Origin of the sequence: Amycolatopsis sp. NPDC005232 (genome assembly GCF_040607795.1) — a bacterium.
Taxonomy (GTDB): Bacteria; Actinomycetota; Actinomycetes; order Mycobacteriales; family Pseudonocardiaceae; genus Amycolatopsis.
The window spans coordinates 569,181-623,155 of the sequence record NZ_JBEXHL010000002.1; the positions used below are offsets into that span (position 1 = coordinate 569,181).

The 53,975-nt window shown below is 69.5% G+C and carries 66 protein-coding genes and 2 tRNA genes (2 of these 68 cut by a window edge); 36 read left to right on the forward strand and 32 right to left on the reverse strand.

The features are described from left to right. The 10 genes from ABZU76_RS06410 to ABZU76_RS06455 form a co-directional block, all read right to left on the reverse strand. A protein-coding gene (locus ABZU76_RS06410; protein WP_354865635.1) for a zonular occludens toxin domain-containing protein crosses the window boundary here: on the reverse strand, positions 1-1,602 show its 5' portion. Its footprint begins 585 nt before the window's first position; the window shows 1,602 of its 2,187 coding nt (coding positions 1-1,602); the start codon lies at positions 1,600-1,602; the stop codon falls past the left edge of the window. Positions 1,603-1,622: 20 nt separating this feature from the next. Next, entirely contained in the window at positions 1,623-2,720 is a 1,098-nt protein-coding gene (locus ABZU76_RS06415) for a hypothetical protein (RefSeq protein WP_354865638.1), read from the reverse strand. Then, positions 2,720-3,022 (reverse strand): conjugal transfer protein TraH, encoded by a 303-nt coding sequence (locus tag ABZU76_RS06420; protein ID WP_354865640.1) that lies wholly within the window; start codon positions 3,020-3,022, stop codon positions 2,720-2,722. The genes ABZU76_RS06415 and ABZU76_RS06420 overlap by 1 nt, the downstream gene beginning before the upstream one ends. Before the next feature lie 14 nt (positions 3,023-3,036). Then, on the reverse strand, positions 3,037-3,255 hold the full coding sequence (locus ABZU76_RS06425) for a hypothetical protein (RefSeq protein WP_354865642.1): 219 nt from the start codon (positions 3,253-3,255) through the stop codon (positions 3,037-3,039). Then, on the reverse strand, positions 3,252-3,506 hold the full coding sequence (locus tag ABZU76_RS06430) for a hypothetical protein (protein WP_354865644.1): 255 nt from the start codon (positions 3,504-3,506) through the stop codon (positions 3,252-3,254). The genes ABZU76_RS06425 and ABZU76_RS06430 overlap by 4 nt, the downstream gene beginning before the upstream one ends. Next, a complete protein-coding gene (locus tag ABZU76_RS06435; protein WP_354865646.1) occupies positions 3,503-3,883 on the reverse strand; it encodes a hypothetical protein in 381 nt (126 codons plus the stop codon). The genes ABZU76_RS06430 and ABZU76_RS06435 overlap by 4 nt, the downstream gene beginning before the upstream one ends. 91 nt (positions 3,884-3,974) lie before the next feature. Next, positions 3,975-4,403: an RRQRL motif-containing zinc-binding protein gene (locus ABZU76_RS06440; protein WP_354865648.1), complete on the reverse strand. Its 429-nt coding sequence runs from the start codon at positions 4,401-4,403 to the stop codon at positions 3,975-3,977. Beyond that, positions 4,400-4,807 carry a hypothetical protein gene (locus ABZU76_RS06445; RefSeq protein ID WP_354865650.1) on the reverse strand — a complete coding sequence of 136 codons (408 nt, stop codon included), beginning with the start codon at positions 4,805-4,807 and terminating at the stop codon, positions 4,400-4,402. Before ABZU76_RS06445 ends, ABZU76_RS06440 begins: the two co-directional genes overlap by 4 nt. Beyond that, positions 4,807-5,130 carry a hypothetical protein gene (locus ABZU76_RS06450; protein ID WP_354865652.1) on the reverse strand — a complete coding sequence of 108 codons (324 nt, stop codon included), beginning with the start codon at positions 5,128-5,130 and terminating at the stop codon, positions 4,807-4,809. The genes ABZU76_RS06445 and ABZU76_RS06450 overlap by 1 nt, the downstream gene beginning before the upstream one ends. A gap of 41 nt (positions 5,131-5,171) precedes the next feature. After that, a complete protein-coding gene (locus tag ABZU76_RS06455; protein ID WP_354865654.1) occupies positions 5,172-5,351 on the reverse strand; it encodes a hypothetical protein in 180 nt (59 codons plus the stop codon). A gap of 226 nt (positions 5,352-5,577) precedes the next feature. Between ABZU76_RS06455 and ABZU76_RS06460 the strand changes: the two genes are divergently transcribed. From ABZU76_RS06460 to ABZU76_RS06500, 9 genes are all read left to right on the forward strand, one after another. Then, on the forward strand, positions 5,578-6,417 hold the full coding sequence (locus ABZU76_RS06460; protein ID WP_354865656.1) for an AAA family ATPase: 840 nt from the start codon (positions 5,578-5,580) through the stop codon (positions 6,415-6,417). Continuing rightward, positions 6,414-7,352 carry an NAD(P)-dependent oxidoreductase gene (locus ABZU76_RS06465; RefSeq protein WP_354865658.1) on the forward strand — a complete coding sequence of 313 codons (939 nt, stop codon included), beginning with the start codon at positions 6,414-6,416 and terminating at the stop codon, positions 7,350-7,352. The genes ABZU76_RS06460 and ABZU76_RS06465 overlap by 4 nt, the downstream gene beginning before the upstream one ends. 121 nt (positions 7,353-7,473) lie before the next feature. After that, a complete protein-coding gene (locus ABZU76_RS06470; protein ID WP_354865660.1) occupies positions 7,474-7,617 on the forward strand; it encodes a hypothetical protein in 144 nt (47 codons plus the stop codon). Between the two features lie 65 nt (positions 7,618-7,682). Further along, positions 7,683-7,865: a hypothetical protein gene (locus ABZU76_RS06475; RefSeq protein ID WP_354865662.1), complete on the forward strand. Its 183-nt coding sequence runs from the start codon at positions 7,683-7,685 to the stop codon at positions 7,863-7,865. A gap of 114 nt (positions 7,866-7,979) precedes the next feature. Continuing rightward, positions 7,980-8,588: a GNAT family N-acetyltransferase gene (locus ABZU76_RS06480; RefSeq protein WP_354865664.1), complete on the forward strand. Its 609-nt coding sequence runs from the start codon at positions 7,980-7,982 to the stop codon at positions 8,586-8,588. A 757-nt stretch (positions 8,589-9,345) separates the two neighbouring features. After that, complete coding sequence (locus tag ABZU76_RS06485; RefSeq protein ID WP_354865666.1) at positions 9,346-10,812, forward strand: alpha/beta fold hydrolase; 1,467 nt, start codon at positions 9,346-9,348, stop codon at positions 10,810-10,812. Between the two features lie 11 nt (positions 10,813-10,823). Continuing rightward, positions 10,824-11,636 (forward strand): serine protease, encoded by an 813-nt coding sequence (locus ABZU76_RS06490; RefSeq protein ID WP_354865668.1) that lies wholly within the window; start codon positions 10,824-10,826, stop codon positions 11,634-11,636. 614 nt (positions 11,637-12,250) lie between these two features. Continuing rightward, positions 12,251-12,424 carry a DLW-39 family protein gene (locus ABZU76_RS06495; RefSeq protein WP_220245417.1) on the forward strand — a complete coding sequence of 58 codons (174 nt, stop codon included), beginning with the start codon at positions 12,251-12,253 and terminating at the stop codon, positions 12,422-12,424. 34 nt (positions 12,425-12,458) lie between these two features. Then, a tRNA-Ala gene (locus ABZU76_RS06500) sits at positions 12,459-12,531 on the forward strand. Between the two features lie 118 nt (positions 12,532-12,649). Here ABZU76_RS06500 and ABZU76_RS06505 read toward each other — a convergent pair. Beyond that, complete coding sequence (locus tag ABZU76_RS06505) at positions 12,650-13,642, reverse strand: methyltransferase (RefSeq protein WP_354865671.1); 993 nt, start codon at positions 13,640-13,642, stop codon at positions 12,650-12,652. 44 nt (positions 13,643-13,686) lie between these two features. Here ABZU76_RS06505 and ABZU76_RS06510 point away from each other — a divergent pair, with 44 nt between their 5' ends. Further along, the gene (locus tag ABZU76_RS06510) at positions 13,687-14,349 is read left to right on the forward strand and encodes a dihydrofolate reductase family protein (protein ID WP_354865673.1); all 663 of its coding nucleotides are present in this window, start codon (positions 13,687-13,689) and stop codon (positions 14,347-14,349) included. Here the strand turns inward: ABZU76_RS06510 and ABZU76_RS06515 are convergent. Then, positions 14,328-15,737 carry an FAD-dependent monooxygenase gene (locus tag ABZU76_RS06515; RefSeq protein ID WP_354865675.1) on the reverse strand — a complete coding sequence of 470 codons (1,410 nt, stop codon included), beginning with the start codon at positions 15,735-15,737 and terminating at the stop codon, positions 14,328-14,330. The two genes, ABZU76_RS06510 and ABZU76_RS06515, sit on opposite strands and share 22 nt — an antisense overlap. A 73-nt stretch (positions 15,738-15,810) precedes the next feature. Here ABZU76_RS06515 and ABZU76_RS06520 point away from each other — a divergent pair, with 73 nt between their 5' ends. Beyond that, on the forward strand, positions 15,811-16,443 hold the full coding sequence (locus ABZU76_RS06520) for a TetR family transcriptional regulator (RefSeq protein ID WP_354865677.1): 633 nt from the start codon (positions 15,811-15,813) through the stop codon (positions 16,441-16,443). Here ABZU76_RS06520 and ABZU76_RS06525 read toward each other — a convergent pair. The 6 genes from ABZU76_RS06525 to ABZU76_RS06550 all read right to left on the reverse strand — a co-directional run bounded on the left by ABZU76_RS06525 (position 16,440) and on the right by ABZU76_RS06550 (position 20,493). After that, positions 16,440-17,276 (reverse strand): PHP domain-containing protein, encoded by an 837-nt coding sequence (locus ABZU76_RS06525; protein WP_354865679.1) that lies wholly within the window; start codon positions 17,274-17,276, stop codon positions 16,440-16,442. The two genes, ABZU76_RS06520 and ABZU76_RS06525, sit on opposite strands and share 4 nt — an antisense overlap. 9 nt (positions 17,277-17,285) lie before the next feature. Further along, positions 17,286-18,170 (reverse strand): hypothetical protein, encoded by an 885-nt coding sequence (locus ABZU76_RS06530; protein ID WP_354865681.1) that lies wholly within the window; start codon positions 18,168-18,170, stop codon positions 17,286-17,288. Continuing rightward, on the reverse strand, positions 18,167-18,310 hold the full coding sequence (locus tag ABZU76_RS06535; RefSeq protein WP_354865683.1) for a hypothetical protein: 144 nt from the start codon (positions 18,308-18,310) through the stop codon (positions 18,167-18,169). The genes ABZU76_RS06530 and ABZU76_RS06535 overlap by 4 nt, the downstream gene beginning before the upstream one ends. 126 nt (positions 18,311-18,436) lie before the next feature. Further along, a complete protein-coding gene (locus ABZU76_RS06540) occupies positions 18,437-19,078 on the reverse strand; it encodes a pyridoxal 5'-phosphate synthase (protein ID WP_354865685.1) in 642 nt (213 codons plus the stop codon). 1 nt (position 19,079) lies between these two features. Further along, entirely contained in the window at positions 19,080-20,003 is a 924-nt protein-coding gene (locus ABZU76_RS06545; protein WP_354865687.1) for a hypothetical protein, read from the reverse strand. A gap of 67 nt (positions 20,004-20,070) precedes the next feature. Then, entirely contained in the window at positions 20,071-20,493 is a 423-nt protein-coding gene (locus ABZU76_RS06550; RefSeq protein ID WP_354865688.1) for a DoxX family protein, read from the reverse strand. A 159-nt stretch (positions 20,494-20,652) separates the two neighbouring features. Between ABZU76_RS06550 and ABZU76_RS06555 the strand changes: the two genes are divergently transcribed. Beyond that, complete coding sequence (locus ABZU76_RS06555) at positions 20,653-21,189, forward strand: DUF2020 domain-containing protein (RefSeq protein WP_354865690.1); 537 nt, start codon at positions 20,653-20,655, stop codon at positions 21,187-21,189. A gap of 139 nt (positions 21,190-21,328) precedes the next feature. Then, on the forward strand, positions 21,329-21,781 hold the full coding sequence (locus ABZU76_RS06560) for a hypothetical protein (protein ID WP_354865692.1): 453 nt from the start codon (positions 21,329-21,331) through the stop codon (positions 21,779-21,781). Positions 21,782-21,846: 65 nt separating this feature from the next. Here ABZU76_RS06560 and ABZU76_RS06565 read toward each other — a convergent pair whose 3' ends face one another. After that, complete coding sequence (locus ABZU76_RS06565; protein WP_354865694.1) at positions 21,847-22,470, reverse strand: hypothetical protein; 624 nt, start codon at positions 22,468-22,470, stop codon at positions 21,847-21,849. A 206-nt stretch (positions 22,471-22,676) separates the two neighbouring features. Between ABZU76_RS06565 and ABZU76_RS06570 the strand changes: the two genes are divergently transcribed. Both ABZU76_RS06570 and ABZU76_RS06575 read left to right on the forward strand, forming a co-directional pair. Continuing rightward, positions 22,677-23,201 (forward strand): peptidylprolyl isomerase, encoded by a 525-nt coding sequence (locus ABZU76_RS06570; RefSeq protein WP_354865696.1) that lies wholly within the window; start codon positions 22,677-22,679, stop codon positions 23,199-23,201. A 202-nt stretch (positions 23,202-23,403) separates the two neighbouring features. Continuing rightward, a complete protein-coding gene (locus tag ABZU76_RS06575; RefSeq protein WP_354865698.1) occupies positions 23,404-24,153 on the forward strand; it encodes a rhomboid family intramembrane serine protease in 750 nt (249 codons plus the stop codon). A 27-nt stretch (positions 24,154-24,180) separates the two neighbouring features. Here the strand turns inward: ABZU76_RS06575 and ABZU76_RS06580 are convergent, their stop codons facing one another. Together ABZU76_RS06580 and crgA are read right to left on the reverse strand one after the other, a co-directional pair. Next, entirely contained in the window at positions 24,181-24,552 is a 372-nt protein-coding gene (locus ABZU76_RS06580) for a PH domain-containing protein (RefSeq protein ID WP_354865700.1), read from the reverse strand. 118 nt (positions 24,553-24,670) lie between these two features. Continuing rightward, entirely contained in the window at positions 24,671-24,937 is a 267-nt protein-coding gene (gene crgA, locus ABZU76_RS06585) for a cell division protein CrgA (RefSeq protein WP_220245435.1), read from the reverse strand. A 664-nt stretch (positions 24,938-25,601) separates the two neighbouring features. Here crgA and ABZU76_RS06590 point away from each other — a divergent pair. The 3 genes from ABZU76_RS06590 to ABZU76_RS06600 are packed head-to-tail and all read left to right on the forward strand — an operon-like array spanning position 25,602 to position 27,747. Then, entirely contained in the window at positions 25,602-26,564 is a 963-nt protein-coding gene (locus ABZU76_RS06590; protein ID WP_354866005.1) for a class E sortase, read from the forward strand. Continuing rightward, entirely contained in the window at positions 26,564-26,722 is a 159-nt protein-coding gene (locus ABZU76_RS06595) for a hypothetical protein (protein WP_220245437.1), read from the forward strand. Before ABZU76_RS06590 ends, ABZU76_RS06595 begins: the two co-directional genes overlap by 1 nt. After that, on the forward strand, positions 26,719-27,747 hold the full coding sequence (locus ABZU76_RS06600) for an LLM class flavin-dependent oxidoreductase (protein WP_354866007.1): 1,029 nt from the start codon (positions 26,719-26,721) through the stop codon (positions 27,745-27,747). Before ABZU76_RS06595 ends, ABZU76_RS06600 begins: the two co-directional genes overlap by 4 nt. Here ABZU76_RS06600 and ABZU76_RS06605 read toward each other — a convergent pair. The 3 genes from ABZU76_RS06605 to ABZU76_RS06615 all read right to left on the reverse strand — a co-directional run bounded on the left by ABZU76_RS06605 (position 27,716) and on the right by ABZU76_RS06615 (position 29,653). Continuing rightward, positions 27,716-28,108 (reverse strand): SCO5389 family protein, encoded by a 393-nt coding sequence (locus ABZU76_RS06605; RefSeq protein WP_354865703.1) that lies wholly within the window; start codon positions 28,106-28,108, stop codon positions 27,716-27,718. The two genes, ABZU76_RS06600 and ABZU76_RS06605, sit on opposite strands and share 32 nt — an antisense overlap. A gap of 94 nt (positions 28,109-28,202) precedes the next feature. After that, positions 28,203-28,937 carry an ABC transporter permease gene (locus ABZU76_RS06610; protein WP_354866009.1) on the reverse strand — a complete coding sequence of 245 codons (735 nt, stop codon included), beginning with the start codon at positions 28,935-28,937 and terminating at the stop codon, positions 28,203-28,205. A 5-nt stretch (positions 28,938-28,942) separates the two neighbouring features. Further along, the gene (locus tag ABZU76_RS06615; protein WP_354865705.1) at positions 28,943-29,653 is read right to left on the reverse strand and encodes an ABC transporter ATP-binding protein; all 711 of its coding nucleotides are present in this window, start codon (positions 29,651-29,653) and stop codon (positions 28,943-28,945) included. Between the two features lie 169 nt (positions 29,654-29,822). Between ABZU76_RS06615 and ABZU76_RS06620 the strand changes: the two genes are divergently transcribed. After that, on the forward strand, positions 29,823-31,682 hold the full coding sequence (locus tag ABZU76_RS06620) for a histidine kinase (protein ID WP_354865707.1): 1,860 nt from the start codon (positions 29,823-29,825) through the stop codon (positions 31,680-31,682). Further along, entirely contained in the window at positions 31,679-32,278 is a 600-nt protein-coding gene (locus tag ABZU76_RS06625; RefSeq protein WP_354866011.1) for a response regulator transcription factor, read from the forward strand. The genes ABZU76_RS06620 and ABZU76_RS06625 overlap by 4 nt, the downstream gene beginning before the upstream one ends. A 12-nt stretch (positions 32,279-32,290) precedes the next feature. Here ABZU76_RS06625 and ABZU76_RS06630 read toward each other — a convergent pair whose 3' ends face one another. Beyond that, complete coding sequence (locus ABZU76_RS06630) at positions 32,291-33,610, reverse strand: FAD-dependent oxidoreductase (protein ID WP_354866013.1); 1,320 nt, start codon at positions 33,608-33,610, stop codon at positions 32,291-32,293. Positions 33,611-33,721: 111 nt separating this feature from the next. Here ABZU76_RS06630 and ABZU76_RS06635 point away from each other — a divergent pair, with 111 nt between their 5' ends. The 4 genes from ABZU76_RS06635 to ABZU76_RS06650 all read left to right on the forward strand — a co-directional run bounded on the left by ABZU76_RS06635 (position 33,722) and on the right by ABZU76_RS06650 (position 36,536). Further along, a complete protein-coding gene (locus tag ABZU76_RS06635; RefSeq protein WP_354865709.1) occupies positions 33,722-34,366 on the forward strand; it encodes an aminodeoxychorismate/anthranilate synthase component II in 645 nt (214 codons plus the stop codon). Positions 34,367-34,374: 8 nt separating this feature from the next. After that, a complete protein-coding gene (locus ABZU76_RS06640; protein WP_354866015.1) occupies positions 34,375-35,172 on the forward strand; it encodes an ABC transporter ATP-binding protein in 798 nt (265 codons plus the stop codon). After that, positions 35,160-35,804, forward strand: coding sequence for a hypothetical protein (locus ABZU76_RS06645; protein WP_354865711.1), 645 nt, complete (start codon positions 35,160-35,162; stop codon positions 35,802-35,804). The genes ABZU76_RS06640 and ABZU76_RS06645 overlap by 13 nt, the downstream gene beginning before the upstream one ends. A gap of 381 nt (positions 35,805-36,185) precedes the next feature. After that, positions 36,186-36,536, forward strand: coding sequence for a hypothetical protein (locus ABZU76_RS06650; RefSeq protein ID WP_354865713.1), 351 nt, complete (start codon positions 36,186-36,188; stop codon positions 36,534-36,536). Positions 36,537-36,616: 80 nt separating this feature from the next. On the opposite strand, the gene pknB is transcribed toward ABZU76_RS06650, so the two are convergent. From pknB to ABZU76_RS06685, 7 genes are all read right to left on the reverse strand, one after another. Then, entirely contained in the window at positions 36,617-38,623 is a 2,007-nt protein-coding gene (pknB, locus tag ABZU76_RS06655; protein WP_354865715.1) for a Stk1 family PASTA domain-containing Ser/Thr kinase, read from the reverse strand. Further along, complete coding sequence (locus ABZU76_RS06660; RefSeq protein WP_354865717.1) at positions 38,620-39,930, reverse strand: serine/threonine-protein kinase; 1,311 nt, start codon at positions 39,928-39,930, stop codon at positions 38,620-38,622. Before ABZU76_RS06660 ends, pknB begins: the two co-directional genes overlap by 4 nt. 3 nt (positions 39,931-39,933) lie before the next feature. After that, positions 39,934-41,397, reverse strand: a complete 1,464-nt coding sequence (locus ABZU76_RS06665; RefSeq protein WP_354865719.1) for a penicillin-binding transpeptidase domain-containing protein — start codon at positions 41,395-41,397, stop codon at positions 39,934-39,936. Beyond that, positions 41,394-42,887 (reverse strand): FtsW/RodA/SpoVE family cell cycle protein, encoded by a 1,494-nt coding sequence (locus ABZU76_RS06670; protein WP_354865721.1) that lies wholly within the window; start codon positions 42,885-42,887, stop codon positions 41,394-41,396. The genes ABZU76_RS06665 and ABZU76_RS06670 overlap by 4 nt, the downstream gene beginning before the upstream one ends. Further along, positions 42,887-44,290 (reverse strand): PP2C family serine/threonine-protein phosphatase, encoded by a 1,404-nt coding sequence (locus tag ABZU76_RS06675; protein ID WP_354865723.1) that lies wholly within the window; start codon positions 44,288-44,290, stop codon positions 42,887-42,889. Before ABZU76_RS06675 ends, ABZU76_RS06670 begins: the two co-directional genes overlap by 1 nt. Continuing rightward, on the reverse strand, positions 44,287-44,748 hold the full coding sequence (locus ABZU76_RS06680; RefSeq protein WP_037718919.1) for an FHA domain-containing protein: 462 nt from the start codon (positions 44,746-44,748) through the stop codon (positions 44,287-44,289). The genes ABZU76_RS06675 and ABZU76_RS06680 overlap by 4 nt, the downstream gene beginning before the upstream one ends. Before the next feature lie 101 nt (positions 44,749-44,849). Next, positions 44,850-46,136, reverse strand: coding sequence for a DUF3662 and FHA domain-containing protein (locus tag ABZU76_RS06685; protein WP_220245449.1), 1,287 nt, complete (start codon positions 46,134-46,136; stop codon positions 44,850-44,852). 130 nt (positions 46,137-46,266) lie between these two features. On the opposite strand from ABZU76_RS06685, the gene ABZU76_RS06690 reads away from it, so the two are divergent. The 12 genes from ABZU76_RS06690 to ABZU76_RS06745 all read left to right on the forward strand — a co-directional run. Then, positions 46,267-46,349: transfer RNA gene (locus ABZU76_RS06690), tRNA-Leu, on the forward strand. Between the two features lie 472 nt (positions 46,350-46,821). Next, positions 46,822-47,739 carry an ABC transporter ATP-binding protein gene (locus tag ABZU76_RS06695; RefSeq protein ID WP_354865725.1) on the forward strand — a complete coding sequence of 306 codons (918 nt, stop codon included), beginning with the start codon at positions 46,822-46,824 and terminating at the stop codon, positions 47,737-47,739. Then, the gene (locus tag ABZU76_RS06700; RefSeq protein ID WP_220245451.1) at positions 47,739-48,596 is read left to right on the forward strand and encodes an ABC transporter permease; all 858 of its coding nucleotides are present in this window, start codon (positions 47,739-47,741) and stop codon (positions 48,594-48,596) included. The genes ABZU76_RS06695 and ABZU76_RS06700 overlap by 1 nt, the downstream gene beginning before the upstream one ends. Positions 48,597-48,608: 12 nt before the next feature. Continuing rightward, positions 48,609-49,730, forward strand: coding sequence for a histidine kinase (locus ABZU76_RS06705; protein WP_354865727.1), 1,122 nt, complete (start codon positions 48,609-48,611; stop codon positions 49,728-49,730). Beyond that, complete coding sequence (locus ABZU76_RS06710; RefSeq protein WP_354865729.1) at positions 49,727-50,335, forward strand: response regulator transcription factor; 609 nt, start codon at positions 49,727-49,729, stop codon at positions 50,333-50,335. Before ABZU76_RS06705 ends, ABZU76_RS06710 begins: the two co-directional genes overlap by 4 nt. Further along, the gene (locus ABZU76_RS06715; protein WP_354865731.1) at positions 50,326-51,483 is read left to right on the forward strand and encodes an amidohydrolase; all 1,158 of its coding nucleotides are present in this window, start codon (positions 50,326-50,328) and stop codon (positions 51,481-51,483) included. Before ABZU76_RS06710 ends, ABZU76_RS06715 begins: the two co-directional genes overlap by 10 nt. Positions 51,484-52,059: 576 nt before the next feature. Further along, positions 52,060-52,203, forward strand: coding sequence for a thiocillin family RiPP (locus ABZU76_RS06720; protein WP_220245456.1), 144 nt, complete (start codon positions 52,060-52,062; stop codon positions 52,201-52,203). 41 nt (positions 52,204-52,244) lie between these two features. Beyond that, entirely contained in the window at positions 52,245-52,403 is a 159-nt protein-coding gene (locus ABZU76_RS06725; protein ID WP_285971290.1) for a RiPP peptide, read from the forward strand. Positions 52,404-52,416: 13 nt separating this feature from the next. Continuing rightward, the gene (locus ABZU76_RS06730; RefSeq protein ID WP_354865734.1) at positions 52,417-52,557 is read left to right on the forward strand and encodes a thiocillin family RiPP; all 141 of its coding nucleotides are present in this window, start codon (positions 52,417-52,419) and stop codon (positions 52,555-52,557) included. A gap of 29 nt (positions 52,558-52,586) precedes the next feature. After that, the gene (locus tag ABZU76_RS06735; RefSeq protein ID WP_220245459.1) at positions 52,587-52,736 is read left to right on the forward strand and encodes a thiocillin family RiPP; all 150 of its coding nucleotides are present in this window, start codon (positions 52,587-52,589) and stop codon (positions 52,734-52,736) included. A 50-nt stretch (positions 52,737-52,786) separates the two neighbouring features. Then, entirely contained in the window at positions 52,787-52,930 is a 144-nt protein-coding gene (locus ABZU76_RS06740; RefSeq protein WP_354865736.1) for a hypothetical protein, read from the forward strand. A 120-nt stretch (positions 52,931-53,050) separates the two neighbouring features. Continuing rightward, a protein-coding gene (locus ABZU76_RS06745) for a cytochrome P450 (protein WP_354865738.1) crosses the window boundary here: on the forward strand, positions 53,051-53,975 show its 5' portion. 317 nt of this gene lie beyond the right edge of the window; the window shows 925 of its 1,242 coding nt (coding positions 1-925); the start codon lies at positions 53,051-53,053; its stop codon lies beyond the right edge, outside the window.

Here is a 53,975-nt window from a genome sequence, read left to right on the forward strand (position 1 = left end):
CTTCGACGGCTCGGGCGTGAGGAAGATCAGGGTGATGGCGTACTTGCGGGCGGTGCTCATGAGCTTGGACGCGACCTCGATCGCTTTCTTGCCGTCCTTGCCCATGAACAGGTTCTGGCACTCGTCGATCACCACGACCCGGGGGCGCAGGCGAGCGTCCTTTTCGGCCAGTTCCCGGGTGATCGAGCGCTCGGTGCCGTCGGCCTTGATGAGCTTGCCCCGCACCGACAGGTCGTCGTACAGCTCGTAGAGCAGGTTCAGGCACGCGTCGACGGTTTCCTCGTTGGCGCCGGTGGTCAGGGAGCGCAGTCGCGGCTTCATCGGTTCGTAGTCGGCGTTTTCGGCCATCACCACGACGTCGATTTCGGCCAGCGGATCGAGCATCGCACCCGACACCAGGTTGATCGCCATGGTGGACTTGCCCGAGCCCATAATGCCGCCCAGGGCGTAGTTCGCCTCGTTCAGCCGGCCACGGACCACGTCGCCCTTGAGCGTCACGCCGACCGGGACGCCGGCGAAGTAGTCGGCCTGCGCGTTGTCGAGGTCGTCCAGCAGCGGCCACGGGTCGACCGGCCCGGACAGGGCACCGGGCTTGGCCACCCACAGGTCCAAAACAGACGGTTGCGGCTCGGTCGGCCACACCTCGCGCGGGTAGCGGACCAGGTTGTGCGCCAACGTGTTCTTGCGCTTCACGATCTCCTCGACCGTGCACGCCGGCGGCAGCGCCACCTGTGCGCGCCAGCCCTTGCCGTCCTTATGCGGCGGGGTGATGAACTTGATCCGCCACCCCTCCTTCACCGCGCGGTTGAACCCCGGGATGTTCAGGTTCTTCAGCGCGTTCAGGATCGTGTTCTCGTCGGGCAGCTCGTCCATCGTGTCGCCCTCGACCGGCGTGGAGAGCCACGTCGGCATCTCGCCGTGCTTGCGGCCCTGCTGGTACAGGTAGCCCACACCCACCACGGTGCCGGCGACCAGCAGGACCACCCCGTACGTGGTCAGGAACCACACCGCGAACGCGACCGCGTCGAACACCCCCGTGATCGGGGCCAGGATCTCGCCGGCGTCGCCCTCGTTGATCGCGAGGATGATGCCCAGGACCAGCAGGAACCCGGTCAGCCCGGCGGATCCGATTACCGCGGCCTTGATCCACTGGCCGGGGGCCTTGAGCCAGTCCATGGTGCGGTCGTGGCGGCGCTGCTTCTCCGCCACGTCGCGGGACTCCCATTCGAGCAGCTTGTCGTGCTCGCCGGCCGCTTCGGCGGCGCGCATCATCCGTTCGTAGCGGTTCGCGCCGTGGGTGTCGCGCCACCGGCGCGAGACGACCTTGACGCCGGCGGTCGGGTAGGCCACGCCGTGACGGAACGCGGCCTTGGTGCGCTTGTGCTTCGCGACCTTCTTCGCCGTGCGGGCGACCACGACGACGTCGTTGCGGTAGCCGGCCCACCGAGCCTGCGCCAGCTCCTTCTGCGACATGCGCGCCTGGTACTCGTCTTCGGTGAGCACCTCGCCCTCGATCGCCTCGCCCGGGTCGGTGCGGGTCGGCAGGTGGTGCACGGTGGCCAACTCGCCGCCGGCCGGGGTGGTGGTGTCGTTGGTGGTCATGGTGGTGTCCTCTCCGCCGGTCACTGGTTGGCCTGGTGTTCGTCGCGCAGCTGACGGGCAGCCTTGGGCGCGCAGTGGATCGCCTTGCGGATCGACTCCGCAGAGGCCGGGTTCATCGGCACAGTCGGGTCGGCCAGCGCCGCGGCGAAGTCGGCGCGCAGTTGCTCGATCGTGCGGGTCTTCGGCGCCGGGTGGGTGGTGCGCTTGCGGGTCGATTTCCGCTGCTCCGAGGGCTGATCGAGGGTCAGCACCGGGGCGTCGGCGATCGGGCCGGCAGGTCGATCCTGGGTGGCCAGCCACGCAGTGACCTCGTCGGCGAGCACATCCCCGACGTGGTCGCTCGCCTCGATCGCCGCGACCAGCCGGGTGCGGCCGTGGCGGCGGGTGAGGGTGTAGCGCCCGGGGGCGAACACCAGCCGCGCGGCCCCGTCCCGGTCGATCTCTGCTACCGCGTGGCGCACGGCGACGGTGCGGACCTTGGCGACCTTCCGCGCGGCCTGCCGGGCGATCCGGGCCGCGTCCCGCTCGGCACGAGACCGGGGCGGGGCGGCCACCGCGATCTGGTGCGCGACGACCCCGGAGATCGACACGATCCCCATGACCACCGCGACGTCCCAGCCGCGGTTGAACCCGTGCAGCGCGTTGAGCGCGGCGCCGGTGCCGGCGAACAGCCACACCCCAAGCTGCAACGCCCACACCGGCCGGTTGGGGTGGCGGTGGCGGGTGACCTCGACGGCGAACGCGAACGCCCACATCCCCAGGTCCGACAGCGCCGGCAGGGCCGCGCCGGTCAGCGCCTGATAGACGCCCACGCCGTAGCTGGACATCGCCGGCACCGCCATCACGGCCGACACCAGGGCGAGCAGGTAAATCGGGATCCGCACCCGGTGCTCCGACAGCCACGCCGCGGCCCGCGCGAACGACTCGGCACGAGCGGACTTGCGGTCGGCGCCGCGCTTGTCGGCGAGGTCGGCGGCGGCGGCCTGGTCGGCCCGCCGCTGCTCGGCCTGCGCGGCGGCGGCGGTCAGGGTCCGGTCGAGCTTGGCCGCGGCGTCCGCGCGGCGCTGCTGGGCGTCGGCGGCACGGTCCGCGCGCCGGTTCTCGGCCCAGGTGCTCATCACGCGCCCTCCCTGTTCTCGTCACGTCCCCCGGCCACCTGGGCCGGCGCGGTCTCGTCGGTATTGTCGGTGGTGGTGATCTGCCGCGGCGTCGCAGCGGCGGGCAGGGCGCCGCGGGTGCGGCGGGTGTGCAGCTCGTGCGCGCCCCACGCCGCGGCGGTGGCCAGGGAGCCGAGGGCCAGCCAGCCGGCGACCAGCCAGCCGAGCACCAGTGGTGCCACGACGGCGAGCAGTTCCGCGAAGTGCCAGGCGATCCACTGCGTGGCGGCTTCGGTGCGGGTGCAGGTGTGTCGAGTGGTCATGTCGGTCACCTCCGTCAGTCGGTCGGGAAGAACTGGTTGATCGGGCCGCGGGGCGGGCGGGAGGCCTGCGCGGTGGCGTAGCGGTCCAGCTCTCCCATGACCCCGGCCAGGATCCGCACGATCAGCACGAGCGGGATCCGGATCAGGTGCAGGACCAGGAACAACAGGACCGTGACCGTGTGGCGGATCAGCGCGAACGTGCCGTAGCGCTGCAAGACGTCGAACGTGCTCACGAGCGGCCACCCCGCTTCGGCGCGGTGGCGATCTCGGCCCAGCCGGCGCCGTCGGCGGCCGACGCGCCGTTGTTCATCCGCGCCCCGAGCGCGGTCGCCGCGGCCAGGGCGAGCGTCGCGTGGGCCTGCGCCCGGGCGGCGAGCTCCGTGCGCTTCTCGATCGACAACCGGCCGGTCTTGTCGTCGGAGATCCAGCCGAGCAGGTTCTGTGCGGCCCGGAAGTGGTCCGGCCCGGTCAGCTGTGTGCTCATCGCTGGCCACCGCCGTTGGTCCGCGCAACCCAGCGGTGGCACCAGGCCAGGACGTCCGCGGCCGGCGAGGTCCAGCGGATGGCCGGGTCGGCGTCGAACTCGCGCGCCACGGCGGCGGCCGTGGCCTGGCTCGGGATCATCAACGGCAGCACGCCAAGGGCGTCGGGGTCCAGGCTCATCGCGGTCCAGCGGTCGGTGCGGATGAGCAGGCCGTTGTCCGCGGGCTCGATCACCGGCCCGACGGCGAGGTCGCCGCCGATCGGCACGAACGGCCGCGGCACGGAGACCGTCAGGTCGCCGATGACCTGCTCGTTGTTCATTCCGACGAGTCCGGCGAACGTGTCGTGAGTGGTTTCGAGCTTGAGGTAGTTCGTCATCGGTTCCCCTCCTGGCGGGCGGCTTCGGCCCGGGTGCGGTCGAGTTCTTCCTGTTGGGTCTGGACCTGGTCGTGCCAGGCACCGGAGTCGCTCACGCGGCCACCCCCATCCGGTCGGCCTGCTCGATCTCGAAGCAGGTCCAGCACTGGCGGGTGCTGGTCGGGACGCAGTACTCCTTGATCTCGCCGCACTCGACGCAGGTGCGGCGCGCTTCCATCGCGTGGTCCATCTGCCCCGGCGCGGCGATGCCCTTGAGCGCGGCCAGTTCGACGGAGAACAGCGGCGCCACGGTCTCGCGGGCGTAGGGCTTGACGTGGCGGAACACGAGCAGCGCCACCGGGTCCTGACCGTTGGGCCGCAACCCGGCCTCGCGCAGCTGGCCCTTGGTGAGCAGCGTCGAGGGCGCTTCGTGCCACCCGAACACCGGCAGTCCGTCACGGAAGCCGCGACACAGGCACGTGTGGTGGGTGCGGCCGTCGAACACCGTCGTGACTTCCTGCTTGCGGTTGCGGGGGTTCATCGGGCGGCCTCCTCAGCAATGCCTGCGGTCTCCAGCTCCTGCTGTGCGAGCAGACGCAGCTGCGTGGAGACGTCGAGGTAGGTCTTCACCCGCGGGCCCTTGACCGCGACCGGTGCCCCGTCGTTGACGATCAGGTACCGAGCCATGAGGCACAGCTGCGCGGCGATCTCGCCGAGCCGGCCGGCGATCTCGCGGGAGACCAGGCGGTTGAGCTCGTCCGGCGTGTAGCTGTAGGTGGTGACCTCGGCCGGCTGCTCGCCGGCGGTGCGCGGGGCTTCGTGCGTGGCTACCATCTGGGATTCCTCCGTGCGGTCTTGCGGCTGGACGTGGGAACCCGGCGCGGCGAGCGCGTTCTTGGCGGGATGAGCCGCCGCGTCGGGGTGAAAGGTCAGGCGGGCGGTCATCAGGCGGCCTCGCCCTCGAACGCGGCGGCCTGGATCGGGGCGTTCTTGCCCTGGCCCGGCAGTCCGGCGATCAGGAAGTGCGAGCGGAGCAGCTCGCGGCCGGCGCGGCGGCGCGTGCGGCTCGCGCGGCGCTGGTCGGTGAAGTCGCAGCGGAACGCGGCCTCAGCGGCGAACTCGTCCGCGGCCAAGTCCAGGTCCACCTGCTCGATCAGAGCGTCGATCGCGGCTTCGGTCAGACCGTCCGGGTAGACACCCTCGTCGGCGATCTCGTCGACGAAGCGGCCGGCGGTGTCGAGCTGACGGCGGAAGCGGTTGGTGCTCATTGGGTGGTCCCTTCGAACGAATTTGCAGGTCAGCGAGTGGTTCAGAGCGAGCGGAAGAACGTCGCGAGGTTCGTGATCACGTGCTTGACGAAGGTCGCGGTCTCCAGCGGCGAGGTGATGACGCAGCCGAGGACCACCGCGAGCAGGACCAGGCCGAGCAGCTTCTTGCCGACGCCGGAACCGGTCTTGATGCCGGGGAACATGTGCTGCTGCTTGGCCATGGGGTCCTCCTGGTGCTGGGCTCGTCCGGAGTGATCCGGACCACCAAGAAGCTAACAGTTGAATGGTTTGCAGGTCAACTGTTAGGTCGGAATTTCGATCAAACTCAGCTCTGACCTGCGGGAACTCTGTGCGCGCCTGATTGGTTCTGATATGGTGACCGTTCAGTTGACCCCCAGGGCGACTCACGCCCGGCTAGGAGAGCGCATGTCTCGCCCGCGAAGCTCGGTGACCAGGTCTGAGCCGCTTGCTCAGCAGATCGCGCGGAACATCGAGAACGACATCCAGGCCGGCAGGCTTCGAGACGGCGAACGGCTCGCGTCGTCGCGGGAGCTAGCAAAGGAGTGGGACGTCAGCGTCTTCACGATCAACGAGGCCATGGACTTGCTGGCCAAGAAGGGCCTAGTAGTGAGCAAGGCTCGATCCGCTCGAACCGTGCACGCGCCCGATCAGGAGTTGCACCGCGAGGTGCGCACCTCGACGCCACAAGTCGTCATGGTCGGCGGGTATGCCGGCAGCGGGAAGACGGAGTTGGGGCGGGTGCTGGCTCGTGAGTCGGGGTGGCCCATGCTCGACAAGGACTCGTTGACGCGGTTCGTCGTCGAGGCGGCGCTTGAATTGCAGGGCGTTTCACGGAATGACCGGGAATCCGAGGTTTACTTGACGAAGATCCGACCAGCCGAGTACGAGTCTCTGCTTGAAGCGATGACGGAAAACGTCCAGGTCGGGAATAGTGCGATCGTGACCGCTCCCTTTCTTCGTGAGTTCTCGGATGAGTCGTGGTTAAAGCAAGCGGATGCAACGTGCCGGAAGCTCGGGGCAGACCTCACGATCGTGTGGGTGTACTGCGACGAGGAGACCATGCACACTTATATCCGCCACCGTGACGCCCCGCGAGACAGCTCTAAATTGGCGGATTGGGACAAATACATGAAGGGTGTCAACGTCGACTTTCGTCCGTCTGTGCCGCATGTGGTCGTTGACAATTCTGTGTCGGGTGGTCTTCTCGTGGATCAAGCTCGGCAGCTCATCGCGCAGGTGACCGAGGAAGGGGCCATCAGGAAGTGAGTACCGCGAAGGTTCTTGTCAGCGGGGAGGCAGACGACGAGGTCGGCCACGAGATTCTCTCGCAGGTCGACGGCGTCCAGGTCATCGAGTACGACCCCAACACCGAGCACTTGAGTGGCGAGCAACGCGGCGCGAACGTCCTTTTGCCGCCGTACCGAAGCAGTCACCGCCCAATTCGGCTGCTACCTGAGCTGTCGGACTTGAGAATGGTTCAACTTCTCTCGGCTGGGGCTGACGAGTGGTCAGCAGACGTACCTGCGGAGATCGTTCTCGCGACGGCGCGAGGCGCGCACGCCGGCCCCGTCTCCGAGTGGGTCCTGTCGGCCGTTCTGGCGCAGTTCCGGCAGTGGCCCGCACTCGTACGTTTCCAGGACGCGCACGTCTGGGCGCACCGGAAGTTCGTCGCTGACACCCTCGCGGGGAAACGGGCGTTGATCGTCGGCGCCGGCGCGATCGGGACCGCCGTTGCTCGCAAGTTGCAGGCGTTCGACGTCGCGTCGACCCTCGTGGGAAGCAGAGCACGCGCCGGCGTCCACGGTCCCGAGGACTTGCCCGGCCTCGTTCCCGGGCACGCGCTCGTCGTGATCACGGCGCCGTTGACGGAGCAGACGGTCAAACTGGTCAACTCGGCTTTCCTCGCAGCGATGGACGACGGCACGTTGCTGGTGAACGCTGGCAGGGGACGGATCGTCGACACGGACGCGCTGGTGGGGGAGTTGCAGGCGGGGCGGCTGCGTGCCGCGCTCGACGTCACCGATCCTGAGCCGCTCCCGGCCGACCACCCCCTTTGGGGCTGTGCTGGTGCGGTCATCAGTCCGCATTCCGCTCGAACCGTGCCCGGCACCAACGCCTTGTGCTATCAGGTCGCAGCTGAGCAGATCGCCGCGTTCTTGAAGGGCGTGACGCCGTCCAACGCCGTCGCCGATCGTCGGTAAGCCTGGCAGTCGCACCGCGCGACCGACGCCACAACAAGACGTCGGCATGTCTCACGGTTGGTGCGGCAGCGGCGGCTTACGTTAGGGGCGCGGCAGGGTTGACGGGGTGGGGAGAGTTTCGGTGGCAGACGACGAAGCGCGACAGTGCAGCAAGTGCGGGCATCGACCGGCCGGTGACGGCGGCGTGCTGTGCGAGCAGTGCAAGGAAGCGCTGAGTGTGCCGGCGAGTGTGCTGTACGCGCAGCTCGGTCTTCCGCCTGCCTGAGGCCGGTTGTCCACAGATCCGCGAACGGCGCTCCGCAGGACCGCCGAGTGTGTCAGCGTCGGGGCATGAACGAAACGTGGATGTTGCGGCCGTTGCCGGAGGTTGAACCGTCAGTGCAGGCTCTTCCCGACGACGCAGACTTGTCGTCGGGGCTCGAATTCTGGTGTCTGGCGCCAAGTGCCGAATTGTCCGCGGCGCGCGCCAGCGATGATCTCAAGGCCGCGGGCACGCCGGATTCGACGCCCTGAGGTCGCCGCTGGCGCGCTAACGGGCGCGGGGCAGTGTGACGGGACCACAAGATCGGCCTCAGCGGCGCTCAGACGGTGTTTCCAGGTCTGCCGCGAGGCCATACGATCGAACATGTGATCGATTGGGCCGAGGTGGTGGAGCGGGAGGACCTGCCGTTTCGGTCTGCCCGGGATCACGCGCGTTGCCTGAACGGGCACCTGCGGGAGATTGCCGGCTCGAACTCGGGCTATCACCACGCCTTGCGGTTGTCGACGTGGACGTGCCTGCTGTGTGCCCGGTTCCGTCTGCCGCGGCAGACGTGGTTGGAGGTCGAGCACAAGCCGTGTGACGTGGCCGGTGCCGCGGCGGACATGCGTGCGGGGTTCCCGGTGCAGGTGGTCCCCCGCCGTCCGGCGGTGCGGGGCGGGGTCGGGCGGATCGAGCTGCACATCCGGGGTGAGGTGTTCGGCTACGTCGGGGTACAGCTGTGCGGTATCGACCGCCGCGGGGTGCTCGTACACGTCGCCGCAGCCGAACGACATCGCCGGCGCGGAATCGGCGGCCTCATGGTCGACGCCGCGCTCGCCCGCGGTCCGGGCTACACCTGGTCCACGGCGCCGTTCGACCTCGACGACGTCGAGCTCAAGGCCTTCCGCTCGACGTTGGACCTGCCTGAGCCGGTTCAAGTTGGGGAGCCGTTCTACTGCTCGCACATGCTCGAAGCGATGGGCGAGTGGGTGTGACTACCAACCGTGTGCGCGACGGGTGAGTGACACGGGGGACCGGTCGAACCTGTCACACCTGTCACTCTGTCCCTCTATGGGTTTTGACCTGTATAAATAGGAGGGACAGGGGTGTGACAGCCTGGTGTGACAGTCTTTCCCCACACTAACTCTATGTCACTGGTGTCTCAAAGCGGCTGGAACAGAGGGGGGTGAGCAGCCCCCCCTCTGTTCCAGCCGCTTCGATCCGACGTCGGTGGGTGACAAAGTGGGCGACAATCAGGGGGGAACTGAGTGGACGTTGGCGGACGGTCGAGGACCATTGGTTTGCTGGTCAGCGCCGAAAACCCACGGTCAAAAAGTCGCCGATTTGCCCTGATAACGAAGAGGTCCCAGGTTCAAGTCCTGGTGGGCCCACCCGGTTAGCCCGGTCATGTTTGCGGAATACGCAAACGGTGACCGGGCGGTGTTGTATCTGGGGGCCGAGCCCCCAGACCCCCACGGTGCGATCGGTGACCATTCCTGCATGGGTGAGTTCACTGGCGACCTTGTGTTGAGTGGGTGAGTGCCGCCTGGTGAGGTGGCTGCCTGAGTGAGTGATGACCTTTTTCTGCGTTGGTGAGTTGCGGGCGACCTCGATGTGCGTGGGTGAGTTCCGTCCGGTGAGCTGATCGCTGGGTGGGTGTTCACGGTGGCGCACTCTCGGTGGTGGGGGCGTTACTGAACTGTCGAAGTGTGAGCACGGTGTGGGGACACGGCCTTTCTAGCGTCGTGAGCCATGGTCGAAGTGAAGAAAGTCAGAGTTGCGGCGGTTGTGGTGGCGGTCGTGGCCGTCGGGGCTGGGGTGGTGGCGCCGGCGGGGGCGGCGGAAGAGGGGCTGAAGTGGGAGCCCTGCGCGAAGGTGGCGAACAACTGGAGCGACCCGGGCGACACGAAGTCCGAGTGCGCGATGTTGGCGGTGCCGATGGATTACGCGCAGCCGCAGGGGCGCAAGGTCAAGATCGCGGTGAGCAGGAGGAAGGCGGCGGATCCGGCGAAGCGGCGCGGGGTGCTCGTCGCCAGTCTCGGCGGGCCCGGGCTGGGCAACATCGAGGATCCCGAGGCGTTCAGCACCATGGGGCTCGGGGCGCTCGCCGCCGACTACGACGTGGTCGGGTTCGACATGCGGGGCACGGGTTACAGCGACAAGATCGACTGTGGGTGGCAGGACGGCCCGGCCGTGCCGGTGACGGCGTCGGCGAAAGAAAAGGCGAAGGCCGGTTTCGACGCGTACACCGAGTACAACAAGCGGTGCACCGCGATCGACCTGGCGTTCGTCAAGCAGTTGACCACCACGAACAACGCCCGTGACCTGGATTCGCTGCGGGTCGCGCTCGGCGCACCGAAGATCAGCTTCTACGGCGTCTCCTACGGCACCGCCATCGGCACCGTGTACCGGTCGATGTTCGACAGCCACGTCGACCGGATGTGGCTCGATTCGGTGATGCCGCCGGTGATGGACCTGTCCGCTATGGACGGTTCGGTGGACGCGGTCGCGGAAAAGGGGTTCGGCCGGTTCGTCACGTGGCTGGCCCAGCACGATGCCGAATACCACTTCGGCACGACCGCGGATGCCGTCCACGCAGCGCTTTTCGCGCTCCGCGATCAACTCGCGCAGCACCCGCGGGTCGTCGACGACACCACGGTGCTCGACCGCCAGTGGGCCACCGGCCAGTTCGCTTCGCCGCAGTCCATTTGGGATTCCGCTGCGGATGATCTCGCCACCGTTCGCGACGGCGGTGTCCCGGCGTCGGCGCGCCCGGCGGCCGGCGCGCGCCAGGTCTTCGGTTTCGACGTGAATCCTCGCGGGCTGAACAGCGTGCAGTACAACGCGATGTTCTGCAACGAGGGGACCGGCGGCCGCGATTTCGAGCAGGCGTGGGGCGAGGTGCAGGCGCATCAGCGCGAGTACCCGGCGACGGGCGGCAAGTTCGAGATCGCCGCTTTCTGTGGTGGGTGGCCGGGTGCGGCGCAGCCGTGGAAGCCGGTGAAGGGGAGCAGTGCGTTCGAGGTGTCCGGGCACATCGATGAAGGGGAAACGCCGTATTCGTGGGCGGTCGACACGCAGAAGGCGGTCGGTGGCTCGCTGCTGACTGTCCTGGATGGACAGCACGGGTCGCTGGACAAGATTCCGTGTGCGGCCAAGGCGGTTGACTTCTTCCGCACCGGTCACACCGTTTCCGGTTCCTGCGCGGGAATCCGGTGAAGGGGGCTGTGATGCGCAGGATCGGCGTGGCGGTGGTCGTGGCGGCCATCGGACTGGTGCTCGCGGCGCCGCAAGCCGCGGCCGCGACCGTGGATTTCGCGGGCAGCCTCAACGTCGACGGGTGCTCGGGCTCGCTGGTGCGAATGCCGACATCGGCGGATGACGACAAAGCGTTCGTGCTGACCAACGGCCATTGCTACGAAGGCCCGGGGCCGGTGCCGGACGAGGTGCTGGTGAACAAGCCGTCGCAGCGAGTCGCGACGGTGCTCGACGCGGCCGGCAACGGCGTGGGTCTCGTGCAGGCGGTGAAGGCCGTGTACGTGACCATGACCGGCACCGACATTTCGCTGTACCAGCTGGATTTGTCCTACCGGCAGCTCGAGCGGAAGTTCCACGTGCGGCCGCTCACGGTGTCGGCGAAACGGCCGAGCACGGGCACGGACATCCGCGTGGTTTCGGGCGGGCTGAAGAAGATCTTCTCCTGCAACGTCGACCAGCTCACCTATCGCGTGCTGGAAACGGGGTATGTGACGAAAGACGTGCTGCGTTACACATCGGCGTGCCAGACCGGGCCGGGGTCGTCGGGCTCGCCCGTCGTCGACACCGCGACCGGCGAGGTTATCGGCATCAACAACACCAGCAACCGCGACGGCGGCCAGTGCACGGTGAACAACCCGTGCGAGATGGACCGCGACGGCGTCATCAGCGTGCACAAGGGCATCGCCTACGGCACACAGACGTACTGGCTCACCACGTGCATCACCCGCGGCAACCGGCTCGACCTCGGCCGGCCCGGTTGCCTGCTGCCCCAGCCGGCGCGGTGACGTGTGGCGCCGGGCGATGACTGCGTCCGGCGCCACCCCGGGCGCGTGCGGCTGGGCGGGACAGCGTCGCGACGCCGGCGGACGGGCGCTGCGGCGAATGGTGGCCGCGGCGCGAGGAGGAGCGTGAGCTGCTGCTGCGCGGGACGCGCGTGATGCCGGGGCGTACGGCGTGACCGAGGGCCGGCCGGCGTGGGCCTGACACCGGCTGGGGCAGTGGTTCGAGGTGACCCACGGCGTCGCGACCAGGCAGCCGGACCTGGTGGAGTCGGGCACTCAAGCCGTCGCCGGACGCAAGTCAGCCCTGCCGGGAAGAGAAGGCCGGCAGGGCTGACATGTCTGCGGTCGGCGCGCGCACGGTCGCCTCTCGGCGAAAGGCACGACGCGGCTCCAGCCGAACGGTATTCCGCGAAGGCAAAGGTGTGAGCCCGGGGGACACGTTGGGCGCACCGACCAGTGTGTTCAACAGCCCACCCGCCGGAGGTATTCCGTTCGGCCTGCGACGCGGGCAGCCGATGGTTCCACGTGGAACCAGGCCCTGGAACCGCCGGATCCGGCGCTCGGAGCGTGCAGTAGCATCGTGGGGTACGGAAGCAAGCTGGAAAAGGGGGCTTCAGATGAAGAAGCTGTTGGCACTCGCAGTCGTCGCGGGCGGCGTTCTGTTCGTCGTCAAGCGCAACAAGGCTGCCAAGGCCGAGGCCGACCTCTGGCGCCAGGCGACCGCCCCCACGGGCCCGGTCTCCGCGAACGGCAGCACCCCGGCCAAGGCCGCGGACGCTTCCCGCAACTGACTCACCGCGCGGGTGCCCACGGGCACCCGCGACCGGGGCTGTAGCTCAATTGGTAGAGCACCGCCTTTGCAAGGCGGGGGTCAGGGGTTCGATTCCCCTCAGCTCCACGTCACTCGGGGCGAGTTGCGTTGGCGGAAAGCGCCAACCGGCTCGCTCCGTCGTGCTTTCTGGGGGTGCAACCCCCAGACCCCGCCCGGAGGGCTGCGCCCCGGACCCCCGCGGTGGTCACCTCGGGCAGTGACGCCCGAATCGGCGGAATTCGAGCAGACTGCGTTGCGAAGTCAGGTCCGTGACGGTGTCCAGCGTCAAGTCGTGGGCTGAGGCGAGGGCGCGGAACTCGTCGAGGTGGCGTTCGCGCCCGCCGAAGATGGTGAGCATGGCGAGGGCGCTTTCGGTGTTCGCGTGGCGGCCGGTGACGGGTTCGACGACGAGGATGCGGCCCGTCAAGCCGGCGGCTTCGGCGCAGCGGGCCAGAATCCGGTGGGCGTGGGCGTCGTCCCAGTCGTGGAGGATGTCGACGAGCAGGTAGGCGTCGGCACCGGGTGGGAGTGGGTCGAAGAAGCTGCCGGCGGTGACCTGGGCGTCCAAGGAATGAGCGGCGAAGGTGCGGCGGGCGTCGGCGGCGGTCGGGGCCAGGTCGAGCAGGTGGCCGCGCAACCCGGGGTTCGCGGTGAGGATGGCGGCGAGGATGTCGCCCCGGCCGCCGCCGACGTCGACGATCGTCGCGAACCGCGACCAGTCGGAGCCGGCGACGATCTGCGGGATTTGCTCGCGGATGCGGAAAGTCATCTGGCGGTCGAAGGATTCCCGCAGGTGCTCGGCCTCGGCGAGATCGGCCCAGAAGTCCTGGCCGTATCGGCGTGGGTAGGCGGCTTCGCCCGTGGCGATGCTGTGGGCGAGCTCGACGAACGCCAGCTCGGCGCGTCCGCCGGCGGTGTTCAGGTTCAGGAGCGTTTCGGTGAAGTCGTCGCGGAGGTGTTCGCCGTACGCGGTGGTGCGATGGCCGGCGGGGGTGTGCTCGAGGACCCCGAGCGTCGTGAGGTGTTCGAGCAGGAGACCGAGCGCGACGGGGTTCACCTTGAGCTCGGCGGCGAGATCGGACGCCGGCGCGGGGATACGCAGGCGCGCGGGCAGGCCGAGGGTCACGGCGACGCGCAGCGCCATCGGCGTCGCGAGTCCGGCCAGGCGGCGCAGGGAGTTCGTATCGTCGTGGGTCACGAAGATCTACTGTGCCGGGCCGGTCAACCGAAAAAGGAGAGCCGATGCGTCCCCACGTGCTGCTGAGCGTCGCGACGAGTGTCGACGGGGCGATCGACGACACGACCCCCGACCGGCTGCTGCTGTCCAACGCCGAGGACTTCGACCGCGTCGACCAGGTGCGCGCGGAGTCCGACGCCATCCTGATCGGCGCGGGCACGATCCGCGCCGACAACCCGCGGCTGCTGGTCAACAGCGAGGAGCGCCGGGCCGAGCGGGTGCGCGCCGGCAAACCCGCGTATCCGCTGAAGGTGACTGTGACGGCGTCGGGTGACGTTGACCCGGAGTGGAAGTTTTGGCACCACGGCGGGGAAAAGCTCGTCTACACCACCGAATCCGGCGCCCCTGCCGCGCGCGAACGCCTCGGTCAGCTCGCCGAAGTCGTCGCTCTCGGGCCGCAGGTGGACTTCGGTGCGCTGCTCGACGACCTCGGCAGCCGCGGCGTCCGGCGGCTCATGGTCGAGGGCGGCGGCCAGATCCACACCGCGTTCCTCTCGCAGAGCCTGACCGACGAGATCCACCTCGCCATCGCGCCGCTCGTGGTCGGCGCCGCCGCCGCGCCGCGGTTCCTGCTGCCCGCGCGGTACCCGGGCGGGCGGATGAAACTGCTGGACACGCGGGCGATCGGCGACGTCGTACTGATCCGCTACGCGCCCAAGGCCGGTTGAAAGGTCGCGCGCAGAGCGTCTTCGAGCGGGATGTCGCCGCGCCAGGCGACGGCGCCGTCGGGGCTCAGCAGCACGGCCGGCAACGCGGTGTCCGCCTTGGCGCGCACCAGGTTCACGCGCTCGGCCCAGCCTGCGGGGAGCTCGACGTCGCCGGTGAAATCGAGCAGGACGGCGTGTCCGTCGCGAAGGAGCCCGGCCACGCGGGTCGGTCCGTCGGCGGTCACGAGGTCCAGGTCGGGCAGCCGCGCGGGATCGTCCAAACCGGACATCATCCCGGCGAGGTAGCGGTTGGTGTCGGGCAGGCGCATGAGGTCGGTGAAGATCTCGGTCAGGGCGAGCAGGTCGGGGTCCGGGTTCGGCACGGCGAGAACGCGTTGGGCCGACGTGTGGTGTAGCACGCGGGCGGCCTTCGGGTGGCGTTCGGTCTGGTAGGTGTCGAGGAGGCTGTCCGCGGCGCCGTTCAGCGCCGCGGCGAGCTTCCAGCCGAGGTTGACGGCGTCCTGCACACCGAGGTTGAGGCCCTGGCCGCCGAGCGGCGGGTGGATGTGGGCGGCGTCGCCGGCGAAGAAAACGCGGCCGTGGCGGTAGTTTTCGAGCTGACGGGTGGCGTCGCTGAAGCGGGAGATCGTGAGGACCTCGGCCAGCGCGGTGGGCTCACCGTAGATCGCGGTGAGTGCCTGCTGCACCGCTTCCGCGCTCATCGGTGGCTCGGTCTCGTCGAGCTTGCCGTAGGTGAAGCGGTAGTGGTCGCCGCCGGTCGGCACGAGCATGCCCCAGTGGTCGGCGGTGGTCCTGGTCATCGTGCTCATGTGGCCGGCGCGCGCCGGCACCAGCTCGGAGACGGCCGAGAGGCGCACGTCGGCGAGCACGGCCCGGTACGTGCCGGGCCGGCCGGGAAACGGCAGGTCCAGCAGCTTGCGCACGGTGCTGTGCGCGCCGTCGCAGGCGACGACGTAGCGGGCGCGCAGGTCCCGGTCGGTGGTCACGGTGACGCCGGTGTCGTCGGCGTGGATCGCGGTGACGGCCTGGCCACGCAGCACTCGCGCGCCGCAGGCGGTCGCCGCCGCCTCCAGCACCTCCTCGACCTTCCACTGTGGAATGCCGATCGAGTGGGGTTGTCTGGTCTGCCATGGGGTGCAGTCGAGCGGCACCGGCAGCCCGGCGAAGTGCCCGCCCACGGCGGCGCGCTCGAACTGCCGCTCGAGGATCGCGTCGAGCAGGCCCCGCGCGTCGAGCAGCTCGGCGGTGCGCGGCTGGATCGTGCCGCCCTTCGTCTGCTCGATGCGTTCGGTCAGCTTTTCCACCACCACGACTTCGGCGCCGCCGAGGGCCAGCTCGTGCGCCAGCGTCAACCCGGTCGGGCCCGCTCCGACGACTATCACGTCCATGAAGTGCTCCTCAGTGCAGAAGTATACTGAGTGCAATATAGCCCCGAGTGCACCAAGGCGGTAGCCTGTTTTCGTGGACGAGCAGACCGGCCTGCGGGAGCGGAAGAAGCAGCGCACGCGCGAGGCGATCTCGAACGCCGCCCTCGAGCTGTTCTTCGAGCACGGCTTCGACCAGGTGTCGATCTCGCAGGTCGCGGAGGCCGCGGAGGTGTCGCGGCGGACGTTGTTCGCCTACTTCCAGGGGAAGGACGACCTCGTCCTGCACCGCATCGCCGACCACGAGCACGAGAGCGCGCGCGTGGTCCGCGAGCACCGCGATGCGCCGCTTCCCGCGCTGCGCGAGCATTTCCTCGACGGCCTGCGCCGCCACGACCCGATCACCGGGCTCTGCGACCTTCCGCAGGTGCTGGCGCTGTACCGCCTGATCATGGGCACGCCGACCCTGCTGCCGAGCGTGTTGCGGTTCCGGGAAAGCGGGGAGCTGGCGCTGGCGGCCGAGCTCGGCGAGTCACCGGACCTGCCGCCGCTGACCGCGCGCCTGGCCGCCGCGCAGATCGCGTCCGTGCAGTGGCGGCTGTCGAGGGAGAATCACCACCGCATGGCGAACGGCGTCTCCGCGACGGACGCGTATCCAGAGGCGGTCGCGGCGGCTGAACTGGGCTTCGACCTGCTGATGAACGGCCTCGGGACGCTCGGTAAGAGCTAGCCGCGGCGGATCCACAGGTCGTGCGGAGTGCGGCCCGGCCGGAACCCGCACGACGTCGCCAACGCGGTGGCCTCGGCGAAAGCGTGGCCGACGAGTTCGGGCGCGTGGGCGTCGCTGCCGAAGGAGAGGATCCGTCCGCCCTCGGCGGCCCACCACAGGAGAACGTCGCGCGGCAGGGGGACTTTCGTGTTCAGCTCCAGCGCTCGTCCGCTGCCGGCCAACGCGCGCAGGACGGTGCGGAACTCCTCCTCGAAGTCCGCGGCGACAAAGGGTTTCTCCGAAGGCCAGGTGCGCAGCGCGTAGTCGATGTGGGCCAGGATCTCGAAGTCGGCCGTCGACTGCACCAGGCCCAGCACCTCGCCCAGGTAGGCGCGCAGCGTCGCGTCAGCCGGGCGGTCCGCGATCACGCTCAGCTCGTAGTGGTGCGACCCCTCCGGCAGTGAGTGCACCGACCCCAGCACCCGCTCGAAGCGGTGCGCCGTCAGCAACGCGTCTGCCTCCGGCCGGTGCCAGTGCGGCTCACTCAGCTCCACCCCCGACAGGATCCGCAGGTCCGGGAACCGCTCGCGGCACTCCTGCACGCACGCGAGGTAACCCTCGACGTCGAGGGCCGGCGGCTCCAGTACGCCGTCGGTCCGCAGCAGCACGCGGAAGTGGTCGGGCAGATGCGGCCGGATCGGCGGCGGGATGAGCCACGGCGTGAGGTCGGCGTGCTCCGTGAACGCCACCGACGGCAGCCCGAGCGCGAGCGCCCGTCGGCACGAGCCGACCATCGACCCGGTGACGGTGTCCCACGACCACTCGGTGTGGACGTGGCTGTCCTGCGGCAGCACGCCCCCACACTACGAGTTGGCCCGCAGCACTGAAATCGCGCGAACGGTGGCGTAGCCGCGCCATTCGAGCGACGCCGCGGGGGAGAAGCTGGCGAAATCAACCGTCCAGCCGCCGTCTTCGAGCTGCTGGGACTCGAGGCGCTCGAGCTCGGCGGCGATCGCGGCCGGGTCGAGCACCTTGCGCGACGGGCCGGGGATCGGCGAGAAGTCCAGCGGCCGCAGGACCTCGTCCTCGCCGCCGCCGGCGACGTGGAGGATGCCGTTGGCCGGCAGGAACTTGCCGAGGTGGTCGAGGAGCTCGTCGGCCTCCGGGCGGGTGGCGTGCGCAGCGTCGAGGAAGCGGATGGCGAACGACAGCTCGATCGCGTGCGGCTGCTCTTCGACCTGGGCGATGGCGTCCAGGCAGGTCGACACGGCCGAGGTGAGCCACGGGTGTTCCGCCACAGCCTTGTCGTGCGCCGCGACGCGCAACGCCGTCGACGCGACGAAAGCCGTGCTCTGCAGCGAGAACTTCGCCGGATCCGCGTCCGTCCAAAATGGAGCACTGCCAGCGCGGTCCGCGACGGGGAACGCGAACGGCAACCCGTCGCCCGGCAGCGACACGGACTCCAGCCAGTCGCACAGCTCCAGCGACAGCGGCGTGGTTTTCGGTGCGATGTCCTCGAACACCTCGAACGCGTGCAGCGCCCCACCCGGCTGGCTCTCCGGCGCCCGCAGGTCGGGCTCCAGCCCCCAGCCGTAGCCGCCGTCGCCGTTGCGGTACCCCGCGACGGCCGAGAGCACGGCCTCCGCATCACCTTCACCTTCGCCGAACAGCAGCTCGAACCGGCGGCGGTCGAGCAGCCGCCCGTGCGTGGCGAGGAAGGACGCGGCAGCAGCGAGGTTCACAGTCATACGACCACCGTCGCACGCTCCCGCGCGCGCGTCTTGAACAGTTCGGACACGGCCAGCAGCTCGGCCGACTTGTCCACAATCGACCCCTCCGCGCCGAAGTTGTCCACAGATTTCGGCGACACCAATTTTTGGCCCCTCACCTCGATATAATGGGACTGGGGACGCCCCCCGTGGAGGGCGGGGGCGTGTCGTGCCGGGCCGAGGTGTGCGCGGGCTGTGCGGCGGTCGGGGTCGTGGGGGCGGCGGCGGGCTTGGAGAACGCCCGGTCAGGGCCAGAGGCGTTCGCGGGTCCAGGTGTCGTCGGCGTCGCGGAGGTAGCGGAGGCGGAGGTGGCGGCGGTCGTGGGAGGCTTGCCAGAACTCGACCGTCGTGGGGGTGACGAGGTAGCGAGTCCAGGTTTTCGGGGCGGTGTGGGGGTTTTCGGCGACCCAGTGGGCGGCGGCGTCGGCGGCTTCGACGAGTTTGGCGGGGTCCGGGAGGGGCTCGGACTGGTGGCCGATGAAGGCCTCGACGCGGGAGGCCGGTGGGCGGGCCAGGAAGTCTTCCACCGAGACCTCCGGGGAGGCCGGGGCGACGGTGCCGCGGACGCGGACCTGGCGGCCGCGGCCGGGCCAGAAGAAGGTGAGGGCGGCGTGGGGGTTGGCGCCTAGCTGGTGGCCCTTGGGGCTTTCCGAGCTGGTGGCGATGGCCCAGGCGGACGGGGCGACGTCCTTGAGGATCACGACGCGGGCGTCGGGAAAGCCCTCGGAGTCTACTGTGGACAGGGTGACGGCGTGGGGAGCGAGTACGTGTTCGGCAGCTTCCGTGAGCCACTCGAGGAACAGGTCTTCCGGGGTTTCCGGGGCCGCGTCCGGGTCGAAGGACGGGAGTTCTTCGGGGAAGGATTGCCAGCCGCGTAGGGAAACCATGTCACTGACCGTACGGTGGGCGGCCCGGTGGTGGGTAGTGCGGCGGCTGGGGACCGGGTGGGCCGGCGGCCGGGGGTGGCGGGATCTGGGGTTGCCAGCCGGGTGGGATTTGTTGGCCGGGGAAGCCGCCGGGGCCTGGGTAGCCGGTGGTGGGACCGGTCGTGCCGGCGGCGGGGTCGATCGGGCCGGAGATCGCACCGGGATCACTCGACGCGGGGCCAGGGGCGCCATACGGAGCGCCGCCAGGGCCGTTGGCCGCAGGGCCTGACGCGCCATAGCCCCCTGCGTAAGGAGTGTTGGCGCCATAACCGGCCGTGCCATAACCAGCCGTGCCTGGGCTGTTGGCGGCAGGGCCTGAGATGCCGTAACCAGCCGCGCCAGGGCCGGCGCTGTAGCCGGCCTGCAGGGCCTGCCACTGCGCTTGCCACTGCAGCTGCTGGTAAGCCTCTGTCGGCTGCGGGAAGCAGAACAGCAGCTTCGCGTTCACCGACCCCTGCACCGCCGCGCCCCAGACCTTGCCGCCGACCCAGGCGTACGTCATGCCTGCGTACGGATCGACGGCGACCATGCGGGTCTCGCCGCCGAACTGGTTGGCGGTCTTCGCCGACGCGGCGGTGGCGGCGTCGGGGTGCACGCGTCCCACCAAGCCCGCGATCACGACGGAGGTGGCCGTCCAGCCGACGGTGCCCTGCACGTTGGCGCGCGCGTGCTGCGTGGCGAGGTTGGTGAACTGGAACAGTGTCTGCGCGTCGATCTCCGGGTAGGCGGCCGCGACGACGCAGTAGTTCATGGTGGACAACATGATCGACTCGGTGAACAGCCCGACGGCCGCGGTCACGGGTCCGATCTGGACGGTGCTGAGCCGTCCGCCGCTGCGCTGGACGCGCTCGGCCACCACCTGCAGGTACTGATCCGGCGTGAACACTCGAACCCCCTGACCGTGACAACCGACCGCTCGGCGCCCATCGTCGCACGCCGGGCGGTCGGGGCGGTCAACCGGCGGTGACCGTGCCGGTGGCCGGGACCCCGCGGGTCCGGCGGAACAAATCGGTCAGTGCCCAGTGGCCGCCGCCGGTGAAGGCGAGCAGGAGGAAGGCCCAGGCGAAGATGGCGGCCTGCTCGCCGCCGTTCTCGATGGGAAGTACGGCCTTGCCGAAGTGCACGGTGAAGTACGCGAAGGCCATGGAGCCGGAGCAGATCACGGCGGCGACGCGAGTGCCGATGCCCAGCGTCACGGCCGCGCCGCCGACGAGCTGGATCAGCGCGGCCCACCAGCCGGGCCACGTACCGACGGCCGTGGCGTGGTGCCCCCAGAGGCCGAACACGGTCGAAGCACCGTGGCAGAAGAACAGGAAACCGAGCACGATGCGGAAGAGTGCGAGGACGTGGTCACGGCCTCTGTCGAAGAGTTTCACGGCTGTCGTCTCCCTGGCAGTCGGAAAATACGTGACTGCCAGGGTAGGTAAGCCAACCCTCAACTATCACCACAGTGAGTGAAAGATCCCTTACTCACTGGAACTTGAACCTTTCGCTCTTCACTCTCGTGTGACTGGACATGATTGACTGTGCGCGCTATGCGACGAATCCTCGCTCTCGCGCCCGCCCTGGCGTTGCTCGCCGGCTGCAGCGTGTCGACCCCCATCGCGGGCACCGCGCAGCCCGCGCCGCCGCCGACGACCACCAAGCACGCTGCTGAGCCCGGCCTGCCGCCAGATCCGCAGCCGGCCCGGGAAGCGAAGTGCCCGTACCTCTCGGCCGAGACGGTGCAGGACGCGAACGGCCAGCACGTGACGACCGTACGCGTGTCCGACGACGAGCCGCACCCGTCGTGCTTCTTCTACCGCCCCGACGGCGGGCTCCAGGTCACCGTGCAGGTGTACGTGGGCACGAAGGACGTCGCGACGAAACTTGTGAACCGGGCGGCACCGGTCGACACGTCCAACCCCGCGAACGACCCCGCCGGGTGGAAAGGCGGTTACCAGCCGGCCGGTGACGGAGTGGTGTACGCGGTCTCGAAGGGGGCAGTCGCGGTCATCGTGACGAGTAACCAACAGCAGAGCATCAAAGCACGCACAGTGGCCAAGAAGGCTATCGCGGCCCTGAAGCTCTGAGTAGTGGCCTCCACACGGGTGAGTGAAGTTGATCTTGTATTACCCTGTGCGGCACGCGCAGGCCCTGGAGCACTCGCGCGGGCGGGTGCCCGTCCGGCACCAGAAGCACTTCGCCATCTCTACGACAAGGACAAGATTCGTGGCTGACACCCTCAAGGAAATCCTGCTCGACTCCAGCCGTCGCCCGTCGGTCGTGACCGACCTCGAGGGCCTCGTGGACGCCGAGGTGTCCGACAAGGGCGGGGTCTCCGGCGCCGTTGTGAAGACCGGCTTTGCCGCTGTCAAGAAGATCAAGCCGGGCATCATCCCCTCGGCTGTCAACACCCTGCTGGACGACTTCGCCGGGGCCCTCGAGCCGTTCTACGGCGACTACAAGGCCAAGGGCGGCAACGACTTCGGTGCCTACCTGACCAGCCGCTCCGACGAGGCGTCCGACGCTCTGCTGGGTGTCACGGACAGCCGCGCCGACCGCAGCAGCCGCGACAGCATCAAGAAGGTCTACTCGAAGCTGCGCCCGAACGGCAAGAAGAACGTCGAGGAGGCCCTTCCCCGCCTCGGCCAGCTGATCGACAAGCACGCCGCGACGGCCTGATCAGCCTCAGTAGCAACGGAAGAGGGCCCCGGGACGGCGATCCCGGGGCCCTCTTCGCGTCTGGTTCAGTTCTTCTTCTCGGCGGCCGGCGTGCTGGGCGCCTTGCCGTTGCTCGCCGGAGACGGCTTGGTCTCCGAAGCGGGCTTCGCCGGGGGAGCCGGCGGGGTGGCCTTCGGCGGCGCCGGGGCGACCGGCGGCTCCTGCTGGCGCGACTTCAGCACCACGGCCGTGCCGACGGCGACGGCACCCAGGCCGAGCAGCCACGGCCAGCGGCGGCGCTTGCGCGTGCCCTTGGCCGCCGACTTCGCCTCGACCAGCGCGGCGCGGAAGTCCTTCTTCGCGGCCTTGAAGTCCTTCTTGCCCCGGCGCTTCGACTCACCGGTGGATTTCGCGGCCTTGATCGCGGCCTTCTTCGCCTTGCGACCGGGCTTCTTCAGCTCGGCGATGCGGGCGAGGGCCTCCTTGCGAGCCGCGGCCGAGCTCTTCTTGAGCTCCTTGCGCGTCAGCTCGGTCTTCTTCGCGAGCTTCTTGCGTGCCCGGCGGCTCTGCTTGGCGAACTCCTCGGCGCCGGCTTCCGCGGCCTTCGCTGCCGAAGCCGCCCCCACCTTGCCCGCCTCGGTGGCTCGCTTGCGCAGGCCGACCGCGCCGGACTTCACCGACTCGCTCACCGAATCTGCGGCCCGGGTCATGGCCTTCACCTCACCAATCGTTTTGATATCGCTCTGTTGCCCGTAACCTATCGTGCCCTTTTTCCCGGCGTGACGCTGTGTCTTCCCCCATTGGGAACCGGTGAAACCTCGGGAAATGCCCATCTTCCTGCGGTCCTGCGTTCGGGTTGCCCTGTGGCGAGCCCCCTGAACCCCCCAAATGTGGGAAGGGATGGCACGATGGCGACGTGACTGAAAGCGCCCGCAAGGCCACCCTGCACACCAATCAGGGTGACATCCACGTGAACCTGCTCCCCGACCACGCGCCGAAGACGGTCGCGAACTTCGTGGGGCTGGCCGACGGCTCCAAGGAGTACACGCAGCCGAACGCGCAGGGCACGAACTCCGGCCCGTTCTACGACGGCTCGATCTTCCACCGGGTCATCGACGGCTTCATGATCCAGGGCGGCGACCCGACCGGCACCGGTCGCGGCGGCCCCGGCTACAAGTTCGGCGACGAGTTCCACCCCGAGCTGCAGTTCAACAAGCCCTACCTGCTGGCGATGGCGAACGCCGGGCCCGGCACCAATGGCTCGCAGTTCTTCGTCACCGTCGCGCCGACGACCCACCTGAACTTCAAGCACACGATCTTCGGCGAGGTGGCGGACCAGGAGTCCCGCAACGTCGTCGACGCGATCGCGCGCGCGGCGACCGGACCGGCGGACCGCCCGCTGTCCGACATCGTCATCGAGAAGGTCACCATCGAGGCCTAGGGCCGTCCCGGGGGGATTTCGGTAGGTTGGAGTCATCGTGAACCAACCGCCGAATCCCCCCGCGTACCCTCCGCAGGCCGCGCTCCCCGGTTGCTGGTGGCATCCCAACCGCCCGACCGGCCTGAGTTGTGCGCGCTGCGGACGGCCGGCGTGCCCCGACTGCCTCCGGGAAGCCCCAGTCGGCTTCCAGTGCACCGACTGCGTGCACGCCGGCTCGCAGCAGACGCGGCAGCAGCACCGCGAATACCAGAACTCCGGCATGGGCACGCGCACGATCGCGGGAGCCCGGCCGACGAATTCCGTCGTCGTCACGATGACCTTGCTCGCCGTCAACGTTTTGGTCTACCTGATCACCGCGCTGCAGGCGAAGAGCCTCGACAACAGCAATGCGCCGATCGATCTCGCCGGTGCCATGCAGCCCGTCGCCGCGCTTGTCGACGGCCAGTGGTGGCGCATCGTCACGTCGGGCTTCGTGCACTTCGGGATCATCCACATCGCCGCGAACATGTTCTCGCTGTGGATGATCGGCCGAGCGTTGGAGCAGGTCTTCGGCAAAGTCCGCTACGCGGCGCTGTACTTCGTGGCGCTGCTCGGCTCTTCGGTCGCCGTGCTGCTCTTCGACAACCCGCTCCAGATCTCAGGCGGCGCCTCGGGCGCGTTGTTCGGCCTCATGGGCTGTTACGCCGTGATCGTGGTGAAGCTGAAGCTCAACCCGTCGGGGTTGCTGATCACGCTGGCGATCAACGCCTACATCACGTTCTCGATCCCCGGGATCTCGATCCTCGCCCACGTCGGTGGGCTCATCACGGGTGCGCTCGTGGCCGTCGCGCTGCTCTACGCGCCGGAGCGCGACCGGGTCCGCTGGCAGGTGATCGGCGTGTCGATCATCGTGGTGGCGCTGATCGGCCTCACGGTCTACCGCGCCGCCGTGCTCTCGTCGCTGGTGGCCTAGAACCGGTAAGCCGGCGCCGAAGGCCCCCTAAAAGGCGCCACGCAGGGCGGTGAGCGCGTCGAGGACGTCGCGCGGGTCTTCGCCGAGGTCGACGCGGCCGAAGATGTAGAGCTCGTCGTCGTGTTCCAGTTCGAGTGTCACGCCGTCGCGGCCCAGCCGGCGGGTGGAGCGCAGCTGGACACTGGTCCCGTCCCACGGCAGGCGGTGCGTGCCGCCGAGCGTGCGGGCGACCAGGCCCTCGGCGTCGGCGGACAGCCGCGGGCGCACCACGCTCCAGTGCACCGCGAACGCCCCGATCGCCACGGTGGCGAGTCCCATCAGGACCGCGCCCTTGCCGTCGCCGAAGATCCCGTCGAGCACCGCACCGGCGAGCAGCAGGACCGTGACCAGCCAGGCCACTACCACAAGGGCCGAACGGGGAGCCCACGAGGTGGGGTAGTTATCCACAGAGGTTATCCACACTGGGGATGAGTCACACCGGTGTAATTCGGTGTCAAGCCGCCATCCGGAGTAATGATCAGCGCCAGCGCATAGTCATGAGCAGGCCGACGATCATCGCCGCGAACCCGATGCCGAAGTTCCAGTTCCCGAGAGAAGTCAGGAACGAAATCTTGTCGCCGGCGATGTAGTTCACGATGAGCCACAGCAACCCGAGGAGCATGAGGCCGAACATGACGATCTTGTAGAACAGGTTTGACGGGCCCGCGGCCTTGACCTTCACCGGCGTCCGGCGATCAACGGGCGGGGTGTACGCGGTCTTCTTGCGGACCTTGGACTTCGGCATCGTGTTCCTCGCGTGCGGTTCTGGCTCTGGCTGGTGGCGGTGCCTGTTCGCGGGCATCCCGCTCGTCGGGTTGCGCAACCAGCGCCACGTGAACACGTTAACGTAAACGACGGCTCCAGAGCACCGGGCGGGAGCGGTCGGATTTCCGGACTGTGACAATAGCGCCACCGGCAATTCCACCGGCGGTGTGAGAGGAGCTTGCGTGACGACGCAGGATTGGCCGGGTGAAGACGACCGCCGCCGCCCCTCGGGAGGGCCCGACGGCCAGCGGCGACGCCAGCCGCCGCCCGGTGCCGATGGCGCCGCGAGACCACGCAGGCAGCCCCCGGAGGACCCCGCGCGGAGAGTGCCGCAGCCTCCGCGCCGCGTCGCGGGTGACCCGGCGCGCAGGCAGGCCGACCAGCGCAGATCACCCGAACAGAGCAGGCAGCCGCGTCCCACTCAGCAGTACGGCACCGAGTCGGCGCGCCCGACGCCGGACGCCGGCGGCTCCCGACGGGGCGCGGGTGCGCCGGGAGAACGCGGCCGTCGCGCGAGCGCCCAAGGCGACTCGGGCAAGCGCGGTGGCGCGGGTGCCGAAGGGCCCGGGACGCCACCCCGCGGCACCGAGCGCCTGAACCTCCCGCCGCGCGCCGAGGGAACCCCGCCGCAAGGCACCCAGCGGATGGGCACTCCGCCGCGAGGCACCGGACGGCCGACGCAGCCGCCCCGCGACCCGCGGAGGCCCCGGCCCGTCGTGGCCGACCAGCCGACGGAGATCTTCGCCGCCGTCGAGGCCGGCGGCACCACCGCGGTGAAGGAGAAGCCCGAGCCCGCGCCGCTGGGCAAGGGCGGCGTCGCGATCCGTACGGCCGGGGAAATCCTCATCACGCTCGGCCTGGTCGTGCTGCTGTTCATGGTCTACGAGGTCTACGTAACGGACCTGTTCTCAGCGGAGAAGCAGTCGGTGGCGAGCGACCAGCTCCAGGGCGACTGGGCCCAGGACCGCACGCTGCACCCGGGCCTCGTCGACGGCAAGGCGTTCGCGCGCATCCACATCCCGGAGTTCGGTGCCGACTTCAACTTCACGATCCAGGAGGGCACCGGCGAGGACTCGCTCGCCATCGGCCCCGGTCACTACAAGGGCACGGCGCTGCCCGGCGAGCCCGGCAACTTCGGCGTCGCCGGCCACCGTGTGGGCAAGGGCGCGCCGTTCAACGACCTGGACAACCTCAGCTCGTGTGACCAGATCGTGATCGAGACGCAGACCGACTTCTACATCTACAAGGTCCTGCCCTACGACGACGAGATGTCCGGCTGGAGCAGCGGCAAGGGCGCACAGCCGGAGTGCAAGGGCGTCTCGACGTTGCGCAACCCGAGCATCTCGGGCGGCGGCGCGTACGACCAGACGTTCGGCCGCAAGGTCGTGCTCCCGAGTCAGGGCGACGCCGTGAACCCGGTGCCGTACAAGCCGGCCGACGTCCTGCCGAAGGCGCAGGAAGCGTCGCTGCTCACGCTCACCACGTGCCACCCGCAGTTCTCCGCGAAGCAGCGGCTGATCATCACGTCCGTGCTCACGCAGCAGGTGCCGAAGTCGCAGGTGTCGGACTACGGCAAGCTGCTGACCGAGATCGGCGGTGCTGCCTGATGTACGCGTGGATCTGGCGGCGCCTGCCGGGACCGTTCGCGGCGAAGCTGGCGATCGCCGTTGTGCTGGTGCTCGGCATCATCGCGCTGCTGATGTTCGTGGTGTTCCCGTGGCTCGACCCGCTGCTGCCGTTCAACGAAGTGTCGGTGGACAACTGAGGCACACCCGCTTCGGCGTCTTCCTCGTCTCCGGGCGGTTCCCGGGGCAGGAGGACGCCGAAGTGCTGCTCAGGACTGTGCGCGCGGCCGAGGCCGCCGAGGCGGCGGGCTTCGACGACGTCTGGCTCGCCGAGCACCACTTCCTGCCCTACGGCGTGTGCCCGTCGGCGATCACGCTCGCCGCGCACGTCCTCGGGCGCACGTCGCGGATCGCCGTCGGTACGGCCGTGAGCGTGCTGTCGACGACGCACCCGGTGGCGCTCGCGGAGCAGTGGTCGATGCTCGACGCGGTGTCCGGCGGCCGGCTGCGCCTCGGCGTCGGGCGCGGCGGGCCGTGGCAGGACCTGGAGGTGTTCGGCACCGGGCTCGAGCGGTACGAGAGCGGTTTCGAGGAGTCGCTGGACGTGCTGCTCCGCGCGGCTTCGGGCACCGCGTCCGCAGCCGGTGAGCACTTCACCTTCCGTGAGGTGCCGCTGGTGCCGGCGCCGCGGCGGAAGCCGGAAGTGGTCGTGGCGACGGGCGGGCCGAAGTCCGACGCCGTGCGCCTGGCCGCGGAACGTGGGCTCCCGATGCTGCTCGGGCTGCACGCCGGTGACGACGAGAAGGCGGCGACGGTCGAGGCGTACGGCCGGCCCGAAGCGCATATGTCCACGGTGTTGTGTCAGGTTGGCGACAGTCGTGCCGACGCGGTCGACGTCGTGCGGAAGTCGTTGCCCGGCTGGCTTTCCGACGGGCTCGGCGCGCACGTCACGGTGGACGGGCGGCCCGGTCCGTCGCGTGATCCGCACGAGTACACCGAGCACCTGTGCGAGATCCACCCCGTCGGGGATCCCGACTACTGCGTGGCGACGCTGGAAACGAGCCTCCGGCGCACCGGGGCCGCCCACGTGATCATGTTCGTGGAAGCGTCCGGTACGCCGGAGGGCACGGAGGAGAACATCGCGCGGATCGGCGCCGAGGTGCTGCCCGCGCTCAGGGTTTCAACAGCAGGGCTTAACAGTCACGCAGCTCCGGGCTCTGGTTGAGCAACTGGCCGCGCACCGACACGAACGCGCGGTAGCGGTCACCGTCCAGTTCGGACGTCCGGAACACCGCCACCCGGTGGCAGTTCTGGAAAGCGAGCTTCACGCCGAAGTGGCGCTCGAGCCCGCCGCGGATGGCGTCTGAGGCCAGTGCGCGCAGCAGCTGCCCGCGGGCGACCTCGCTCGGCGGCGGCGTCTCGTTGTCGGCGAAGCCGTCCGGCGCGCCGTCGGCCTCGGCGATCACGCCCGTGATCACTTCCCACGCGTACGGCAGCGACTCCCGCACGCAGGCGACGAACTCGGCGTCGGAGACCTCCCCGCGCTCGGCCTTTTCCAGCAGCGCGGGCGATACGTCCAGAGACAAGACAACCTCCATGGTGAGTGGTTCCCCCTCCTTGGCTACTCGCCCGGCCGAGGACCCCACAAGAGAAAACGGTATTCATCACCACTTCGGTGGATCACTCCCACCGGAACAGCCGCACGGCCAGCGCCGTCCCGCCCAGCGCGAAGGCGGCCAGAGCGACGAACTGCAGCGGCTGAACGCCTGCGCCCACCCACGCGTCCTGCAGCGGCTGCGTGCCCGGCGGCACGTACGCGCCGATCCGCTGGATCACCTCGGGCAGCAGCGGCCGCGGCAGGTACACGCCGCCGAGGAACATGATCGGGAAGAACGCGATCATCGCCAGCGCCGACGCGCCCTTGGCCGTACGCGCGACCGACGCCGCGACCAGGCCCAGCGCGAACACCGAGACCAGGCCGAGCACCAGCGTCAACGCGTACGTGAGCGGATGCCGGGGCAGCGGCACGTCGAACGCGACGCGCGCGGTCACCAGCATCAGCACCACGCCGGCGAGCGCCACCACGGCGTGGATCACGAGCTGCGCGAGCAACAGGTGCGCCGGCGGCACCGGCGTCGTCGCGAGGCGGCGCAGCACACCCTGCTCGCGGTAAGTGGCCACCGATGCGGGGATCGCTTGCAGGCCAAGCGCCGCGAGCGAAACCACGACGAGCGAGGGGACCCACAGGTCGATGAAGCGGTAACCACCGGTCACGTCGCTTGGCCGCGACATGCCGGGGATCGAGCCGACGCCGAGCAGCAGCGCTGTGGGCAGCGCGACGCCGAACACCGCCCACAGCGGCGTGCGCAGGAAGAGCTTCGCCTCGGTGGCGACGAGCTTGGTGAAGGTGTGCACGGTGGTCACTCCCGTCCGGTGAGGGTGACGAACGCGTCGTCCAAAGTGGATTTCCCCGTGGTGGCACGGAGTTCGGCCGGGGTGCCGGTCGCGATGATCCGGCCGGCGTCGAACACGGCCACACGGTCGCAGAGGCGTTCCGCCTCGTCCATGAAGTGGGTGACGAGCACGACGGTCACCCCGGCGTCGCGTACAGCGGTCACGACCTTCCACGTCTCGCGGCGCGAATGAGGGTCGAGGCCGGTGGTGAGCTCGTCGAGGATCGCGACCTGCGGGTCGCCCACCAGCGCGAGCGCGATCGACAGCCGCTGCCGCAGGCCGCCGGAGAGCTTGCCGAACGCCGCGTTCCGATGGTCTTCGAGGCCGAGGCGCCGCAGCAACCCGCCGAGGTCGGCCGGCTTCGGGTAGAAGGCGGCGAACAGTTCCAGCGCCTCGGCCACCCGCAGCTTCTCGGGCAGCCGCGCGTCCTGCAGCTGCACGCCGACGAGCCGGCGCAGCCGCACCGCGTCCTTCGTCGGATCCAGGCCCAGCACGGAGATCGCGCCGGAATCGGGCCGGCGCAGGCCCTGCAGGCACTCGACCGTGGTGGTCTTCCCGGCGCCGTTGGTGCCGAGGACGCCGAAGATCTCGCCGCGCTCGACGGCGAACGAAACGCCGTCGACCGCGACCCGCTTGCCGTAGGTTTTCCGGAGCTCGGTGACTTCGATGAGTGGCATGCGAGAAACGCTAAAAGCGCGCGGCGTCCGGCAGAATGACGCTGAAACCCCAGCTCAGGTGAGGTTTCGTTGACGCGGGGGTGGGGCTGGGCCCACCCCCGTACGGGAGCTTCGGCCAGTGCGTTCCAGGGTCCGGCTCGGTCAGACTGCGGGAAAGGGGGTGCGGCGAATGGAATCCGTGCGGCGAGCGCTGGTCCTCGCCGGCCTCGCGCTGCTGAGCTGGGCCGACGCGCTCGTGGAGCTGCTCGCCTTCCTGCTGCTCTGCGTCGGGCTCGTGTTCTTCTTCACCCCGGCGATCGACTGGGCACGCGGGCGCTCGGCGCGCACCCGGGAGCTCGTCGGCCAGTGGTGCGAGACCGAGGTCGCGACGCCGTACCGGCCGGCGCCGGCGGAGCCGGAACGCGAGCGTGACGGCTGGTACCGCGACGGCAACCAGCTCTACAAACGCGCGTGGTGGATCCGCTGGAACCGACGTTTCACGTGGATCATGGAGGACCCGGCCACCGGCCGCGAGCTCCGCTGGCAACTGCTCAATCCGCCGTTCGCGCTGGTCACGGCCCTGCTTTCGCTTGTCACCGGTGCCCGGGCGCTGCGCTGGTACGGCCGGTGGACACGCTTCTGGCTCGGCCCGCGCCCGCCCGCCGGGCCCGTGCGCAAGCGGTGGCTGCACCGGCACCTCGAGTCGTGCGGCCACCAGGTCGGGCTCCTCGCGCTGTCGCTGGTGCACCTGGGGTTCTCGGTGTGGCAGTTCGTGGTGATCATCGGCGCGGCCCCGGTCGCGGCGCCGCTCGTCGTCTCGTGCCGGACGATCGCCGATACCCTGCGCCGCGAAGCCGGCAACTGGACGGGGGTGCGCATCACGCGGCCGTACCTGCCGCCGCCCCGGCTGCCGGTGCCGCGGCCGGACGGTCTCTACCAGGTCGGCAAGCAGCTGTACGACGAACCGTGGTGGCCGGTCCAGCGCGCCCGCACGCAGTGGATCCTGCGCGACCGCGCCACCTGGCGTGACCTCGCCGGCGGCGCGCTGATCCCGGTGGTCTCGCTGCTGCTGACCGTGCCCACGGTCGCCTTGCTCGGCTGGGGCCTGACGGGGCTGGTCATCCTCTGGGGCTGGCGTCCGTTCGTGTCCGCACCGGTCCAGTGGTTCCCACTACCCGAGGTCGCGACGCACCTCGGCGCGCTCGCCCAGACGCCGGTCGCGCTCGCGCTGATCGTCGCCGGCCTTGCGCCCACGACCTGGCTGGCTCGTGAGCAGGCGCGGTTCGCCCGGCTGTGGCTCGGGCCGACGGAAGCGATGCGGCTCGCGCAACGCGTGGCGCGACTGGACGAGTCGCGCACCCACGTCACGGTCGCCCAGGCCGCCGAGCTGCGCCGCATCGAACGCGACCTGCACGACGGCATCCAGTCCCGGCTCGTGGCCATGGGCCTGAAACTCGGCGCGATCGAGGCACTCATCGACAGCGACCCCGAATCGGCCAAACGGCTCGCAGCCGGGCTGCGCAATGCGTCGTCGGACGCGCTGACGGAGCTGCGGCTGCTGGTGCGCGGCATCCACCCGCCGGTGCTGTCCGAACGCGGTCTCGTCGACGCCGTGCGCGCGGTCGCGCTCGACAGCCCGCTGAAGGTCGAGGTGACGGCCGACGTGCCCGGCCGCGTCGAGCAGCCGGTGGAGGCGTGCGCGTACTTCGCCGTGCGCGAACTGCTCGGCAACGCGGCGAAACACGGTGCGGCGAAACGGGTTTCGATCTCGCTTGCGTACTCCGACGGCGTGCTGCGTGTGGTCGTGACCGACGACGGCAGCGGCGGCGCCGAAGCCGCGCGCGGCTCGGGACTTCGCGGAATCGAGCGCAGGCTGGGGGCTTTCGACGGTACGTTGAGCCTCAGCAGCCCACCGGGCGGACCGACCGAGGCGATCCTGGAGGTGCCGTGCCAGACAGTCCCGGAACCCGCCCTGGAACCAGTGGACCCGGAACCAGCCGCCCCAGAACCGTCATCGCCGAAGACCAGTACCTCCTCCGAGACGGCCTGACCCACCTGCTCACCGCGCACGGCTTCGACGTCGTCGCCGCGGTCGGCTCCGGCCCGGAACTCGCCGCGGCACTGCGGGAACACCGGCCGGACGTGTCCGTTGTGGACGTTCGCATGCCCCCGACGAACACCGACGAAGGCCTGCAGGTGGCGCTCGCGGCCCGCCGGGAGATGCCAGGCCTGCCGATTCTCGTGCTGTCGCAACACGTCGAGCAGCTCTACGCGCGCGAGCTGCTCGCCGACGGCACCGGCGCCGTCGGCTACCTGCTCAAAGACCGCGTGTTCAACGCCGAGCAGTTCGTCGACGCCGTGCGCCGCGTCGCCGCCGGTGGCACGGCCATGGACCCCGAGGTGATCGCGAAACTGGTCGCGGGCAACGCTTCCGACCCGCTCGCGGCCCTGACCCCGCGCGAACGCGAAGTGCTGGAGCTCATGGCCGAAGGCTGTTCCAACGCCGCGATCGCCGCGCGCCTGCACTTCAGCGAGGGCGCCGTCGGCAAGCACACGGCCAACCTCTTCGCGAAGCTCGGCATCGCCGCGTCCGACGACACCAACCGCCGCGTGCTGGCCGTGCTCGCCTACCTCGGTGCCGGCTGATCCCTTGAAACGCTAGTCCCGCGAGACGCGGATCATCTCGTCGCGCTCCACGACCTTGATCCGCTCCCGGCCGTGCGGCTCGCCCAGCGACTTCTCGTGCGCGTCGAGCTTGCCCCAGCCTTCCCAGGTGGTGAACGGAATCCCGCGCCCGGCGAGGAAGTCGAGGATCGCGTCAGGAGAGTCGTGCTTCGGCGACGCGAGCGTGTCGGCGTCGGCCAGCAGGCTCGCGACGGTCTCCGCCGCGTCGCCCTTCGTGTGGCCGATGAGGCCGATCGGGCCGCGCTTGATCCAGCCGGTGACGTAGACACCGGGCAGCTGATTGTCGTCGAGGTCCAGCACGCGCCCGGCCTGGTTCGGCACGACGCCCGCGACGTGGTCGAACGGGATCTCCGGCAGGTGTGACGACAGGTAACCGACCGCGCGGTACACAGCCTGCACGTCCCAGTCGTGGAACTCGCCCGTGCCGCGCACACCGCCTTCACCGTCGTACTCGGTCCGCTCGGTGCGCAGGCCGGTCACGTGGCCGTCCTCGCCGAGCACCTCGTCGGGCGAGTGGAAGAAGTGCAGGTGCAGCCGCTTGGGGCGCGTGCCCTCGTCGCGGATCGCCCACTCCTGCAAGGTCTTCACGACCATGTCGATCTGCTTCGACGCCCGCAGCGCCGTGATGCTGGCCTCGTCGAACTCCATGTCCTCGGGGTGCACGATCACCTCGACGTTCGGTGAGTGGTCGAGCTCGCGCAGCTCCAGTGGCGTGAACTTCGCCTGCGCCGGTCCGCGGCGGCCGAACACGTGCACGTCGGTGACGGGGCTGGCCTTCAGCCCTTCGTACACGTTGGCCGGGATGTCGGTGGTGAGCAGCTCGTCGGCGGTCTTCGCGAGGATGCGGGCGACGTCGAGCGCCACGTTGCCGACGCCGAGCACGGCAATGGACTTCGCGGCCAGTGGCCAGGTCCGGGGCACGTCGGGGTGACCGTCGTACCAGCTCACGAAGTCGGCGGCGCCGTGACTGCCGTCGAGCTCGGCGCCCGGGATGTCCAGCGGCCGGTCGGCCATTGCGCCCGTGGAGAAGATCACGGCGTCGTAGAACTCGCGCAGCTCGTCGAGCTTCAGGTCGGTGCCGTAGTCGACGTTGCCGAGCAGGCGGATGTTCGGGCGGTCGAGCACCTTGTGCAGGGCGGTGACGATGCCCTTGATCCGCGGGTGGTCGGGCGCGACGCCGTAGCGGATCAACCCGAACGGCGCGGGCATGCGCTCGAACAGGTCGACCTGCACATCGGCGTCGGACTTGTCCAGGATGTCGGCGGCGTAGATACCGGCGGGGCCGGCGCCCACGACCGCTACGCGAAGGGATCGGCTCACGGTACCCACGGTAAGTTAGGGCTACCTAACTTTCACTGTGATCTGGCGTACGGTCCAGCAGGTGGGAGCCGCTAGGCTGGCCGCATGCGCGTACTCGTCGTCGACAACTACGACAGCTTCGTCTACAACCTGGTGCAGTACCTGGCGCAGCTCGGCGCCGAGTGCACGGTGTGGCGCAACGACGTGGTCGACCTCGAGCGGGTGCCCGAGTTCGACGCCGTGCTCGTCTCGCCCGGCCCCGGCACTCCCGAGCGCGCCGGCCAGAGCATCGAGGTCATCGCGAAGTGTGCCGAGACTCGGACGCCGATGCTGGGCGTCTGCCTCGGTCACCAGGCCCTCGGCGTGCACTTCGGCGCGACGGTGGACCGCGCGCCCGAGCTGCTGCACGGCAAGACGAGCCAGGTCCGCCACGAAGGCAAGGGCGTGCTCGCCGGCCTGCCCGATGGGTTCACCGCCACCCGCTACCACTCGCTGACCGTGCTGCCCGAGACGATCCGCGACGAGATCTTCGAGGTCACCGGCCGCACCGAATCAGGTGTGGTCATGGGCATGCGTCACCGCGAGCTGCCGCTGGAGGGCGTGCAGTTCCACCCCGAGTCCGTGCTCACCGAAGGCGGGCACCGGATGCTGGCCACGTGGCTGGCCTCGACCGGCCACCCGGTCGACCCGAAGAAGGTCGACGAGCTGGAACGCGCCACGAAGGCGCTGCAGAAGGCCGCCGCTGCGTGACCATCCCGCTGATCCGGCTCGTGGGGGTCGGTAAGCGGTACGGCGGCGGCGAGCTGGTGCTCGACGGCGTCGACCTGACCGTGCCCGCCGCGTGCGTGGTCGGGATCCTCGGCGCGAACGGCTCCGGGAAGTCCACGCTGCTGCGGATCCTGGCGGGCGTTTCGCGCGCGAGTCTCGGCACGGTCGAGGGCACGCCGTCGATCGGGTACCTGCCCGACCGGTTCCCCGGCGGGCAGCGGCTGAGCGCGAAGTCGTACCTGCGGCACATGGCGCGCATGCGCGGACTTGCCGACTTGTCGACGATCGACCCGCTGCTGGAGCGGCTCGCACTGGTCGGCGGGCCCGACGCGCAGCTGCGCACGCTCTCGAAAGGCAACGCGCAGAAGGTCGGCCTCGCGCAGGCCGTGCTGCCGCGGCCCGACTTGCTGATCCTCGACGAACCCTGGTCGGGTCTCGACGTCGGCACCCACGTGGTGCTCGGCGAGCTGGTGGCCGAGACGCGGGCGCGCGGCGCGAGCGTGGTGTTCACCGACCACCGGCCGGCCGTCGTGCGCGAGAACGCCGACGCCGTCTACCGCATCGAAGGCGGCCGGCTCACGGCTGTCGACGGGACGACCCAACCCGCCACGCGGATCGTGCTCGCGGGCACCGGCACCGACTGGACCGCCGAGCCCGGCGTGCGCCACGCGATCGCCGAGGGCCCGCACGTAGTCCTGACCGTGGACGCGACGAGCGCCGACGCCGTGCTGCTGCGGGCGCTCTCGGGCGGCTGGTCCGTGCGGGAGGTGGCGCCGTGCTCGCCGTGAGCCGCTACTACCTCGCGCTGCTGGGCCATTCGCAGCGCTACCTGCCGGCGTTTCTGGCCTACCTCGCGCTGTCGGTGATCCTCTACTCCGACCCGCATTCGCCGGTGCTGCCGCTCTACGGCGTGAGCAGCGGCGCGCTGGTCGTCCTCGGCTGCTGGCTCACGATCGCGGTGCTCGACATCGAAGATCCGGTGCAGCGGCTCGTCACGCTCAGCCACGCGCGCAGCCGCCTGCGCACCATCGGCGGCGCGGTGTTGGCGGTGTTCTGCTGCCTGGTGGTGCTGACCGTGATCACGCTTGTGTGGTCGGCGATCAGGACGTGGCAGCTGCACTGGGATGCGTTCGGCGTCGGCCTGTTGAGCCTGCTGGCGAGCGGGCTGCTCGGGATCGCGATCGGCCTGCCGTGCTCGCGCCTGCTCGTCGGGCGCATCGGCTGGACGGTGCTCGCGGCCGTGCTCGTGCTCGGCCTGGTCCTGCTGGGCAAGTGGGTGCCATTGGTCCACCCGCTGATCACGGCGCTGACCAACGGCGCGCCCTACGGCGGCGCGCTTGTCCTAGCCGTGGTCACGTCGGTGGTCGCGCTGGGCGCCAGCGCCGGCGTCGTCGGGTGGCTGGCGGGCCGGCGGGCCTGAGCTCGGAGCGATTGACGCGTGCTCCGGGATAAATCTGCAAATTGCACATAGCAATTTCTTGTCCGGATCTTCCGGAGATCACCCGTGCACGCTAATGTCTTGCCTTCACCCACGCGGGTGGCACCGGCCAGCAGCAAAAAACTGCTGCGGAGAGAGCCCGCGGCGTCGGGAAACGCTCCGGCGCCGCGGGTGGGTCTACCGGTCCACCGGCATTCGTCGGCTGCACGACGCGCCCGTGCCGACGGCGGATGCCGGTGCCCGGTCGGAGCGATCGCACTGAGTCAACTGCAAATTGCAGTAAGCAATGCGGGAAGGCGGTCTTCCTCCGCTTCAGCGCGTCGGTTACCCTCGCGCCGTCTGTTCACCCGTGAGGGGAGAGTCGTGACGGCTGGGATCGCCGCGATCACCGTGGCCGGCTCGGGTGACGAGCTGCACCAGCTCGCCTCCTGGCTGCGTTCAGAGGACGAGCTCCGCGACCGCGTCCGGCTGGCCGAGAGACCCGTGTCCGACGACGCGGCGGGTGACGCCGTCGTCGTGATGGTGAGCAGCCGCTCCGTGGGCACGCTGTGCCGCTCTCTGTTCGGCTGGCTGCGCAAGGGCCGCGGCGACGAACGCGTGCTGCTCAAGCTGAAGCGGTCCGGTGCCGTGGAAGAGCTGGACGTCGACTGCGGTTCGGGCAGCGACGTCGACGCGGTGCTCGCGAGCGTCCGCGGCTTTCTTGACCAGGACTGACTCGACCAGGACTGAACTGCTTCTCCGGCAAAGCAAAGGGCCCGCACGGCGAACCGTGCGGGCCCTTTCGCGTCAGCTGATCACGGCCCCTTGAACGGCGGGAAGCCACCGCCAGGGAGACCGGGGTTGCCAGGGTTGTTGCCCGAGCTTGACGGGCTGCCGCCATCGTCCTGCTCCAGGATCGTGAGCGTGACGTTCTGCGTCGGCGAGATCGTCGTGCCGGCCTTCGGGTCGGTCTTGATGACCGTGTTGGGCTGGCCGACACCGAAGTGCACCGACTGGACCGTGACGTTTCCGGACCAGCCCTTGCCCTGCAGCGTCTGCGTGGCCTGGTCCTCGGTTTGCCCCGTCAGGTCCGGCATCGTGAAGCTCTGCGGGCCCTTGGAGACCGACAGCGTGATCGTCGAACCCGGCGGGACCTGACCACCGTTCGGCTGCTGGTTGACGACCTGGTTCTTCGGGTCGTTCGAGTCCACGTCGTTGCGGTTCACTTTGAAGCCGAGACCCTCGAGCTGGCTCTTCGCGGCGCTGTAGTCCTTGCCGGTCGTGTCCGGCACCGACTTGAGGTTCACGCTGCCACCCACGACGATGTTCACCGCCGAGCCCTGCGGCGCGCTCGAGTTGGGCGTCGGGTCCTGTCGGATGACCTTGCCGACGTCGTCCTGGTTGTCGACGTTCTCGTTCGTGGTGTTGCCCAGCTTCAGCTTGGCGTCCGTCAGCAGCTGGCCGGCCTGGTCCGCCGTCTTTCCGGTCAGGTCCGGCACCTGGGACGAATTCGGCCGCGCGCCCACGTACAGCTGGATCTGCGTGGTCGTCGCGACGTTCTGGCCCTGGCCGGGGTCGATGCCGACGACCTTGTCGATCGAGTCGTCGCCGCATGTGATGCTCTTGGGGTTGGTGCTCGGGTCGGCAGCGCCGCAGATCACGCTCTTGTTCGGGGCGAACGACGAGAAGCCCGCCGTTTGCAGCTCCGACTTCGCGACACTCGCCTGGTGGCCCATCACGTCCGGGATCGTCGCGGTGGTCGCCTGGGAGCGGAACGAGCCGTTGAGCCACATGATCAGCAGGATCACGCCGGCCACGATCAGCGCGGCGACGATCGCCAGGATCGTGCGGTTGCGGCGCTTGGCCTTCGGGTCTTCGTCCGGCTCGTCGGCGTACTCCTCGTAACGCTGGGGCTGCCGGCGGTCCTGGTTCATCACCTGGGTGCGCTCGTCCTCCGACATCACCATCGGAGCGGACGGGCGCTGGCCCGAGAGCGTGCGCACGAGGTCCGAGCGCATCTCGGCGGCCGACTGGTACCGGTTGGCCGGACCCTTCGCCAGCGCCTTGAGCACCACGGCGTCGAGCTCCGGCGTCACCGCCGGGTTCACCGACGACGGCGGGTTCGGGTCTTCCCGCACGTGCTGGTACGCCACGGCCACCGGCGAATCACCCGTGAACGGGGGCTCCCCGGTGATGAGCTCGTAGAGCACACAGCCGGCCGCGTACACGTCGGAACGCGCGTCGACGGCTTCGCCGCGGGCCTGCTCCGGCGAGAGGTACTGCGCGGTGCCGATCACGGCGGCCGTCTGCGTCATCGCCGACTGGCCGTCGTGCATCGCGCGCGCGATGCCGAAGTCCATCACCTTGACGGCGCCGTTCTTCGTGATCATCACGTTGGCGGGCTTCACGTCGCGGTGCACGATGCCGTGGCGGTGGGAGAAGTCCAGCGCCGCGCAGACGTCGGCCATGACCTCCATGGCCCGCTTCTGCGACATCGGGCCCTCGGTCTTCACGATGTCGCGAAGCGTCCGGCCCTCGACGTACTCCATGACGATGTACGGCAGGTTCCCGAAATCGGTGTTGGCCTCACCGGTGTCGTAGACCGCCACGATCGCGGGGTGGTTGAGGGCGGCCGCGTTCTGCGCCTCGCGGCGGAAGCGTTCCTGGAACTGGGGGTCGCGGGCGAGGTCAGCACGGAGGACCTTGATCGCGACTTCCCGGCCGAGACGCACGTCGAGTCCGTGATGGACCTCGGACATGCCTCCGTAGCCGAGCGTCTCGCCCAGCTCGTACCGATTGGAGAGCAGTCTGGGTGTGCTCATCTCTGTGTGCCGTTCCATTCAGTCCAAGGTGTGGTCATGATGCCTTGCAGGCCCTGCTTCTCGCTCGCACCCGGTTCGGCGGGTCCGCCTGCGGTCGGTCCTTCTGCGCGGCTGGTCGGCTCGATCGGCGCCGGTCTGCCTGTGTCCACGCTTCTCGGTGTCTGTTCGTTGCCGGTGCCCACCACTTTGGCTATGACGAACGCCGCTGCCACGATCACGGCGACCACGATCACCGCGAGCAGCACCCACCAGCCCCACTGGCTCTTCCGCGGCGGCACGGGCGGGTGCCCGGGGTGCACCGAACCTGGCGACAGCGGCGGGAACCCGGGGTTGGAACCAGGACCGATGGGCACGTGGGGGAGCTCGCCGGCCTGCGGCATCCCGGGGGGCGGCGACGGCGGGACCTGGCCCGCCGCGTAGGCGGCGTTGACCAGGCCGAGCGGCGTCGGCAGGGGGTGCCCGGCGCGGACGGCCGCGACGGCGGCGGCGAACTCGCCACCGCTCGCGTAGCGCTGCCGGGGGTCCTTGACCAGCGTGGCCTCGATGACCGCGCGCGCACCCGGGGGCACGTCGGGCGGCAGCGGCGGCGGCAGGTCGCGGATGTGCATCATGGCGACGCTCACCGCGTTCTCCGAGAGGAACGGCCGGTGGCCCGAGAGGCATTCGTAGCCGCACACGGCGAGCGAGTAGACGTCGCTGGCCGGCTCGGCGTCGTGGCCCAGCGCCTGCTCGGGAGCGATGTAGTGGGCCGTGCCCATGACCATGCCCGACCGCGTGACCGGGGCGGCGTGCGCGGCCTTGGCCACACCGAAGTCGGTGATCTTCACCTGGCCGGCCGGCGTCACGAGGATGTTGCCCGGCTTCACGTCGCGGTGCACCAGGCCCTGCTCGTGCGCGGCCTGCAGCGCGGTGCCCGCCTGCTCCAGCAGGTCGAGGGTGTAGTCGGCCGAGAGCCGCCCGTGCTTGGCGAGGATGCCCGCGAGCGGGTCGCCCTCCACGAACTCCATGACCAGATACGCGATGGGCAGCGCGTCTTCTTCTTTGCCGCCCTCGGTTCCGGCGAACGTCTCGCCGTAGTCGTGCACCGCGGCGATCCCGGCGTGGTTGAGCGACGCCGTCATCCGCGCCTCGGTCCGGAACCGGTGCAGGAACTCGGCGTCGCCGGAGAGCTCGGCCTTCAGCACCTTCACCGCGACGACCCGGTCGAGCCGGGTGTCGCTCGCCTGCCAGACCTCGCCCATCCCGCCGACGGCGATCCGGTTCGTCAGCTTGTAGCGCTCGGCCAGCAGCTGACCCGAGGACAGCATCGGCTACCCACCCCCGAGACGCGCGGCGATGGCGGCGCGGCCGATCTCGGCGGCGACGGAGCCACCGGTCGCGGCGAGCCCGCGGTTGCCACCGTTCTCGACGATGACCGACACGGCGATCTGCGGGTTGTCCGAGGGCGCGAACGCGGTGTACCACGCGTGCGGCGGGGTGTTCTTCGAGTCGGTGCCGTGCTCGGCGGTGCCGGTCTTCGACGCGATCTTCAGCGCCGGGTCCTTGCCCTTGCCCGCGGTGAAGCCCTCCGACGCGATCATCATCTGCGTGAGGATCTGGTCGTTCGCCGGCGAGAGCGCCGGCGTGCCGGTGAGCTGCTCCGGGTCGGTGTCCTCGATCGTCGAGAGGTCCGGCGCGAGGATCGACTGCACGAGTTCCGGCTTCATCGCCATGCCGCCGTTGGCGACGGTCGCGGCGAGCAGGCAGTCCTGCAGCGGCGTGAGCCGAACGTCGCGCTGGCCGATGCCGCTCTGGTACAGCGCGCCCTGCGAGTCGAGCGCGCCGACGGTGGACGCGGCCACCTTCATCGGCACGGTGAGGTCGGTCTGGCCGATGCCGAAGTTGGCGGCCGTCGCCTTCATCTTGTCGGCGCCGAGCTGGCCCGCGAACGTCGCGAACGGCACGTTGCACGAGTGCGCCAGCGCGTCCTTGAACGTGTTGCCGGGACAGGTCTCACCGGCGTAGTTCTCGAGCGTGGTATTGGTGCCCGGCAGCTTCACGTTGGGCGCGGTGTTGATCACGGTGTCGGGGCCGATGCCGGCCTCCAGCGCCGCTGACGCGGTGACCAGCTTGAACGTGGACCCCGGCGGGTAGGTCTCCGAGATCGCCCGGTTCAGCATCGGGTTCTTCGGGTCCTTGGAGTAGTTCGTCCAGGCGGTGTTCTGGTCCTTGCCGTGCGACGCCAGCGCGTTCGGGTCGTACGACGGCGTGGACACCATCGCGAGGATCCGGCCCGTCTTCGGCTCCATCGCCACCACGGCGCCGGTGTAGCCGTGCTGGGTCATCAGGTCGTACGCGGCCTTCTGGACCTTCGGGTCGATCGTGAGCTTCACGTTGCCGCCGCGCGGGTCGCGCCCGGTGACCATGTCCGAGAGGCGGCGCACGAACAGCCGCGGGTCGGAGCCGTTGAGCACGTCGTCCTCGGCGCGCTCGAGGCCGCCGGCGCCGTAGTTGATCGAGTAGAACCCGGTCACCGGCGCGTACATCGGGCCGTCGGTGTAGGTGCGCGTGAACTTGAACTTGTCGCTGGAGGCCTTCACGCCGGCCAGTACCACGCCGTCCGGTGTGACGATCTGACCGCGCTGGCGCGAGTACTCGTCGTAGAGCACGCGCTGGTTGCGTGGGTCGGTGCGGTAGTCGTCGGCCTTCACGACCTGGATGTAGGTGTCGTTCGCGAGCAGCAGGACGATCATCACGAGCATCGCCATGCCGACCTTGCGCAGGGGAGTGTTCACGCGGTCCTCCCGTCACCGTTCGGGCTGCCGCCGGCCGGCGGGCGCTGCACCAGCACGGTGTGCGCCTCGGCGATCGGGGCCTGGGGCTGCTGCGGTTTCGCGCGCTTGGCCGGCTTGCGCGCGGCGTCGGAGATGCGCAGCAGCAACGCGATGAGGATGTAGTTCGCGAGCAGCGACGAACCACCCTGGGACAGGAACGGCGCCGTGATACCGGTTTCCGGGATCAGCGCCGTGACGCCGCCGACGACCACGAAGATCTGCATCACCATCGTGAACGCGAGCCCGCCGCCGAGCAGCTTGCCGAACGTGTCGCGCACGGCCAGCGCGCTGCGCATGCCGCGCATCGCGATCAGCAGGTACAGCATCAGCACGGCGGCCAGGCCGATGAAGCCCAGCTCCTCGCCGATCGACGCGGTGATGAAGTCGGTGCCCGCGGCGGGCACGATGTCCGGCCGGCCGGCGCCGAGGCCCGTGCCGCCGACCCCGCCCGTGCCGAGGCCGAACAGGCCCTGCGCGAGCTGGTAGGAGCCGCCGAGTTCGTCGTAGCGCGGGCCCAGCGGGTTGAGCCAGTTCTCCACGCGCTGCTGCACGTGGGTGAAGAGGTTGTAGGCGATGATGCAGCCGCCGATGAAGAACGTGAGCCCGACGACGACCCAGATCACGCGCTCGGTCGCGACGTAGAGCATCACCAGGATGATGCTGAAGTACAGCAGCGACGTGCCGAGGTCCTTCTCGAACACCAGGATGCCGATGCTCGCCGCGGCCGCGATGAGGATCGGGCCCAGGTCGCGGGCGCGCGGCAGCTCCACGCCGAGGACCTTCTTGCCCGCCACCATGAACAAGTCGCGTTTGGAAACCAGGAACGACGCGAAGAAGATCATCAGCAGGATCTTCGCGAACTCACCGGGCTGGATCGAGAAGAACGGCAGCTTGAGCCAGACCTTCGCGCCGTTGACCTCGGACAGGCTCGACGGCAGCACCGCGGGCAGCGCCAGCGCGGCGATACCGATCAGACCGAACGTGTAGCCGTAGCGCGTGAGGGTGCGGTGGTCGTTGACCACGACCAGCACGACCACGAACAGCGCCAGCGAGATGACCGTGAACAGCACCTGCTTGGTCACTTCGGGGCTGTACTCGCTGCCCCTCTGCGCGGCTTGCTCCGCCTCTGCCAGGTCGAGCCGGTGGATCATCACCAGTCCGATGCCGTTCAGCAGCGCGACACACGGCAGCAGCACCGGGTCGGCGTACGGCGCCCACCGTCGCACGGCGAGGTGCGCGGCGGTCAGGACACCGAGGTAGGAGAGGCCGAGCCACAGGATCGAGAGCGTCAGCTCCTGCTCCTGGTTGGCCTCCACGAGTACGAGCGCGAGGGTGACGATGAACGCGGCGAACGCCAGCAGCAACAGCTCGGTGCCCCGGCGCTTGGGCAGCTCCCGGGGCGGATTGGTCGCGAACTGCGCCGACAACGGGTCGGCCAGGGGCTGACCCATCAGTTACCGCCTCCTGTCGGCGCCGTACTCGACGTCGAGCAGTCCCTCCCCGCAGGCTGGTTCGCCGACGAAGACACGCCGCTCGAAGGCGGCGGAACAGCGCTGCTCGACGACGCCGGCGGACCGCCGGGAGCCGTCGGCACGCCGGAAGTGGTGCCGGGGGTGACCGGCGGGCAGTCGGTCAGCTGCTTGCGCAGGCGCAGGAAGTCGTCGATGTACGTGCGGGCGTCGTCGAGGCTGTCGCGCTTCACGCCGTTCTGCACGGCGATGCGCGCGTCCTCCTGCAGAGCCGGCACGCGCAGCTTGTCGGTGCACAATGTCCCCGGCGGGCACGAGCCCTGCTCGAAGGAGTGCAGCTGGATGCCCAGGATGCTGCCCGGCACCCCGCGGTAGATCACGACCTCCTGGTCGGGACCCTCGCCCACGTAGTACTGGCTGAGCACGAAGTAGCGGGTCGCGATCGCGGCCGCGGCCAGCACGATCAGCACCACGACGGCGCCGACGAGCCAGCGGAACCGCTTGCGGCGCTTGGCCTTCGGGTCCTCCTCGAACGCCTGCGGCTCGGGCCGCGGCTGAGGGGGCGGCTGCGTGAGCGCCCGGGCCCGCGCGGCCGGCGAGTCGCCCTGGTGCTGCTCGTCGCTGCCGTCGCCGGCGGCGCCGCCCACGATCGGGGCGTCGTCACCGAAGTCGACGTCGACCACGTCGGCGATGATCACGGTGACGTTGTCCGTGCCGCCGCCCTTGAGGGCGAGCTCGATCATCCGGTCCGCGCAGTCCTGCGGGTCCGGGATGCGGATGGCCTCGGACATCGTCTCGTCGGAGACCATGCCGGACAGACCGTCGGAACAGATGAGGTACCGGTCACCGGGACGCGCTTCGCGCACGGTGAGGCTCGGCTCGACCTCGTGCCCGGTGAGCGCCTTGAGCAGCAGCGAACGCTGCGGGTGCACCGCGGCCTCCTCGGCCGTGATGCGGCCCTGCTCCAGCAGCTCGTTGACGAAGCTGTCGTCGCGGGTGATCTGTGCGAACTGGCTTCCGCGCAACAGGTACGCGCGGGAGTCGCCGACGTGCGCGAGCCCCAGGCGGTTGCCCGCGAAGAGCACGGCGGTGAGCGTGGTGCCCATGCCGTCGAGATCGGGATCCTGGGAGACGAGCTCGGCGATGGCCGCGTTGCCGTTGGTCACGGCCTCGCGGAGCTGACCGAGCAGGTCGTCGCCCGGCTCGTCGTCGTCGAGTGGGGCGAGTGAGGCGATGACGACCTTGCTGGCCACCTCACCGGCCGCGTGGCCGCCCATACCGTCGGCGAGCGCGAGGAGGCGAGGGCCGGCGTACACAGAGTCCTGGTTGTTCGAACGAACCAGGCCCCGGTCGCTGCGGGCCGCGTAGCGGAGGACGAGAGTCATGGGCGAAGCTCGATCACCGTCTTGCCGATCCGGATGGGGACTCCGAGCGGGACCCGGAGGGGTGCAGTGACCTTAGCCCGGTCGAGGTAAGTCCCGTTCGTCGAGCCCAGATCTTCCACGTACCAGTCCTCCCCGCGCAGGGCGATGCGGGCGTGGCGGGTCGACGCGTAGTCGTCGTCGAGCACCAGCGTCGAGTCGTCGGCGCGGCCGATCAGGATCGGCCGGCCGTCGAGCGCGATGCGGGTACCCGCCAGCGCCCCGTGGGTCACCAGGAGCTGCTGCGGGGCCTTGCTGCCCCGCGGCTTCTTCTCCTTGTTCCGCCGGAACGAGGGAACCTGCACCCGCAGGCCGGACGCGGCGTAGAGATCAGAACGGACGACCCGCAGGGCGGCGAACACGAAGAGCCAGAGCAGCACGAGAAAGCCCACTCTGGTGAGTTGAACGACCAGCTCTGGCACTTGTTGTGTCCGCTCCCGACTCTGCCTGCAAGCCGCGGCGCGCGCGCACCGCGGATCCCCCCGCAAGACAATTCTGCGGGAACCCCGTTACCGGCCTCTGGTCAGCCCTGGGTTCGGAACACCAACGAAGAGTGACCCACCCGGATGACGTCCCCGTCGGCCAGCTGCCACGTCTGCACCGGAGTCCCGTTCACGGTCGTGCCGTTGGTGGACCCGATGTCGGCGAGCGTGGCGCTCTGGCCGTCCCAGGTGATCTCCAGGTGCCGGCGCGACACCCCCGTGTCGGGCAGGCGGAAGTCGGCGTCCTGGCCGCGGCCCACGACGTTCCCGCCCTGCTTCAGCGAGTACGTCCGGTTCGAGCCGTCGTCCAGCTGGAGGCTCGCTGCGAGCGCGCGGCCGGCCGCGGGAGCGGGCTGGCCGTAGCCGGGCTGCTGCTGGGCGTACGGGTCGGCCGGTGCCTGGCCGTAACCGGGCTGCTGCTGGGCGTACGGGTCCGCCGCCGGCGCCTGGCCGTAGCCGCCACCCTGCTGGGGCTGGCCGTACTGGTCGTAGCCGCCCTGCTGGGGCTGGCCGTAGCCCTGGTCGTAACCGCCCTGCTGGGGCTGGCCGTAGGCGCCACCCTGCTGCGGCTGGCCGTACTGGTCGTAGCCGCCCTGCTGGGGCTGGCCGTAACCCTGGTCGTAACCACCCTGCTGGTAGCCCTGGTCGTAGCCGGGCTGCTGGCCACCCTGTTCGTAGCCGGGCTGAGCGGCACCGCCGCCCTGCTGGGGCTGGCCGTACTGGTCGTAGCCGGGCTGCTGGCCGTAACCCTGCTGCTCGTAACCGCCCTGCTGGCCATAGCCCTGGTCGTACCCGGGCTGCTGGCCACCCTGCTGTCCGTAGCCGTACTGGCCCTGCTGGCCGTACGGGTCACCCTGGTCGTATTGGCCGTATCCGGGGGGCTGGCTCATTGCTGGGTCTCCTGCGTTGCTGGGTCGTGCCGACCGTGACGAGCCACCGGGTCCACTCGCGTGGGCGTCGGGATCGACGGACGAACGGGTCTTGAACTGTCCAGTATGCAGCGCCTCGTTGCGCTCGAGTGATACGACGACGTCACCATAGGTCTCCCAGCCGTGCTCGGCGAGGTGTTCGCCCACAGCTTGTGCGAGAACCGCAGTGACCCGCTGCTCGTCACCGGCCATCCGATCGTGGTCAGCCTGCCCCAAGGACACGATGTAGTGATTCGGGGCGAGCTGCCGACCTCCTGCCAGCTCACGAACGTTTTCCTCGCCTTCCCGCTCGAGCGCCACCGCCACTTCCTGCGTGACGACGTTGCCACCGAACATGCGCGCGAAGGTGTTCCCCACGAGGTTCTCGAGACGCCTGTCGAAGCGCTCTACCCGACCCACCTGGGGTGACCTCCTCGCACGTGTGCTTCCGCTCCGATCCTATCCGGGAGAGGAAGCCTCGACACGACCCCCGCTGAAACCTGTGAAAACCCCCTGCTACGCTTTGCTGGCTGTCAGAGAGAAGCAACTCGGGCGAGTGGCGGAATGGCAGACGCGCACGGTTCAGGTCCGTGTGTCCGAAAGGACGTGAGGGTTCAACTCCCTCCTCGCCCACTTTGGTCGAAGCCCTCAGCCGCTAGCGCGACTGGGGGCTTCTCCCGTTTGTCGGTCGTCATGTTTCCCGGGGGCCGAGCCCCCGGACCCCCACGGTGCCACTGGTGGCGCTTCCTGCGTGGGAGCCCCCGGACCCCCACGGTGCTACTGGTGGCGCTTCCTGCGTGGGAGCCCCCGGACCCCCACGGTGCTACTGGTGGCGCTTCCTGCGTGGGAGCCCCCGGACCCCCACGGTGCTACTGGTGGGCTTCGTGCGTGGGAGCCCCCGGGAACCCCCACGGTGCCACTGGTGGGCTTCGTGCGTGGGAGCCAGCCGCCCCTGCGGTGCGGTTGGTGCTGACCCGGTGTGGTCCAGACCGTTGCCCTGAGCTGGGGAAATGATGTTTGTCATCTTTCTGGGGTGGGGAACGCACGCTGGCTTGGTGAGGTGTGGGTCTGGGGGGCTGGGCGCGGGGGCGGCCAGGGTGGGGGCATGGGTAGGGATGTGGTTGTCGAGGTGGATGGGCTGAGGGTCGAGTACGGGTCCTTTGTCGCGGTTCACGGGTTGAGTTTCACGGTGCGGGCCGGTGAGGTCTTCGGGTTGCTGGGGACGAACGGTGCGGGCAAGACGTCGACGATGGATGTGTTGGAGGGGTATCGGAGGCCCAGCGCCGGCAGTGTGCGGGTGTTTGGGGTGGATCCGGCCAGTGAGCGCGAGAAGGTGGCGCCGCGGGTGGGGATCATGTTGCAGGAGGCGGGGTTTTTCGACGATCTGACGGTGGTCGAGTCCATTCGGGCGTGGCGGAGGTTCACGGCGGATGCGATGACCGTGGACGAGGCCGTTGAGTTGGTGGACCTGGACAAGGTGCGCCAGACGCGGGTCGGGAAGTTGTCGGGTGGGGAGCGGCGGCGGCTGGATCTGGCGTTGGCGGTGCTGGGGCGGCCGGAGTTGCTGTTCCTGGACGAGCCGACGACGGGGTTGGATCCGCAGGCGCGGCGGCGGACGTGGCACGTGCTGGAGAACATGGTCGCGGGCGGCATGGCGATCCTGCTGACCACGCACTACATGGAAGAGGCGCAGTACCTCGCGAACCGCGTCGCGATCATGGACCGCGGGCGGATCATGCGGCACGGGTCCGTGGACGAGGTGATCGGCGCGGACCACGGGTCGACGGTCACGTTCGTCAGTGAGGTGGCGGTGCCGGTCGAGCTGGCCGGGGTGTCGGAGGACGGCCGCCACTACGAGCTGAGCAGCACAGATCCACAGGCGGACCTCTACCGGCTGCTCGACTGGGCCGGCCGCGCCGGAGCGCGGATCTCGGACCTCGAGGTCCGGCGCAACTCGCTCGAAGACGTTTTCCTCAAGGTGGCCGACGAGGCCGCCCTCGCCACCACCGCGAAGGAGCGCTGATGACCGCCATCGCCCCCGCGTACGCCGGACCTCGTCGTTCACTCGGCTTCTGGCGCTACACCTGGTCGCAATTCCTGTTGTCGCAGAAGGTGCACTGGCGCGATCTCGGATTCGCGCTCACCGGTGTGCTCATTCCGCTCGGGCTCGGCATCGGATTGCCGGCGAGCCAGCACGGCAAGGGCGCCATCGCCGGCGTCGACGGCGGGGTCTACCTACTGCCCGGGATGATGGGATTCGTCCTCGTCTGGATCGTCTACAACGTGGTAAACTCGGCGACCAGCCGACGCGGGAAACTGATTTACAAACGCCTTCGCGGCACGCCATTGCCGGACACCGCCATCATGACCGGCGAAGCGATGAGCGGATCGGTCACGAGCATCGCGCAGGTGGTCGTCCTGCTCGTTTTCGGGCTGACGTACCTGGGTGCGCCGGCTCCGGCAAACCCGCTGTTGCTGCTGGTCGGCGTGGTGCTGGGGGCATTCACGTTCGCGTTGCTGGCGATCGGGGTGTCGGGTCTGCTGCCCACCAGCGAGGTGTCCACGTGGATCGTGACGCCATTCCTGTTCCTCATGATGTTCGCGTCCGGGATCGTTTTCCCGCTGTCCGAAATGCCACACTTCCTTCAGGTGCCGGTGCAGTACTTGCCGTCGAGTTCGGTCGTGGAAATCCTTCGCACCGCGTATCTCGGCCGCGACTTCGCGTCGAATCCGGCGACGGCGCAGCTGCCGCACCAGGTCGGATTCCTCGAGTCGTTCAGGGCGTGCGTTATGCCCCTGGGACTACTGTGTGCCTGGATCGGCGTTTCCCTCGGCCTGGGCAAGCGCTTCTTCAAGTGGGACCCGAAGCGGTCGGGCTGAGCAGGAGGAGACGTGGACCGGTGGAACCCCGGGACACTGGGCCGCGTCGTCGCGCTGCTGATCCTCGGGACCACCGCCGCGTTCACCGTCGAGGCGTTCTTCCTGTGGCTGAGCACCCACCCCCCGGTGCTCGACGTGCTCTTCGCGGTGCTGGCCGGCGCAGGTGTGCTGGCCGGCACCGGACGCATCGTCTGGGCGGTCGTGCGCCGCTCCGCCGCCCGGGGCGAGCACGTGGTGGACGTGGCGATCGCCACGAGCCTGGCGTTCGCGCTGCTGCTGGCCTTCGGGCCGGCGTGGCTGGCGCTGCCTTCGCTGGTCGCCGGTGTTTCCGCGATCAGCCTCACGGGGCTCAAGCGCTGGATCTTCCCGCTGGTCGTGCTCGTTGTCACGGCCGCTCTCGCCCTCTTGATGCAGGTGCCGGCGTACGCGGTGGCCGAAGTGCTGCTGCGGTCGCTGGTGACGATCGTGGTGCTGGCGGGGATGGGGCTGCTCGTGACCTACGCGGCCGAAGTCCATGCCAACCGCGACGAGCTGGCCCGCATGGCGGTGGTCGAGGAGCGGCTGCGGTTCGCCCGTGACCTGCACGACGTGCTCGGCCGTGGCCTGTCGGTGGTGCGGCTGAAAGCCGAGCTGGGCGTGCGGCTGATGGACACCGACCACGAAGCCGCCCGCGCGCAGCTGGTGCAGATCGCGGAGCTGGCCGGCGGGTCCGTGACCGAGCTGCGCAAGGTGATCGCCGGCTACCGCCAGCCGAGCCTGGCCGAGGAGCTGCGCGGCACGTCGTCGATCCTCAGCCTCGCCGGTGTCCGCGTGGTCGCCGATCCGGTGCCCGAGGGACTGCCCGGGCCCGTCGCGGAGGCGATCGGCTCGGCCATCCGCGAAGGCGGCACCAACATCCTGCGGCACAGCGCCGCCGAGAACTGCCGCGTCGAGTTCGTGCGGGACCCCTCGTGTGTCCTCGTGCGGATCCGCAACGACCGTCCGCACGCCGGCGGCACCCGGGCCGGCCACGGCCTCACCGGCCTGGCCGAGCGGCTGGCCGCCGTGCGCGGCACGCTGGAGCACGGCGAGGTCGACGGCGATTTCGTGCTCACCGCCCGCGTGCCCCTTGACCTGCCGAGGAAGAGCTCATGACCTTGCGGATCGTGCTGGCCGAGGACCACGCCCTGCTGCGCGAATCGCTGCGCACGGTGTTCAGCCTGGCCGAGGACATCGACGTCGTGGAAGCCGTGGACAACGGCGCCGACGCGCTGGAAGCCATCCGCCGTGAGCGCCCCGACGGCGCGATGGTGGACATCGACATGCCCCGGATGTCCGGGCTCGAGGTCGCCGAGGCCGTGCGCGCCGAGGGGCTGGACTGCGGGCTGCTCGTGGTCACCAGCTACGGAAAACCCGGCTACCTGCACCGCGCGATGCGGGCCGGGGTGCGCGGGTTCGTCACCAAGAACATCTCGCCGGACGACCTGATCACCGCCGTGCGCAAGGTCTGCACGGGCGGTCGGCACGTGGACCCGGAGATCGCCGCGGACGCGCTGGCCGTCGGGGAGACGCCGCTGACCGAGCGGGAGCTGGCCGTGCTGCGCCTGTCCGGCGCGGGGCTGCGGCCCGCCGAAATCGGCGCGCGGCTGTCGCTGGCCGAGGGCACAGTGCGTAACTACCTGTCGAGCGCGCTGACCAAGCTGCAGGTGGACAACCGCGTGGCCGCGTACCGCGTCGCCGAGGAAGCGGGATGGCTGTGACCGACCTGCTGGAACTGTACCGGGACCTGCACGCGCACCCAGAGCTGGCCGGTGCGGAGAAGCGGACGGCGGACGTGCTCGCTCGCGAGTTGACCGCACTGGGATTCACCGTGCGTAGCGGAATCGGCGGAAACGGTGTGGTCGCGGCGTTCGAAAACGGCGCCGGACCGACGGTCGCGATGCGGACCGAGCTGGACGCGTTGCCGCTCGCCGAGCGCACTGGTCTGCCCTACGCCGCCGACGGTTCCGCCATGCACGCCTGCGGCCACGACCTGCACTTGACCGCCGTGGTCGGCGCCGCCCGCGAGCTCGTGGCGACGCGCGCGCAGTGGCGCGGCCGGGTCGTGGTGCTCGGGCAGCCGGCCGAGGAGACGCTCGAAGGCGCGCTGGCGATGGTGGCCGATGGGGTGCACGACGTGTTCGGCGCGCCCGACGCGTTGCTGGCCCAGCACGCGGTGCCCGGACCGGTCGGTCGGGTGGGCCATTCGCCGGGGCAGATCACCGCGCCGTGTGCCGAGCTGGCGATCACCGTGCACGGCCGGGGTGGCCACGCGGCCGTGCCGCACCTCGCGGTGGACCCCGTCGTGCTGGCCGCGCACCTCGTGGTGCGCCTGCAGTCTGTGGTTGCGCGGGAGACGAACCCGGCCGATCCGGTCGTGGTCACCGTCGGCTCGGTGCACGCGGGCGACGCGGCGAACGTGATCCCGGACCGCGTGGAGCTCGGGGTGAGCGTGCGTGCGGCGAGCGACGGGGCGCTGGCCCGGGCGCTGGCCGCGATCGAGCGCGTGTGCCGTGCCGAGGCCGCCGCGTCCGGCGCGCCCGTGGAGCCCGAGGTTGTGACGGTGCGCTCGGCGCCGGCGACCACGAACGACCGGCAGCTCGTGCTGGCCGTGCGCGCGGCGCACCTGTCGGGGCTGGGAGCGGACCGCGTCGGCTGGACGCCGCCCGTGGCCGCGGCCGAGGACTTCGGCCACTTGGCCGAGCTGCCGGATGGCGGGACTGTGCCGCTGTGTTACTGGACGCTCGGCGTCGGCACCCGCGGCACCAACCACTCACCTGACTTCGCTCCGGAGCCGGCGGCGCTCACGGACGGGTGGCGGGCCCTAGCCCTCGCCGCGCGGGCGGTACTCGCTGTAGCCGAGGAGTAGTCGCTCCGGCACCCATAGTTGATCTACCTTAAGGGAACCCTAGGGGAAGCCTAAGATAGCTGTCAGCTAACTACTCCACCTGGGTGACATCAGTGATTTTTACTCCACCTACGGCCGGATTGGGTTTAGCGTCACAGCCGTGCGAATCGCTCAGCGCGAATAGCACAAAACTGGGGAATCAAAAGCCTGGGGGGGCTTGCGTGATGAGATCTGTCATGGTTGCCGCTATCGTAGTTGTGTCCGTTTTATCCGGTATTTCCACTGCTGAAGCCAGCGTCCCGGCGCCCCCGAGATGCGTGCCCAGCGCGCAGTACGCGTACGTCGGCTTCGAGCTGGCGAAATGGGATTACGTCGGTGTCGACGGCGGGGAATACCGGTATCGGTACAGCTTCAACGGCTGGAATCAGGGCACTGTCACCTGCAAACCCAAGGCGTGAATTCCATTCACAGTTACCAATCCGGCCAGAAGTAGGCGGATGCCAGCGCAACGTCACTGCATGCGGTGACAGGTTCCGCCGTGGCTGTGGCCGGATTGGTAACCAGCAGCACAGTTACCTTCGAAGGGAGGTGAAGGGAATGCAGGAAAACACGACCGCCGTGGACGCGGTGGAGGAGCTGCAGGTCGAGGAGCTGGTGGAAACCACCGCGGCCGGCACCGCCTTCTGCATCGGCAGCGCGGGCTGCCCGTCCAGCGCCGGCACGGCGTCCAGCTTCGGCTGAGCAGTCCCACACCACTGATCACAAACCCGAGGAGACCCGAGATGAACGAGTTCGACAACCAGGTCGAGCAGGCGTTCGCCGAGGACATCACGGTGGAGGAGCTCGGCGAGGTCGCCGGCGCCGGTACCACCAACACCGGCGGCACCATCAGCTCCACCACCTGCCCGGCGTGCATCGGCACCGCCTTCAGCTGGTCCTGAGAGGAAAACGGTCATGGAAACGCAGGACTTCACCGAGGAACTGACCGTCGAAGAACTGTCCGACGCCACCGGTGCCGGCTGGTGCGTCGGGTCGGCCGGCACGTTCGGCTGCCCCTCCAGCGCCGGCAGCTACGGCACCGTCAGCTCGCACTGACGCACTGAACTGAGCAGGGAGGAAAAGCAATGAACGAGGAAATCTTCGAGCCGGCCACGACCGAGCTCACCATCGAGCAGCTTTCCGACGCGCAGGCCGGCAGCTTCTGCCTCGGCAGCGTGGGCACCGCGGGGTGCCCGAGCTCGGCGGGCACGGTCGGCACCGCGAGCTCGAGCTGACAATCCCCCAGGACATCCGCGGCGAAACGAACCTCTGAAGGGAGGTTGTCATGGAGAACGTTACCACGCAGGCCCCACAGGTCGAGGAGCTCGTGATCGAGGAGCTCACCGAGGCCGGTGCCGGCAACTGCTTCGGAACGGCGGGCAGCATCGGCTGCCCGGTGTGCTTCGGCACCTACGGCTGCGCCACCTGATCCCAGGTGCGTTAGGTCAGCTATTCCACCCACGCCGCGTGGTCGCCGTCGAAAAATGATTCATGAATGAGCGGCGACCACGCGGTGCGGGAAAACACGTGCTTGCGAAAGGACTGGGGGATGTCGGAAATCGTCCAGCGGTTGTGGCGGCACTTCGCGCGCCTGGAGCCGTTCGGAATGCAGGCTCCGGATTTCTTCGCGGAGTTGGTGGAACAGGCGCCGGTGGTGCGCTTCGACGGAATGTGGGTCATTTCCGGATACGAGTTGGTGACCCGCCTGTGCACCCACCCCGGCTTCCCCATGGCGGCCCCCGTCTTCACCGACGTGGTCCACCGAGATAACCCACAGTTTGTTCGGTTCTTCGGCAGCACCATGTCGGTGCGGGCCGCCGAGGAGCACGCGCGGCTACGCGGTGTGCTCACCGGGGCGTTTTCCGGCCGCCGGCTGGCCGGTCTGCGCGACCGCATCGACGACGTCGTCGCCGATCTGCTGGCCGAACCCCTGCGTCGCGGCGAGGCGGAGTTCGTCTCCGAGCTGGCGACGCCGTTGCCGGCCGCCGTCACCGCCGTGCTGCTGGGCGTGCCGCCCGCCGACCGCGACTTCGTCACGGCGCGGGCCACCGGGATGATGAGCCAGCTCGCCGCCGGTTTCCTCACCGAGTCGCACCCCGAGGCGGGGACCCCGATCACCGCCGCCGAGTTCGCCGAGCTGCGCGACTACGTCGCCGGCCTGCTGGCCCGGCGACGCGCCGAGCCGGCCGAAGACCTGATCGGGCACCTCGCCCAGGCGCAGGCGGCGGGCAAGCTCACCGCCGACGAAGCCGTGGACATGGTGCTGCTGCTGTTCATGACCGGGCTCGACACCGTCACGGCAGCGCTGGCCAACACGCTCGTCGTGCTGTCCGAAAAGCCCGACGTCGCCGCGGCGCTCGCCGCCGACCCGGGGTGCGGGGACCGCGTGTTCGCCGAGGCCATCCGCCTGCGCACGCCGGTCGCGTTCGGCTCGCGCCAGGTCGCACACGACCTGTCCGTCGGCAAGCTGGACT

Coding starts and splice junctions, on each gene's coding strand:
- ABZU76_RS06660 (WP_354865717.1), bottom strand. CDS start 39,930: ATGCTGTCCTCGGGTCAGCTGCTGGCCGAGCGCTACAAGCTGACGAAC.
- ABZU76_RS06485 (WP_354865666.1), top strand. CDS start 9,346: ATGGTCGAAGTGAAGAAAGTCAGAGTTGCGGCGGTTGTGGTGGCGGTC.
- ABZU76_RS06420 (WP_354865640.1), bottom strand. CDS start 3,022: ATGACCACTCGACACACCTGCACCCGCACCGAAGCCGCCACGCAGTGG.
- ABZU76_RS06515 (WP_354865675.1), bottom strand. CDS start 15,737: ATGGACGTGATAGTCGTCGGAGCGGGCCCGACCGGGTTGACGCTGGCG.
- ABZU76_RS06720 (WP_220245456.1), top strand. CDS start 52,060: ATGCAGGAAAACACGACCGCCGTGGACGCGGTGGAGGAGCTGCAGGTC.
- crgA (WP_220245435.1), bottom strand. CDS start 24,937: ATGCCGAAGTCCAAGGTCCGCAAGAAGACCGCGTACACCCCGCCCGTT.
- ABZU76_RS06490 (WP_354865668.1), top strand. CDS start 10,824: ATGCGCAGGATCGGCGTGGCGGTGGTCGTGGCGGCCATCGGACTGGTG.
- ABZU76_RS06430 (WP_354865644.1), bottom strand. CDS start 3,506: ATGAGCACACAGCTGACCGGGCCGGACCACTTCCGGGCCGCACAGAAC.
- ABZU76_RS06450 (WP_354865652.1), bottom strand. CDS start 5,130: ATGAGCACCAACCGCTTCCGCCGTCAGCTCGACACCGCCGGCCGCTTC.
- ABZU76_RS06635 (WP_354865709.1), top strand. CDS start 33,722: ATGCGCGTACTCGTCGTCGACAACTACGACAGCTTCGTCTACAACCTG.
- ABZU76_RS06730 (WP_354865734.1), top strand. CDS start 52,417: ATGGAAACGCAGGACTTCACCGAGGAACTGACCGTCGAAGAACTGTCC.
- ABZU76_RS06530 (WP_354865681.1), bottom strand. CDS start 18,170: ATGACTGTGAACCTCGCTGCTGCCGCGTCCTTCCTCGCCACGCACGGG.
- ABZU76_RS06540 (WP_354865685.1), bottom strand. CDS start 19,078: ATGGTTTCCCTACGCGGCTGGCAATCCTTCCCCGAAGAACTCCCGTCC.
- ABZU76_RS06590 (WP_354866005.1), top strand. CDS start 25,602: ATGGGCACTCCGCCGCGAGGCACCGGACGGCCGACGCAGCCGCCCCGC.
- ABZU76_RS06710 (WP_354865729.1), top strand. CDS start 49,727: ATGACCTTGCGGATCGTGCTGGCCGAGGACCACGCCCTGCTGCGCGAA.
- ABZU76_RS06565 (WP_354865694.1), bottom strand. CDS start 22,470: ATGACCCGGGCCGCAGATTCGGTGAGCGAGTCGGTGAAGTCCGGCGCG.
- ABZU76_RS06495 (WP_220245417.1), top strand. CDS start 12,251: ATGAAGAAGCTGTTGGCACTCGCAGTCGTCGCGGGCGGCGTTCTGTTC.
- ABZU76_RS06670 (WP_354865721.1), bottom strand. CDS start 42,887: ATGGGTCAGCCCCTGGCCGACCCGTTGTCGGCGCAGTTCGCGACCAAT.
- pknB (WP_354865715.1), bottom strand. CDS start 38,623: ATGAGCACACCCAGACTGCTCTCCAATCGGTACGAGCTGGGCGAGACG.
- ABZU76_RS06695 (WP_354865725.1), top strand. CDS start 46,822: ATGGGTAGGGATGTGGTTGTCGAGGTGGATGGGCTGAGGGTCGAGTAC.
- ABZU76_RS06620 (WP_354865707.1), top strand. CDS start 29,823: ATGGAATCCGTGCGGCGAGCGCTGGTCCTCGCCGGCCTCGCGCTGCTG.
- ABZU76_RS06455 (WP_354865654.1), bottom strand. CDS start 5,351: ATGGCCAAGCAGCAGCACATGTTCCCCGGCATCAAGACCGGTTCCGGC.
- ABZU76_RS06415 (WP_354865638.1), bottom strand. CDS start 2,720: ATGAGCACCTGGGCCGAGAACCGGCGCGCGGACCGTGCCGCCGACGCC.
- ABZU76_RS06440 (WP_354865648.1), bottom strand. CDS start 4,403: ATGAACCCCCGCAACCGCAAGCAGGAAGTCACGACGGTGTTCGACGGC.
- ABZU76_RS06700 (WP_220245451.1), top strand. CDS start 47,739: ATGACCGCCATCGCCCCCGCGTACGCCGGACCTCGTCGTTCACTCGGC.
- ABZU76_RS06435 (WP_354865646.1), bottom strand. CDS start 3,883: ATGACGAACTACCTCAAGCTCGAAACCACTCACGACACGTTCGCCGGA.
- ABZU76_RS06675 (WP_354865723.1), bottom strand. CDS start 44,290: ATGACTCTCGTCCTCCGCTACGCGGCCCGCAGCGACCGGGGCCTGGTT.
- ABZU76_RS06735 (WP_220245459.1), top strand. CDS start 52,587: ATGAACGAGGAAATCTTCGAGCCGGCCACGACCGAGCTCACCATCGAG.
- ABZU76_RS06445 (WP_354865650.1), bottom strand. CDS start 4,807: ATGACCGCCCGCCTGACCTTTCACCCCGACGCGGCGGCTCATCCCGCC.
- ABZU76_RS06615 (WP_354865705.1), bottom strand. CDS start 29,653: ATGCCACTCATCGAAGTCACCGAGCTCCGGAAAACCTACGGCAAGCGG.
- ABZU76_RS06725 (WP_285971290.1), top strand. CDS start 52,245: ATGAACGAGTTCGACAACCAGGTCGAGCAGGCGTTCGCCGAGGACATC.
- ABZU76_RS06715 (WP_354865731.1), top strand. CDS start 50,326: ATGGCTGTGACCGACCTGCTGGAACTGTACCGGGACCTGCACGCGCAC.
- ABZU76_RS06595 (WP_220245437.1), top strand. CDS start 26,564: ATGTACGCGTGGATCTGGCGGCGCCTGCCGGGACCGTTCGCGGCGAAG.
- ABZU76_RS06510 (WP_354865673.1), top strand. CDS start 13,687: ATGCGTCCCCACGTGCTGCTGAGCGTCGCGACGAGTGTCGACGGGGCG.
- ABZU76_RS06740 (WP_354865736.1), top strand. CDS start 52,787: ATGGAGAACGTTACCACGCAGGCCCCACAGGTCGAGGAGCTCGTGATC.
- ABZU76_RS06475 (WP_354865662.1), top strand. CDS start 7,683: ATGAACGAAACGTGGATGTTGCGGCCGTTGCCGGAGGTTGAACCGTCA.
- ABZU76_RS06555 (WP_354865690.1), top strand. CDS start 20,653: ATGCGACGAATCCTCGCTCTCGCGCCCGCCCTGGCGTTGCTCGCCGGC.